General features: G+C 62.8%; 38 protein-coding genes and 1 pseudogene (2 of these 39 only partly in view). 18 read left to right on the forward strand and 21 right to left on the reverse strand.

Annotation, left to right across the window (positions count from 1 at the left end):
- From Q7F16_RS24155 to Q7F16_RS24210, 12 genes are all read left to right on the forward strand, one after another.
- A protein-coding gene (locus Q7F16_RS24155) for a VPS10 domain-containing protein (RefSeq protein WP_046063944.1) crosses the window boundary here: on the forward strand, nt 1-100 show its 3' end. The gene continues 941 nt to the left of window position 1, outside the view; only the last 100 of its 1,041 coding nucleotides appear in the window; its start codon lies off the left edge, out of view; the stop codon is at nt 98-100.
- A gap of 11 nt (nt 101-111) precedes the next feature.
- Entirely contained in the window at nt 112-561 is a 450-nt protein-coding gene (locus tag Q7F16_RS24160) for a VOC family protein (RefSeq protein ID WP_046063943.1), read from the forward strand.
- A gap of 14 nt (nt 562-575) precedes the next feature.
- The gene (locus Q7F16_RS24165; protein ID WP_204127376.1) at nt 576-1,178 is read left to right on the forward strand and encodes an amino acid synthesis family protein; all 603 of its coding nucleotides are present in this window, start codon (nt 576-578) and stop codon (nt 1,176-1,178) included.
- Between the two features lie 27 nt (nt 1,179-1,205).
- Entirely contained in the window at nt 1,206-2,069 is an 864-nt protein-coding gene (locus Q7F16_RS24170; RefSeq protein WP_046063942.1) for an alpha/beta fold hydrolase, read from the forward strand.
- Nucleotides 2,070-2,071: 2 nt separating this feature from the next.
- Complete coding sequence (locus tag Q7F16_RS24175) at nt 2,072-3,679, forward strand: bifunctional 3-(3-hydroxy-phenyl)propionate/3-hydroxycinnamic acid hydroxylase (RefSeq protein ID WP_409556615.1); 1,608 nt, start codon at nt 2,072-2,074, stop codon at nt 3,677-3,679.
- A complete protein-coding gene (locus Q7F16_RS24180) occupies nt 3,676-4,437 on the forward strand; it encodes a 2-keto-4-pentenoate hydratase (protein WP_409556616.1) in 762 nt (253 codons plus the stop codon). The genes Q7F16_RS24175 and Q7F16_RS24180 overlap by 4 nt, the downstream gene beginning before the upstream one ends.
- Before the next feature lie 190 nt (nt 4,438-4,627).
- Complete coding sequence (locus Q7F16_RS24185; RefSeq protein WP_046065737.1) at nt 4,628-5,569, forward strand: helix-turn-helix domain-containing protein; 942 nt, start codon at nt 4,628-4,630, stop codon at nt 5,567-5,569.
- A gap of 227 nt (nt 5,570-5,796) precedes the next feature.
- On the forward strand, nt 5,797-6,465 hold the full coding sequence (locus Q7F16_RS24190) for a GntR family transcriptional regulator (RefSeq protein WP_003200810.1): 669 nt from the start codon (nt 5,797-5,799) through the stop codon (nt 6,463-6,465).
- 76 nt (nt 6,466-6,541) lie between these two features.
- Nucleotides 6,542-7,348, forward strand: coding sequence for an ABC transporter substrate-binding protein (locus tag Q7F16_RS24195; protein ID WP_409556617.1), 807 nt, complete (start codon nt 6,542-6,544; stop codon nt 7,346-7,348).
- 12 nt (nt 7,349-7,360) lie between these two features.
- Nucleotides 7,361-8,137, forward strand: a complete 777-nt coding sequence (locus tag Q7F16_RS24200) for an amino acid ABC transporter permease (protein ID WP_014337982.1) — start codon at nt 7,361-7,363, stop codon at nt 8,135-8,137.
- Between the two features lie 2 nt (nt 8,138-8,139).
- Nucleotides 8,140-8,919, forward strand: coding sequence for an amino acid ABC transporter ATP-binding protein (locus Q7F16_RS24205; RefSeq protein ID WP_003200817.1), 780 nt, complete (start codon nt 8,140-8,142; stop codon nt 8,917-8,919).
- Between the two features lie 42 nt (nt 8,920-8,961).
- Nucleotides 8,962-10,572: a gamma-glutamyltransferase family protein gene (locus Q7F16_RS24210; protein WP_409556618.1), complete on the forward strand. Its 1,611-nt coding sequence runs from the start codon at nt 8,962-8,964 to the stop codon at nt 10,570-10,572.
- Between the two features lie 54 nt (nt 10,573-10,626).
- On the opposite strand, the pseudogene Q7F16_RS24215 reads toward Q7F16_RS24210, so the two are convergent.
- From Q7F16_RS24215 to Q7F16_RS24235, 5 genes and pseudogenes are all read right to left on the reverse strand, one after another.
- Nucleotides 10,627-10,902: pseudogene (locus Q7F16_RS24215) on the reverse strand (DUF2599 domain-containing protein); the annotation flags it as partial.
- 268 nt (nt 10,903-11,170) lie between these two features.
- Nucleotides 11,171-11,332 (reverse strand): hypothetical protein, encoded by a 162-nt coding sequence (locus Q7F16_RS24220; protein WP_161798372.1) that lies wholly within the window; start codon nt 11,330-11,332, stop codon nt 11,171-11,173.
- Complete coding sequence (locus tag Q7F16_RS24225; protein WP_409556619.1) at nt 11,325-12,341, reverse strand: NADP-dependent oxidoreductase; 1,017 nt, start codon at nt 12,339-12,341, stop codon at nt 11,325-11,327. The genes Q7F16_RS24220 and Q7F16_RS24225 overlap by 8 nt, the downstream gene beginning before the upstream one ends.
- Before the next feature lie 99 nt (nt 12,342-12,440).
- A complete protein-coding gene (locus tag Q7F16_RS24230) occupies nt 12,441-13,229 on the reverse strand; it encodes an SDR family NAD(P)-dependent oxidoreductase (RefSeq protein ID WP_046065717.1) in 789 nt (262 codons plus the stop codon).
- A gap of 77 nt (nt 13,230-13,306) precedes the next feature.
- Entirely contained in the window at nt 13,307-14,401 is a 1,095-nt protein-coding gene (locus Q7F16_RS24235; RefSeq protein WP_046065718.1) for an alkene reductase, read from the reverse strand.
- 169 nt (nt 14,402-14,570) lie between these two features.
- Here Q7F16_RS24235 and Q7F16_RS24240 point away from each other — a divergent pair, with 169 nt between their 5' ends.
- On the forward strand, nt 14,571-15,170 hold the full coding sequence (locus tag Q7F16_RS24240) for a TetR/AcrR family transcriptional regulator (RefSeq protein ID WP_046065719.1): 600 nt from the start codon (nt 14,571-14,573) through the stop codon (nt 15,168-15,170).
- 27 nt (nt 15,171-15,197) lie between these two features.
- Here Q7F16_RS24240 and Q7F16_RS24245 read toward each other — a convergent pair whose 3' ends face one another.
- The 6 genes from Q7F16_RS24245 to Q7F16_RS24270 all read right to left on the reverse strand — a co-directional run bounded on the left by Q7F16_RS24245 (nt 15,198) and on the right by Q7F16_RS24270 (nt 22,042).
- Nucleotides 15,198-16,190, reverse strand: coding sequence for a LacI family DNA-binding transcriptional regulator (locus Q7F16_RS24245; RefSeq protein WP_046065720.1), 993 nt, complete (start codon nt 16,188-16,190; stop codon nt 15,198-15,200).
- Between the two features lie 75 nt (nt 16,191-16,265).
- The gene (locus tag Q7F16_RS24250) at nt 16,266-17,768 is read right to left on the reverse strand and encodes a glycoside hydrolase family 32 protein (protein ID WP_095962356.1); all 1,503 of its coding nucleotides are present in this window, start codon (nt 17,766-17,768) and stop codon (nt 16,266-16,268) included.
- Nucleotides 17,765-18,910: an ABC transporter ATP-binding protein gene (locus tag Q7F16_RS24255; protein ID WP_046065722.1), complete on the reverse strand. Its 1,146-nt coding sequence runs from the start codon at nt 18,908-18,910 to the stop codon at nt 17,765-17,767. Before Q7F16_RS24255 ends, Q7F16_RS24250 begins: the two co-directional genes overlap by 4 nt.
- A 31-nt stretch (nt 18,911-18,941) precedes the next feature.
- Nucleotides 18,942-19,784, reverse strand: coding sequence for a carbohydrate ABC transporter permease (locus Q7F16_RS24260; protein WP_018600596.1), 843 nt, complete (start codon nt 19,782-19,784; stop codon nt 18,942-18,944).
- Nucleotides 19,781-20,746, reverse strand: a complete 966-nt coding sequence (locus tag Q7F16_RS24265; RefSeq protein ID WP_046065723.1) for a carbohydrate ABC transporter permease — start codon at nt 20,744-20,746, stop codon at nt 19,781-19,783. Before Q7F16_RS24265 ends, Q7F16_RS24260 begins: the two co-directional genes overlap by 4 nt.
- Before the next feature lie 21 nt (nt 20,747-20,767).
- Nucleotides 20,768-22,042, reverse strand: a complete 1,275-nt coding sequence (locus Q7F16_RS24270) for an ABC transporter substrate-binding protein (protein ID WP_046065724.1) — start codon at nt 22,040-22,042, stop codon at nt 20,768-20,770.
- Nucleotides 22,043-22,211: 169 nt separating this feature from the next.
- Here Q7F16_RS24270 and Q7F16_RS24275 point away from each other — a divergent pair, with 169 nt between their 5' ends.
- Complete coding sequence (locus tag Q7F16_RS24275; RefSeq protein ID WP_409556620.1) at nt 22,212-23,768, forward strand: carbohydrate porin; 1,557 nt, start codon at nt 22,212-22,214, stop codon at nt 23,766-23,768.
- Nucleotides 23,769-23,969: 201 nt separating this feature from the next.
- Nucleotides 23,970-25,598, forward strand: coding sequence for an alpha,alpha-trehalase TreA (gene treA, locus Q7F16_RS24280; RefSeq protein ID WP_409556621.1), 1,629 nt, complete (start codon nt 23,970-23,972; stop codon nt 25,596-25,598).
- 161 nt (nt 25,599-25,759) lie between these two features.
- Here the strand turns inward: treA and Q7F16_RS24285 are convergent, their stop codons facing one another.
- Both Q7F16_RS24285 and Q7F16_RS24290 read right to left on the reverse strand, forming a co-directional pair.
- Nucleotides 25,760-26,713, reverse strand: a complete 954-nt coding sequence (locus Q7F16_RS24285; RefSeq protein ID WP_409556622.1) for a sensor domain-containing diguanylate cyclase — start codon at nt 26,711-26,713, stop codon at nt 25,760-25,762.
- A gap of 3 nt (nt 26,714-26,716) precedes the next feature.
- Entirely contained in the window at nt 26,717-27,727 is a 1,011-nt protein-coding gene (locus Q7F16_RS24290; RefSeq protein ID WP_046065728.1) for a response regulator, read from the reverse strand.
- Nucleotides 27,728-28,081: 354 nt separating this feature from the next.
- Here Q7F16_RS24290 and Q7F16_RS24295 point away from each other — a divergent pair, with 354 nt between their 5' ends.
- The gene (locus tag Q7F16_RS24295; RefSeq protein WP_409556623.1) at nt 28,082-30,454 is read left to right on the forward strand and encodes a putative bifunctional diguanylate cyclase/phosphodiesterase; all 2,373 of its coding nucleotides are present in this window, start codon (nt 28,082-28,084) and stop codon (nt 30,452-30,454) included.
- A gap of 10 nt (nt 30,455-30,464) precedes the next feature.
- Here Q7F16_RS24295 and Q7F16_RS24300 read toward each other — a convergent pair whose 3' ends face one another.
- The 4 genes from Q7F16_RS24300 to Q7F16_RS24315 all read right to left on the reverse strand — a co-directional run bounded on the left by Q7F16_RS24300 (nt 30,465) and on the right by Q7F16_RS24315 (nt 36,133).
- The gene (locus Q7F16_RS24300) at nt 30,465-30,902 is read right to left on the reverse strand and encodes a phosphate ABC transporter substrate-binding protein (RefSeq protein WP_409556624.1); all 438 of its coding nucleotides are present in this window, start codon (nt 30,900-30,902) and stop codon (nt 30,465-30,467) included.
- Nucleotides 30,903-30,913: 11 nt separating this feature from the next.
- The gene (locus tag Q7F16_RS24305; protein ID WP_409556625.1) at nt 30,914-32,152 is read right to left on the reverse strand and encodes a porin; all 1,239 of its coding nucleotides are present in this window, start codon (nt 32,150-32,152) and stop codon (nt 30,914-30,916) included.
- Nucleotides 32,153-32,244: 92 nt separating this feature from the next.
- Nucleotides 32,245-34,107, reverse strand: coding sequence for an ATP-binding protein (locus Q7F16_RS24310; RefSeq protein WP_409556626.1), 1,863 nt, complete (start codon nt 34,105-34,107; stop codon nt 32,245-32,247).
- Nucleotides 34,108-34,429: 322 nt separating this feature from the next.
- Nucleotides 34,430-36,133, reverse strand: a complete 1,704-nt coding sequence (locus Q7F16_RS24315; RefSeq protein WP_409556627.1) for an ABC transporter ATP-binding protein/permease — start codon at nt 36,131-36,133, stop codon at nt 34,430-34,432.
- 199 nt (nt 36,134-36,332) lie between these two features.
- On the opposite strand from Q7F16_RS24315, the gene fhuF reads away from it, so the two are divergent.
- Both fhuF and Q7F16_RS24325 read left to right on the forward strand, forming a co-directional pair.
- The gene (fhuF, locus tag Q7F16_RS24320; RefSeq protein ID WP_079304245.1) at nt 36,333-37,016 is read left to right on the forward strand and encodes a siderophore-iron reductase FhuF; all 684 of its coding nucleotides are present in this window, start codon (nt 36,333-36,335) and stop codon (nt 37,014-37,016) included.
- Nucleotides 37,017-37,186: 170 nt separating this feature from the next.
- On the forward strand, nt 37,187-37,354 hold the full coding sequence (locus Q7F16_RS24325) for a hypothetical protein (protein ID WP_162486713.1): 168 nt from the start codon (nt 37,187-37,189) through the stop codon (nt 37,352-37,354).
- A 326-nt stretch (nt 37,355-37,680) separates the two neighbouring features.
- Here the strand turns inward: Q7F16_RS24325 and Q7F16_RS24330 are convergent, their stop codons facing one another.
- The 4 genes from Q7F16_RS24330 to Q7F16_RS24345 all read right to left on the reverse strand — a co-directional run.
- Nucleotides 37,681-39,327 (reverse strand): cyclic peptide export ABC transporter, encoded by a 1,647-nt coding sequence (locus Q7F16_RS24330; protein ID WP_046065734.1) that lies wholly within the window; start codon nt 39,325-39,327, stop codon nt 37,681-37,683.
- A gap of 1 nt (nt 39,328) precedes the next feature.
- Complete coding sequence (locus Q7F16_RS24335; RefSeq protein ID WP_409556628.1) at nt 39,329-43,165, reverse strand: non-ribosomal peptide synthetase; 3,837 nt, start codon at nt 43,163-43,165, stop codon at nt 39,329-39,331.
- A complete protein-coding gene (locus Q7F16_RS24340) occupies nt 43,162-53,361 on the reverse strand; it encodes a non-ribosomal peptide synthetase (RefSeq protein ID WP_409556629.1) in 10,200 nt (3,399 codons plus the stop codon). The genes Q7F16_RS24335 and Q7F16_RS24340 overlap by 4 nt, the downstream gene beginning before the upstream one ends.
- Nucleotides 53,362-53,454: 93 nt before the next feature.
- Nucleotides 53,455-57,671: the 3' portion of a non-ribosomal peptide synthase/polyketide synthase gene (locus Q7F16_RS24345; protein ID WP_409556630.1), read on the reverse strand. The gene runs 9,676 nt beyond the window's last position; 4,217 of the gene's 13,893 nt are visible here — the last part of the coding sequence; the start codon falls outside the window, past its right edge; the stop codon is at nt 53,455-53,457.

Below are 57,671 nucleotides of genomic sequence, written 5' to 3' on the forward strand. Positions count from 1 at the left end.
GAAGCAGTGGCGTGAATTCAGTGAAATCGCTGATGTGCTCTGGACGCCCGCCGTGGCGCAAATCAAGTCCGGGCATCAATCCATCATCAAGAAAAACTGAGGTATCGCGCGATGAAAGTCGAAGTCGTTCGTACTCACCTGTCGCTGTCCGTGAGCGACCCTGAAGTGTCGGCGCGTTGGTACGCCGACGTGCTGGGCATGCATGAAAGCGCCCGGGGTGAAAGCTGGATCATGATGGCCTTCGGTGCCAAGCACCACGACATCGCGTTGCTCCGCGCAGCACCCGGGGCCCACCAGGGCGGCCTGGGGCTGCAGCACTACGGGCTGGAGATTGCGGGCGACATGACCACCCTGCGCAAGCTCTACGGCATGTTGCTGAAGAAGGGCGTCGAGGTGGTGAAGATCACCGACCACGAGATCGGTAACGGCGTGTATTTCAACGACCCCGATGGCAATCGCATGGAGTTCTTCCTCGAGTCCGAACACGACGATGCACGCGGCAAGGCCCGCTTCAAGGCCGCTGGAGCCCCCAGCCGGCATTTCGATCTCGACCCACTTTGAAAGAGACTGCTCTTATGAAAACCGCAAATTTCGCCAGTTACCACATCCGCAAATGGTACACCTTCGTCGAGGAAACCCTGGCCAACGAAACGGGCCAGTTGGCCGATGGTGAGCCGCTGTTCAAGTACGCCATTGGCGCTGTGATCGCCAACCCTTATGCCGGCCGTTTCAGTGAAAACCTGGCCGAGTTGATTGAGCCATCACCCTTGCTGGGCCAGGAGTTTGGTCGGCGCATCCGGGTACTGGCGGGCCAGCATCAGATCGTCAGCTATGGCAAGGCGTGCCTGGTGGGCAGCCAGGGCGAGTACGAGCATGGCAATGCATTGTTGACCAATCCGGCGGCGGATCCTATCCGCGTCGCATTGGGCGGCGGCAAATCCTGGGTGCCTTCCACCGGCAAGCGTGGCGGGCCTGGCGTGACCATCGATGTGCCGCTGGCTCACAAGGATGCGCTGTATGTCCGTTCGCACTACGACAGCATTTCGCTGTCGTTCGGCGATGGTCCGGCGGCCGACGAATTGATCATCATCTGGGCCTTCGCCACGCGTGGGCGCTTGCATGCGCGCCTGGGTGGCCTTGAGGCTGCCGACGTCAAGGGCAATGACGGCCTGTATTGAGGTGTGCTGATCGTGGGAAGCGAACGAATGTCTGCAAACAGCCAGTTCTTCACCAATCGATCGGGGCTGCGCCTGCATTATCTGTCCTGGGGCAATCCGTCGGGCATTGCGGTGGTACTGCTCCACGGGCTGCGCTCCTATGCCCAGACCTGGGATGGCCTGGTCAATGCATTGGGCGAGCGGTACTGCTGCTATGCCCTTGACCAGCGTGGACGTGGCTACAGTGACTGGGCGGATGCCGCCAGTTACCGGACCGAAGCCTATGTCAACGATCTTGAAGATCTGGTGGCGCATCTGGAGCTGCAGCGTTTCGTCCTGGTGGGGCATTCCCTTGGCGGTACCAATGCACTGGAGTATGCGCGGCTCAATCCGGGACGACTGCAAGCGTTGGTGATCGAGGACATTGGCCCTGGTTCTTCGGTCAGCGGTGACGGCGCCGAGCGGATTCGGCGCGAGATGAGCCAGACACCGCTGTTGTTTCCTGACTGGGAGAGCGCCGCCCAGTTCTGGCTGCAAGCGCGACCTGGCCTCTCTCAGGAGGGGCTGGCTTCCAGGTTGATGTATTCCATGAAGGAAACCCTGGCTGGAATCGAATGGCGTCACGACCAGCAAGGTATCGCCCAGGCGCGCCTGAGTATTACCCCGACCGACCTGTGGCCGGCGGTACGGGCGCTGGATTGCCCGACGCTGTTCATTCGTGGCGCCCGTTCCGATTTCCTGCCCCTGGCGACCCTCGAGTCGATCAAGCAGGCCAATGGGTTGGTACGCACAGAGGAAATCGCCGACGCCAGCCATTACGTCCATGATGACCAGAGCGAGATGTTCAACCTTGTCGTCATGGACTATTTGTATGACCAGTGCCTCCAACCACAACAACAAAGCGGTGAATAGCGATGAAGCAGGAGAAAACCCAGGTTGTCATCGTGGGCGGCGGCCCCAATGGGATCACGGCCGCTCATTACATGGGGCTGTACGGTATCGACTGCATCGTCCTTGAATTGGCTGACGGCGTCCTGCCGTATCCGCGCGCGGTGGGCATGGATGACGAGGCCCTGCGTGTGTTGCAGGGCATCGGCATCGCTGAATTGGCCGCGCGCGACATGATCTGCAACGTGCCCCTGCGTTACTACAATGCGCGAGGCGTGTGTTTTGCCGAGGTCAAACCGAGCACGGCAAACTATGGCTGGCCGATGCGTAACATATTCATGCAACAGTTGCTTGAAACGACGTTGCGCGAGCAGTTGGGCAAGCACGCCAGTGTCGAGTTGCGCCAGGGCCATGAAATGCTCGATCTGGAGCAGGATGCCGAGGGCGTGACCTTGCAGGTGCGCGATGCCCAGGGCGAGCTCTATCAATTGCAGGCGCAGTACGTGATCGGCGCCGATGGCGGACGTTCCAGCGTGCGCAAGAAACTCGGCATCGAACTGCTGGGGCTGACCCATCCGCGCAAATGGGTGGTGATCGACACGGCCAACGACTCCCTGGATGCACCGTATACCGCCCTGCATGCCGACCCTCAGCGACCTTTCGTCTGCATTTACCTGCCGTATCAGCAACGGCGCTGGGAGTTCATGCTCCTGGAGGGCGAAGATGAGACCCGGATGTGCGAAGAGGCGACGATCCGGGACTTGATCCGTGGGCATATCGGCGATGCGGTCGATCAACTGGAAATCATCCGGATCCGCGCCTACACCCATAACTCTCGGGTCGCGGCCCGTTTTGTCCAGGGCCGTGTGGCATTGGTGGGGGATGCGGCGCATATTTCCCCGCCCTGGGCCGGACAGGGGCTCAATTCGGGCCTGCGTGATGTCGCCAACGTCACCTGGAAGCTCGCCGCGATCCTTCAAGGGCGGGCGTCGCCGGCGATTCTGGCCAGTTACGATCAGGAGCGCCGCGGGCACGCGACCGATCTCATCGCGTTGGCCGACAACATGGGCGCGGTCCTGGGGCTGACCAACCCGTTGATGGCCGGTGTACGGGACTGGTTGTTCCAGGCCGTCAACAGCGTCGACAACCTGCGCTCGCACTTGCTGGAATTCAAGTTCAAACCCAAGGCAACCATCACCAAAGGCCTGGTTCATCACGAGCGCGCCGAACTGCATGAGGATGATCTGGTCGGGCAGTTGTTCATCCAGCCGTCCATCGAAGATGCCCAGGGCCAGCGTCGGCGCCTGGACGATGTGCTGGGGCATTCCTATGCGGTGCTGGGGTATCGGGTCAATCCGAGCGAACAGCTCAGCGAACAAACCGCCGCCTGGTGGGCGCGCTGGGAGACGCGTTTCATCCAGATCAATCGCTCGCGCAGTGGCGTGGGGCGTAACGAACCCTTGTCCGCCAATGGCGCCATTTGCGTCGAGGACGTCGATAACCGCTTGGGCGAATGGTTTGCCAAGGTGCGTGACTGTGTTGTGGTGGTGCGGCCGGATCGGTTCGTTGCCGCGATCACCACACCTGAGCGGCTCGAAGGCGTGTTGCGCAAGCTGGCGGAGCAGCTCTCATGAGGCGCGAAGACGATCTTCTGGTCCGGCTTCAGGGTGCCGCGCAGGCTGTACACGCCTTGCCTTCGTTGGAGCCTCAGGCTGTGGCCCTGCAGGAGGGCTACACCTTGCAACGCGAGGCATTGCGCCGGCGCCAGGTCGCTGGTGAGCGGTTGACCGGGTGGAAGGTGGCCTTCGCCGGCCGCGCCGCCCAGGACCGTTTCGGTATTGGTGAACCGGTATTGGGCGCGCTGACCGATGCCATGGCAGTGGAACCCGGCAGCACGGTGCCCCTGGCACGGCTGATCCAGCCCAAGCTGGAGATCGAGCTGGCGTTTGTCCTGGGGCGCACGCTGGTGCCGGGTTTCTACAGCGACGAGGACATCTTCGCTGCCATCTCCGAGGTCGCGCCGGCATTCGAAATTGCCGATTGTCGCTGGCAGGACTGGCGTTTCGGCGTCGGGGCGTTTCTTGCCGACAATGCCGCTGCGGGGCTGTATTGCCTCGGGGCGAGGGTGGGGTTCGATCCGGATCGACTGCCCGAAGTGAACTATCGTCTGGCGCATGACGGCGTGTCCTGCGGTGAAGGTAACGTCCTGGCGCGCGAGGACACCCCTCTGGCGAATCTGTGTTGGCTGGTCCGGCGGTTGCTGGCCGACGGGCGGCGCGTTGAAGCGGGGCAGGTGGTGCTGTCCGGGGCGTTGTTGGCGCCGATGGACGTCAGGGCCGGCGAATATCGTTTGCACATGCTTGGCACGGAACTGGCTTTGGTTTTCCGGTAGTCAGCACTGTTCACCCAAGTGAAATGATGAACCTGTGGCGAGGGAGCTTGCTCCCGTTTGAGTGCGAAGCGCTCACAAAAATGGGTCTGCTGCGCAGCCCAGCGGGAGCAAGCTCCCTCGCCACAGGTTTATCGACCTCTTTGGATATCAGCACCAGGGTTAAGCACAGCACCACCGAGGAACAATGATCATGTTCGCCGAAGTCCGTACCTTCAATGATCCTCAGCAACACGCCGGTTCGATCCTGGGCTGGCAACAGGTCTATGACCAACTCGGGCGTGGCTGCCTTTCCAGCGAGCTGCGGCAGGTGTGCGCCGAGCGTTTCCAGATCTTCCAGGAGGTGCTGGATAAACGGGTGGTGCAGCGCGGTAGCGCGCCAAAAGGGCGCTTGTGCATTGCCATGTCGCTGGGCGGTGCGCCGGTGGTCCAGGGGCACCAAGTGGGCGCCCACAGTGTCGTGCTGTTGCGCGATGGCGAGGACTTCGTCTTGCACGCCCCGGAAGGCATGCACTTCTTTGCGGCCAATGTCGACACGGTGCGGTTCGCCAAGCTGGCGGCCTACGAACTGTCGAGCGAACAGCTCAAGCGCCTGCAAAGCGTGTCCCAGGTCAGCGTGGATGAGGCGGTGCTGCGCCGGGTGCAGCAAAGGATCCACCCACTGTTTCGTCACCTTCTGGAGCAGGCGGACGCGGTCAATCCTGCCGCGGAAAAAATCCTCGAAGACGTCCTGCTCAACGCCTTTCTCGACCTGTTCAGTCACGCTTCGGACGAGGTGCGCGGCCGGCGCGGCAATTTTGCCGTCAGTGCCTATCTGGTCAAGCGTTGCCAGGAGCTGGTCGTCGCCAGCGCCGATGTGCCCTTGAGCATCCTCGATTTGTGCGAACAATTGCGGGTCAGCCGCAGGACCCTGCAGAACAGTTTCCAGGCGGTCACCGGGATGCGTCCGGTGGAGTACCTGCGCAACCTGCGGCTCAATGCCGTGCGCCGGCGTTTGATCACGACCCGTGCGGCGGCACTGAACGTCAGTGAAATCGCCGTGGCGATGGGGTTTTTCCACCTGAGTCATTTCGCGGCCCATTACCGGGCGTTGTTTGGCGAATCCCCCTCCGATACGCCCAGGGCACCTGCATGATGGGCTGCCGCCTGCGGTGTTACCGAAGTGCCATCCTGCACCCATAAAAGGCAGCCACTGAGCTGTTAGGTAGCACACCTGCGCGGTTAAGGGCTTAAGGCTGGCAGTCGTTTACCTCGGCAAATTCCTTCAAATCAATCGCTTGCACGCTAACGCGTAAGGTTGGCACGCATTCTGCTTTTTTGAATCCGTGGATAATTGGATACAAAAATGCAGAAGGTGCTGCCATGCAATTTGCCCCGACTTACGCTGAACGCCCACCGATGACTGCCGAGGAAGAGGCCTACAACTTCCTGCTCGATGCCATTTGTGGCGGTCGGTTACGCAAGGGCGACCGGCTGATTGCCGAGGACATCGCCAACGAGATCGGCATGAGCCGGATGCCGGTGCGCGAAGCCTTTCGCCGTCTGGATGCCCAGGGCCTGGTGACCCTGCGGCCCAATCGCGGGGCGATTGTCAGCGGCCTGGACATCGATGAGTTGCACGAAGTCTTCGAGATGCGCAGCGCCCTGGAAGGCCTGGCGGTCCGTGTCGCGACAGCACGAATTGGCGAACGCCAGTTGGCCGCCTTGGAGCGCTTGCTGGACGAGATGGACGATTACCGCGAGGAAAGCGCCGAGTGGGTCAGCCGCCATCGCGCGTTCCATGAATACCTGTGCAGCCTCAGCGGTCGCCCGCGATTGCTCAAGCAGATCAGCGCGCTCTATTCCCTGATCGAAGCGCCCATGCGCCTGTGGTTGCAGCACGTGGAAAAGCCCCTGAGTGCGCGCCAGGAGCACATGCTGATTCTCGACGCCCTGCGTGCGGGCGATGCCGACAAGGCCGAGGCGGTGGTGCGTGCGCACATCGAAGGCACCGTCCCTGAATTGATCGAGTTCCTGCAATCGAAAAAATAACGAGAGCGGGCTCCGAGCCTGCCCGTGTTCTGACTTTGAGTACTGCCCGTTACTTACTGAACTGGAGTGTCTGGTCATGCATAAGCCTCGCCTGTTGGTTGCCGCTTTATCCTTGGGTTTCTGTGCACAGTGGGCGGTTGCCGCGCCCGTTGTCCCGGAGCGTTTGCTCAAGGTCGATAAACTCGTCTACTGCTCGGGCATGGATTCGCCGCCGTTGGTGTCCTTCGATGAGGCGCAGAAACCCAAGGGACTGACCGTGGACCTGGGGCTGGAAATCGCCAAGCGCCTGGGCGACAAGAAGGTGGAATGGCGGGTCATTCCCTTTTCCGGGCTGCTCCCCGCGTTGCTGGCCCGACAGTGCGACATGATCGTCGACCAGCTGTTTGACAAGCCCGAGCGCCGTGAGGTGATCGACATCGTCAACTACATGTATTCCAGCCAGGCGGTGGTGGTGCCCAAGGGCAATCCAAAGGGCCTCAAGACGCTGCCGGATCTCTCCGGACACAAGGTCGCCGTACTTAACGGTTCCACCATCAAGACCCTGCTCGACGCCGAGAACGAGACCCTGGGCAAGGCCGGCAAACCGCCTATGAAACTGGTGGTCTACAACTCCGACACCGATGCCTTCCAGGCCCTGCGCATCAGCCAGGTCGACGCCTACGGCACCACCGTGGAAACCGCCGGTTATTACGCCACCATGGCCCCCGATCTGTTCGAGGAGGGCGTGCCAGCCTTCAGCCGGATTCTCACTGGCCTGGGCATTCGCAAGGACGATCCGCAACTGACTGCGGCTGTGCAGCAGGTCATCGGCGATATGCGCAGCGATGGCAGCTACAGCCAACTGCTGGGCAAATGGCATGTCGCCAGTGACACGCTTGATTGAGGTGAACTACCGATGAATTTCAATTGGGATGTGTTCTGGCAGTACCTGTTGCAGCCCAGTGGGGTGTACCTCACCGGGCTCTGGCTGACCTGCCTGATCAGTGTGCTGGCGATGCTGCTGGGCTGTGCCCTCGGGCTGGCCGCCGCGCTGTTGCGGTTGTCGAAGAACCCGTTGCTGCATTTGCCAGTGCGCTTTTACGTGTGGCTGATGCGCGGCACGCCGTTGCTGGTGCAGATCGTCTTTCTCTACACCGCACTGGCCGCCGGCGGGATTTTCCGCTTCGAAGACATCGACCTCTTTGGGCTGGTAATCCCTGGCAATATCCAGGCGGCGATCATTGCCCTGGGCCTCAACGAGGGTGCCTACATGGCCGAGATCATCCGCGCCGGCATCGGTGCGGTGGACAAGGGCCAATACGAGGCCGGGCGCTCGTTGGGCATGACCTTCGCCAAACTGATGCGCCGCATTGTGCTGCCCCAGGCGTTCCGGGTCATCGTGCCGCCGCTGGGCAACGAGTTCAACGTGATGCTCAAGAACACCACGCTGGTCAGCGTGATCGGCGTCCAGGAATTGTTGCTCAGTACCCAGATGGTCACGTCGGCGACGTTCCGGGTGTTCGAACTGTACCTGGTGGTGGCGATCTACTTCCTGTTGCTGACCACGTTGTGGGGTTTTTTCCAGCGCTGGCTGGAGGCCCGTTTCGGTCAGTCGGACCGGCCCTCGTCACCGCCGCCGGCTTCGACGCGGATGTTCGGTCGCAGCACCCTGAACCTGCTGAGGGCACGTTAACCATGGCGCATAAAAGCGAAGAGCTGATTATCGAGGCGCTGGATGTCCACAAGTCCTTCGGCGAGCTGCAGATTCTCAAGGGCATCTCCCTGCAAGTGCGGCGCGGCGAAGTGGTGGTGCTGATCGGCGCTTCGGGCTCGGGCAAGACCACCTTCATCCGTTGCATCAATCTGTTGGAAGACATCCAGGGCGGACGGATCCGCGTCAACGGCCGGGCCATGGGCTATCGCGAGCGGGCCGATGGCAGCCTGGTGCGTGAGTCTGAGCGCAACATCGCCCGTCAACGGCGGGACATCGGCATGGTCTTCCAGCGCTTCAACCTGTTTCCTCACATGACGGCCCTGGAAAACATCATCGAGGCGCCGATCCAGGTGCTTGGCGTGACTCGCACCGCCGCGCTGGAGCAGGCCCGCGGCCTGCTGGAGCGGGTCGGCCTGGCGGACAAGGCCGATCACTACCCGTCGATGCTCTCTGGCGGCCAGCAACAGCGGGTGGCGATTGCCCGGGCCCTGGCGATGAAACCCCAGGCCATGCTGTTCGACGAACCCACCAGCGCCCTCGACCCGGAGACTGTCGGCGAGGTGTTGCAAGTGATGAAGGAGTTGGCCGAGGAGGGGATGACCATGGTCGTGGTGACCCATGAAATGGGCTTTGCCCGGGAAGTGGCCGACCGTGTGGTGGTCCTGGACCAGGGCGAGCTCATCGAGCAGGGGCCGCCGGAGCAGATTTTCTGTCACCCCATTCATCCTCGTACCCGGGCTTTTCTCAGTCGCGTGTTATGACCTTTCCCGGCCACTGAATTCCTGTATCGAAGAGCCTTCGCCATGCTGAAATTTTCTGCCCACCAATACCCTTATCCGTCGCAACGCCAGAGCGTTTTCGCCCGTCGGGGCATGGTCGCCGCGTCCCAACCCCTGGCTGCCCAGGCGGGCATCGAGATCATGCAAAAGGGCGGCAATGCCATCGACGCCGCCATCGCCACCGCGGCGGCGCTGACGGTGGTGGAACCCACTGGCTGTGGCATCGGCGGTGACGCCTTCGCGCTGGTCTGGTGCAAGGGCCAGTTGCACGGCCTCAACGGCAACGGCCATGCACCGGCCGCCTTGAGCATCGAGGCGGTCAAGGCCGCCGGCCACGAGCAGATGCCGCTCTATGGCTGGACACCGGTAACCGTCCCGGGCTGCCCGTCGGCCTGGGCCGAGTTGTCCCGACGCTTTGGCAAGCTGCCCTTTGCCGAGCTGCTGCAACCGGCGATCAGCCTGGCCCGGGATGGCTTTGCGCTGTCGCCGGTGGTTGCCCATCAATGGCAGGTCGCGGTGAACGAGTTCACGCCCCATCGGGATGCCGTCCTCGAGACTTGGTTCGACACCTTCCTGATCGAAGGCCGGGCGCCACGAGCCGGGGAGGTTTTTCGCAACCCGGCCCAGGCGCGCACCCTCCAGGAGTTGGCCGACACCCGCTGCGAGAGCCTCTATCGCGGTGCGTTGGCCGAGCGCCTGGACGCCCATTCCCGGGCCAGCGGCGGCTATCTGCGGGCCTCGGACCTCAAGGATTATCGCGCCCAGTGGGTGGACCCCATCCACGTCAATTACCGAGGGGTGGATGTCTGGGAAATCCCGCCGAGCGGGCAGGGCCTGGTGGCCTTGATGGCGTTGAAGATTCTGGAAGGCTTCGACTTCGATCACCGTGACAGCCAACAGACCTGGCATCGCCAACTGGAAGCGATGAAGTTGGCCTACAGCGACGGCCTGCACTACATCACCGATCCTTTGCACATGCGCGTGGCGGTGGCTGACCTGCTCAGCGATGACTACAGTGCTCACCGTCGTCGAAAAATCGGCGAACAGGCCCAACCGCCTGCGCCCGGCGACCCCCACGCCAGCGGCACGGTGTACCTGGCGACCGCGGATGGGGAGGGCAATATGGTCTCGTTCATCCAGAGCAACTACCACGGGTTTGGCTCTGGCGTGGTGCTGCCCGACAGCGGTATTGCCTTGCAGAATCGTGGGCAGGAATTCAGCCTCGATTCGAGCCACGCCAACTGCCTGGCCCCAGGCAAGAAGACCTTCCACACCATCATTCCCGGTTTCCTCACCCGCAATGGCGAGGCCCTCGGCCCCTTCGGCGTGATGGGCGGCTACATGCAGCCCCAGGGGCATGTGCAGATGGTCATGAACCTGGTGGATTTCGGCCTGAACCCGCAAGCGGCGCTGGATGCACCGCGCTGGCAATGGCTGGGGGCGATGAAGGTCGGGATCGAGCACGGGGCCTCACGGGACCTGGCCAATGCCCTGGCGCGACGGGGGCATGAGGTTCAGATCGCCAGCGACCTGACCGACTATGGCCGCGGCCAGATCATCCTGCGCGACCCGGCCAGCGGGGTGTTGTGTGGCGGGACTGAACCCCGGGCGGATTCGCATATTGCGGTTTGGTAAATGCACGATCCGCCGATACCTGAAGTATCGGCAGATCGCGTTGCCACTCAAGCCTCAGTAAGGATTGCAGTACTGTGCAACAGCCTTGGCCTGGTCGACGTAAGGACGTGCCGGCTCAAGGTTCCACTCGGGTTTGTTCCTGACGGGTTTGCCATCGAAGGTGGCCGCCAGATGACACACCAATTGCCGGCGGAGGGACCCGCCGTAGATGCTGTATTGCCGCCATTGCCCGTCGTCTTTGTGCTTGTTGTACAGCTCGGCAAACATCCTGTCGGTGTCTTCATGACATGACTTCCTTGTGGTGGAACCGGTAGCCGACACGGCATTCCATGCCGGGGAAAGAGAAAACAGAAGGGGTTGGTGCCGGCCGGCGGGTTTCATTGAACCTGTCGCGGGCATTGGCGGTGTTATGGACGAGGGCAACTCAACGCTGGGCAGCTACCGCATGGAACGCCAGGGGCAGGGTAAAAGACGCACGAGCAGCTGCGCACATGTCGACACTCCTTGTCGAACGAGATGGGTGAGTTTCAAGGTAGTCAACCGATTACCGCAGGTCAAATCAGCGCTTTTTCTTCAGGCGGTACTGGCCTGACGCGCCTCATTGCTCAAGCATCAATGTGCGCCAGACAATCACTGGCGCCGCAGCTGGCGCGGCGGAGTCTTGCACCGCCTTGTTTTCCTCCAAGGTTGCCGGGGCCGAAGGGGTCACCTCTGTTGTCTGATCCTGGTCAGTCTCCAGGGTAGATACGGTTTCACTCATCGGCCATTCCCGAGTGAATCTTGATGACGACCTTGCCCTTCGATCGTCCTTGCTCGACGTAGCTCAAGGCATCGGCCGTCGCATCGAAGGAGAAGGACCGATCAATCACCGGCTTGATGCTGCCGGCCTCGACGAGCGTGGTGATTTCACGCAGTTGAGGACCGCTGGCGCGCATGAACACGAAGGTATAGCCCACACCTTTTCGGCGGGCCTTGCGGCGTATACCGCTGCTCAACAGGCCCATGATCAGTCTCAGCACCCAGGAAAATCCCTGGGCCTGGGCGAACTGTGGGGTGGGTGGCCCGGAGATGGAAATGAGCTGGCCGCCAGGCTTGAGGATCTTCAGCGATTTCTCCAGCTCATCGGCGCCCAGGCTGTGCAACACGACGTCATAGTCCTGCAGAACGCTGGCGAAATCCTGTTGCTTGTAATCGATGACAACGTCCGCGCCCAGGGCTTTGACCCACGGCACATTGCCGGTGCTGGTGCTGGTCGCAACGAAGGCGCCGAGGTGCTTGGCAAGCTGGATGGCGAGGGTGCCGACGCCGCCTGAACCGGCCTGGATGAAGACCTTTTGGCCTCGCTTCAGTCGGGCGGTTTCAACCAGTACCTGCCAGGCGGTCAGGGCGACCAAGGGCAGGGCGGCGGCTTCTTCCATGCTGATGTTTGCCGGTTTCATGGCCAAGGCGTTTTCGTTCACTGAAATCTGCTCGGCGAAGGTGCCGATGTGCCCATCCGGGGCGCGGGCATAGACTTCATCGCCTGGTTTGAATTGCTCGACACGGGATCCCACGCGGACCACGACCCCCGCCACGTCATGACCCAATGCCAAGGGAAATGAGTAGGGTAGGATCAGTTTGAATTCGCCTTTGCTGATCTTTGAATCCAACAGATTGACGCTGGCAGCCTGCACGCGGACCAGAACGTCATGGTCACCCACTTCAGGGGCCGCTAGCTCGCCGATACGGCCACTGTGCTTGCCATAACGGTCGATTAAAAATGCCTTCATGGTGCTTTGCTCTCATAAGGGATGCAGCGCAGTGATCACCTGGCCAGGCATCCGGAAATACCGGCGCTGTCCTTCGCGCCGGCGCCCGCTAAACGATGATCACGCCGGGTCTTGATAGCGTTCGGCAACATGGGACTGCCGGATTTGTCCGAGCAGGCCTTGACGCGCGGCCTGCAAGGCATCCCAGCGTGCTTCTTCATGCAAGGGCGGGATGGTCACCGGCTCGCGACGATCAAAACCGACCAGCGCGGCATCGACCAGGTCACCGACTTCCATGATTTCATTCAGGGTGTTGATATCGATGCCGGCGCGTTCCCAGATCTCGGTACGGGTGGCCGCTGGCAGGACGGCTTGTACGTAGACGCCTTTCGGGGAGAGTTCCAGGCTGAGTCCCTGGGAGAGAAACAGCACGAACGCCTTGGTCGCGCCATAGACCGACATACCGAACTCCGGTGCCAGGCCAACGACGGAGCCAATATTGATAATCGCGCCGTCACCCGCTTTGACCAGGCGTGGGGCGATGGCGCTGGCCAACCGGACCAGCGCAGTGGTATTGAGCGACACCAGGTGTGCGACGCTGTCGGTCGATTGCTCGATGAAGGTCCCGGATTGGGCGGCGCCGGCGTTATTGACCAGGATGCCGATGTTGGCGTCATCGCGCAGCCGCGCTTCGACGGTTGTCAGGTCGCTGATCTGGGTCAGGTCGGCCTGGTGAATATCGACGGCAACGTTGTGTTCGCTGCGCAGCTTGGCGGCCAGAGCTTCCAGGCGCGCGCTGTCGCGGGCCACCAGGACGAGATCATGTCCACGTTGGGCAAAGCGCTGGGCATAGACAGCGCCAATGCCGGTGGAGGCGCCAGTGATGAGAACGGTTGTGCGAGTGTCCATGGGAAATTCTCTTCTTCAAGGTATTGATGAGCGAGTCGCGCGCTGTTGTTCAGGCGCGCAATCGGGTCTGGTTAGTGTTACTGCGCGCTGGATTCAGCGAGCGTTGGATAATCGATGTAGCCCGTCGCACCACCACCGTAGAGGGTAGCGGGATTGAATGCCGACAAAGGCGAACCGGTTCTGAGCCGCTCCACCAGGTCCGGATTGCCGATGAACGGCCGGCCGAAGGCGATCAGGTCAGCCTTGTCTTCGACGAGTCGTGAGGTAGCCAGGTCCAGGTCGTAGCCGTTGTTGGCGATGTAGGTGTTTTTGAAGCGCTGGCGCAAGACAGCAAAGTCGAAGGGCGCAACCTCGCGCGGCCCACCGGTCGCGCCTTCGACCACGTGCAGGTAAACGATGTCGAGGGCGTTGAGCTGTTCGACCAGGTAGTCGAACTGCGCCTGTGGTGCGCTGCTGGACACACCATTGGCCGGCGAGACCGGCGAGATGCGCAGGCCGGTGCGGTTGGCGCCGACTTCGTCCACCACTGCCGCGGTCACTTCCAGCAGCAGGCGCGCACGATTTTCAATCGACCCGCCGTAGGCATCGGTGCGCACGTTGGCGCCGTCCTTGATGAACTGGTCCAACAGGTAGCCGTTCGCGCCGTGGATCTCTACGCCATCAAATCCCGCGGCGATGGCGTTCGCCGCCGCCTGGCGAAAATCGTTGACGATCCCCGGCAACTCGCTGATGTCCAGCGCTCGCGGTTCGGAAACGTCCTCGAAACTGTTGTTGACGAATACCTTGGTCGCCGGACGCAGGGCGGAGGGGGCTACTGGCGCCGCGCCATTCGCTTGCAGGTCGACGTGGGAAACGCGGCCGACATGCCACAGTTGCAGGAAAATCCTCCCGCCTTTGGCATGCACGGCCTCGGTGACCGTGCGCCAGCCGTCGATCTGTGCCTGGGTGTAGATCCCGGGTGTGTCCTGATAGCCCTGTCCTTGCTGGGAAATCTGTGAAGCCTCGGAGATCAGCAGGCCTGCCGACGCTCTCTGGCTGTAGTAAGTGGCCGCGAACTCGCTCGGTACAAAACCTTGCCCCGCACGGTTACGTGTCAGCGGCGCCAGGACCACTCGGTTGGAAAGCGTGAGATCACCCAACGTGTAGGGCGTGAACAGGATCTGGTCGGTCATGGCGTCTTGTTTCCGTCGGTTTGGATAAAGGGAGCGCGTGCAGCCTGGCGAGGTGAGCACGGCTTTTCATTAGGATGATGATCGAAATCTAAACTGTCAACGAATTTGATTATGTTCGACATCTATGTATGATGTACGCATGATTTCGAGCAGCACGAGGGAGTGAAAAATGAGGGTGACCAAGGCCCAGGCCCAGGCAAATAGGGAGCACATCGTCGAGACGGCCTCTGTCTTGTTTCGCGAGCGAGGCTTTGACGGCGTGGGTGTGGCGGACTTGATGGCGGCCGCTGGCTTCACCCATGGCGGGTTCTACAAGCATTTCGGCTCCAAGGCCGACCTGATGGCCGAAGCGGCAGCTAGCAGCCTTGCGCAGTCGCTGACCGACAATGCGGGCATCGACGTGGCTGGTTTCGTCGATCTTTACGTGTCCAGGGATCACCGCGACGGCCGGGGTGGCGGTTGCACCATGGCGGCACTGTGTGGCGACGCTGCCCGTCAATCGCCCGAACTGAAGGCCACCTTTGCCAACGGCATCGAAAACACCCTGGCCGCGCTCGAAAGCCGGTACGACGCCGGGCAAGACGCGTCCCAGGAAGCACCGCAGGAAGCGATCAGGGCAAAAATGCTCGACATGTTGGCGCATGCCGTCGGGGCGATCATGTTGTCACGGGCCTGCCCGGACGATTCCGCACTGGCCGATGAAATCCTCGAGGTTTGCCGCGCCCGGATCATCGCGGCGCTGCCGCCGTCGTCCGCGAAACAGCCTTGAGGGCAGGGCGCCGGATGCCGCTTGGCGTTATAGCGACGCCCTGACCACCAACGGGCAATCCACCGGCTGGGCGCCCGATACCTCGAGGTTCTCGATCAGGTGCCGGGCCGCCTGGCGACCGATCTCGTAGTACGGCAGTTGTACGGTGGTCAGTGGCGGGATGAACAGTTCGGCGATGCCGATCATGTTGTCATAGCCGAGCACCGCGACATCGCTGGGAATTTTCAGGCCGCGCCCCAGCAACAGCTGATAGGCGCAAAAGGCAATGCGGTCGTTGCCGCAGACCAGGATGTCGAATTGCGGACGGCCGTCAACGATATGCCGGTCGAGAATGGCGGCGGTTTCACCATAGGCGTCGTGATCGGAAAGGTCGTATTGCAGGAGTGCTTCAGGTGCCAGCCCGACGGCCTGACAGGCGCGTTGCAAGCCTTGCTGGCGCAGGCCCCAGGCAAGACTCTTCCTCGGTAAATTGATACACAGCGGGCGTCGGTAGCCTTGGCTCAACGCATGCTGCATGGCTCGATGCTGCCCGGCTTCATCGTCCGGCACATAACTGACCAGGTGGCTGTCATCGGCCAGGCAATTGGCGAGCACCAGCGGTTTGCTCTTGAGTCGCTCGGGAATGCTCACCTGGCGCAATCCCATGGCACTGAAAATCAACCCGTCGGGGCGGTGCGACAGCATCAGGTCGATGTTCTGGTCGGTGGGCGGGTTGCTCAACAGGTTGAGGATGAAGACGTTCCAGCCTGCCTGCTGCGCGGTCTGTTCGATGGACAGCAGCAACTCGACGGCGAACGGTGTGGTCGCGGTATCCAGTGCGAACACACCGATGGTGCGCGCCTGCAGGTTGTCGCCGCGCATCCTGCGCGCCGACAGGCTCGGTACGAATTGCAGTTCCTCAATGGCGCGACGTACCCGCTGAAGGGTTTCGGGGCTCAGTTTTTCCGGCGTGTTGAGCGCGCGCGAAACCGTCATCAGGGATACGCCGGCCAGCTGTGCAACGTCTTTCACTGAAGTCATGCGAAGTGCGGCCAGTCAGGTTGACGCAGAATCATGACACAGGCCTTGGGCTTCTCGCGACTCGAATGACGGTACTCACAGCCAGCCCGAGTCCAGCGGCCACGCCTTGGGAATGGCGACGCGCCCGCCAGTGCCGTTTGCCAACAGTTTCACCCCGAGGCTGTCGGGCCGCGGATAGAGGCGGCTGCTGAAGCTGAAGCGGCCGTTTTCCTCGAACACCTCGATGGACGAGCGATCGAGAAACACCCGCAGGTGCAGTTGTGTTTGCGTCGGCTCGATCGACACGCTGCGCTGACCGCTCACTTGCGCACCCGAGCGGCTGCGATCGAGTACCAGGCGTTGCAGTGACGCGTCGTAATAGAGCAGGGTTTGCTCCTGCTCATCGGCACTGCAGCGCAAGGCAATGCCCAGGTGGCCTTCGGTGCAGCCGAGCAGATCCAGATGCACATGGATTTCCAGCCTGTCGCCCCGCACCTGCGGCACCCAGCGGCTGCCCGACTCGCCCCACGGCGCGATGCTCGGCAGCGGCGCCTGGCGCAGCGCCGTCAGTTCCCGTGCCGGAAACACGCCAAGGCGATCGCCCTGCAGTTCAAGCTCGCGGGGCAAGCCGAGCATGCCGCACCAGTGATGGGCCTGGCTCGGCATCGGGCTTTCCCACATGTCCAGCCAGGCCCATACCAGGCGCCGACCATCGGCGGCCTCCAACGTTTGCGCGGCATAAAAATCGTGACCGTTATCCAGTTCGATGAACGGCCCGCCGGTGAAGTGCCATTCGTTGTCGAGCCGGCCAATGCGATAACCGGTCTGGTACTTGTTGAGCCGTTCGTAACCTTCGGGTTGCATGCCCTGAGGGGAGTACAGCAGCACGTCACGCCCGTTGAGGCGAAACAGGTCCGGGCATTCCCACATATAGCCATCGCCCTCATTACCGCTGGACACGTAGTCGAGGAACTCCCAGGTGTGCAGGTCGGTGGAGCGGTACAGCGGCAGCAACGGTTTGTCGCCCAGGCGCGCGCCGGCAATCAGGTACCAATAGCCGTCCTCCTGCCAGACCTTGGGGTCGCGAAAGTGCATGATCGTTTCTTGCGGCGCGTCCTCGATGACGGCGCCATGCTTGACGAACCGGATGCCGTCGTCACTGGTGGCCAGGCACTGGACCTGGCGGATAGAGCGTTCGTCACCCACTTCTCCCAGCCAGGTGTGCCCGGTGTAGATCAGCGCCAGGGTGTCGCCACACACCACTGCGCTACCGGAAAAACAGCCGTGGCGGTCGAAGTCATCGCCTGGCGCCAGGGCAAGGGGCAGATGCTGCCAATGGACCAGGTCGGCGCTCTTGGCGTGGCCCCAATACATGGGCCCCCATTTGGCATCGAAAGGGTGGTGTTGGTAGAACACGTGATATTCACCACGGAAAAACACCACCCCGTTAGGGTCGTTCATCCAGCCCGCGACAGGCGCCAGATGATAGTCCGGTCGATAATCGTCGATGAGTCGAGACTGACCTTCACTCAGCGCCTGCTGCGCATGTTCAAGGGGGGAGGGCATGGGTGCGTTCATGGCATTCACAGACACAGTCATAGGGCGCCTGCTTTTGGCGAGCGCTGCGGGACGTTCTCCGGGAGGACCTCAATAACAGCAGGATGGCGTCTCAAGGCCGTGCCATCTGCGTCGAACAGATGCACGCTGCCGAACGCCAGTTGCAGTTCAACCCGATCGCCCACTCGCCATCCGGCGTTGACCTCACAGCGACAGATCAAGGGTTCATCCTCGCCTGATTCCAGGTGCACGTAGGTTTCGCTGCCCAGGTATTCGACCCCGACCACGACGACCCCAGCGCTGCCTTGCGCCGCTTTGAGCGACACGTGTTCCGGGCGAATCCCCAAGGTCAGCGGACTGTTCGCGGCCAGGTGGGCGCTGTCGAAGGGAAGGGGCGTCATGCCCAATAAAGGGCTGTCGATCAGGCTGGTTTCGCCTGGGGTATGCAGGCGCGCCGGCAGAAAGTTCATCTTGGGCGAGCCGAGGAAGCCTGCGACAAAGCGGCTGGCCGGGTGCTCGTAGAGTTCGCGCGGCGAGCCGACCTGCTCGATGCGACCGCCATTGAGCACGACAATCTTGTCGGCCAGGGTCATCGCTTCAACCTGGTCGTGGGTCACGTAGATCATGGTCGAGCCCAGGCGTCCATGCAGCCGGGCGATTTCGTTGCGCATCTGCACGCGAAGGGAGGCGTCGAGGTTGGACAGCGGCTCGTCGAACAACAGGATGTCCGGTTCCCGCGCCATGGCCCGGCCCATGGCCACCCGCTGGCGCTGTCCCCCCGACAGTTCCCGTGGCTTGCGTTGCAGTAGCTTGTCCAACTGCAGGATCTGCGCGGTTTTCAGCACTCGCTCGCGCAGGCTGGTCTTTTCGGTCTTGGCCAGTTTGAGGCCAAAGCTGATGTTGTCGTAGACACTCATGTGCGGGTACAGCGCATAGGACTGGAACACCATGCCGACGCCACGCTCGCGCGGCTCCAGGTCATTGACCCGGCGTCCGTCGATCAGCAGGTCGCCGTCACAGATCGAATCCAGTCCGGCGATCAGCCGCAGCAAGGTCGACTTTCCGCAGCCCGAAGGGCCGACGAAAACCACGAATTCACCCGCCGAGATTTCCAGGCTGACGTCGCGAAGAATGCGTGCGCCGCCCAATTGTTTGTTCACGTTATCCAGCTTCAACTTGATCACGATGCTGTTCCTTTCTTATCTGTGTTGGGCCTCAACCCTTTAACGCGCCGGCAGTGAGGCCGGAAACGATGCGGCGCTGGAAGACCAGCACCAGAATCACCAATGGAACCGTGACCAGCACCGACGCCGCCATCAACAAGCCCCAGGGCAATTCATGGGGGCTGCCGCCGGAAATCAGCGCGATGGCGACCGGCACCGTGCGTTGCGAGTCGGTCAGGGTGAAGGTCAGGGCAAACAGGAACTCGTTCCAGGCGGCGATGAAGGCCAAAAGCCCCGTGGTGACCAGTGCCGGCCAGAGCAGCGGCAACAGCACGCGGGTCAGCGTGACCCAGGGTGACGCACCATCCATGATGGCGGCCTCTTCCAGCTCATGAGGCAGTTGCCCCATGAAGGTGGTCAGTACCCAGACGGTGAAGGGCAGGGTGAAAATCGTGTAGCTCAGGATCAACGCCCAGGACGTGTTGTACAGGCCCAAGGCACGGATCACTTCGAACAATCCCGACAGCACTGCGACTTGTGGAAACATCGATACGCCCAGGACCATCATCAACACCACGCCGCGTCCGCGAAACTTCACCCGGCCCAGGGCATAGGCTGCGGTCAGGCTGAGGAACAACGCCAGCGCGACCACGCTCAGCGCAACCACCAGCGAGTTGCCGATGGCCCGCAGGAACGAGGCCTGGCTCAGCACGGCGGCATAGTTGGAGAAGTCGGGGTTGTCGATCCAGTAGCTCACCTGGAACAAGGCACTGGACGGCTTCAGCGACGTCACGATGGCGTAGTAGAACGGGAAGACCGCGTACAGCAGCAAGATCCCGATCAGGCACCAGAATCCGGCGCGCAGCAGGGTTTTTTTCAGCAGGCGCGGGCTCATGAGCGGACCTCCAGTTGACGGCGGCCGAGGTACAGGTACGCCATGGCGATTACTGCCACGACCAGGAACAGCAAGGTCGAAGCGGCGCTGCCGTAACCGACGTCCTGGAATTCCACCAGGTGCTGGCGGGCATAGACCGACATGCTCATGGTGCTCGATGAGTTCGAGGTCAACACATAGATGACGTCGAACACCCGCAAGGAATCGAGGATGCGAAAGATCGCCGCCACCAGCAAGGCCGGCATCAGCAGCGGCAGGGTGACCCACCAGAACACTTTCACCGGGTGAATGCCATCGACCCTGGCGGCTTCGTAGCAGTCGCTGGGCAACATCTGCAAGGCCGCCAGCATCAGCAGCGTGACGAAGGGCACGGTCTTCCAGACGTCGACGATGATCACTGCCCACATCGACAGGTCCGCGTCGGCTGTCCAGGCCAGGGGCGCATCGATCAGGCCGAGGCCGAGCATCAGGTGATTGATGATGCCGAACTGGTCGTTGAGCATCCATGACCAGATTTTCGCCGAGACGATGGTCGGGATCGCCCAGGGGATCAGGATCAACGCCCGCACCAACGCGCGTCCGGTGAACTTGACGTTCAGCAGCAACGCCACCAGCAGCCCCAGTACGATTTCCAATCCCACTGACACCACGGTGAAATGCAAGGTGTTGCGCACCGCGTTCCACCACTGTGGATCGACCAGGATGCCCGACCAGCCAGCACTGCTGTGAAACAGATAATTGCTCAAGCCGACAAAGCTTGCATCGCCCGTGTCGGCCAGGCTGGCGTCGGTCAGGCTGAACCAGAATGTGCGCAGCAGCGGCCAGGCCGCCACCAGGGCCAGGCACAGCAACATCGGGCTCAGGAACAGCCAGGCGGCGCGAACGCGACGGCGTTGTACCGGCGTTTCCCGAGTGAGCAGGTGCTCGTCGTCGCCGGGGGCGAGTGTAGTGGAGACAGACATGGTGATTTCCTTCCTTGTGGCTTACCAGTTCCGGCGTTTGATGCGCGTGAGTTCGCTTTCCAGTTCGGCCAGCGCCTGATCGACCGGCCGTTCGCCCGCCAGCACACCGTGCACTTGATCGAAGAACGCGTTGGAGACCCGTGGATAGCGGTCGGCGGTGATTGAAGCGGGGCGCATGACCCCGTCGTTGAGGATGCTGCGCAGTTGACTGTAGTAAGGCATGGCCGCGAGCAACTCGGGATCCTGGTACAGCGACTCGATCACCGGGTTGTAGGCGCCAACCAAGGCGCGGTGTTTCTGCTGTTGGGCGCTGCTCAGGTAGCTCACCAGCTCTGCGGCGAGCTTGGGGTTGGCGCTGTAGCGCGACACCGCCAGGCCCCAGCCGCCGAGGGTGGACGCATGGGTGCCCGTCTCGCCGCCACGGGGCAGGGGCGCGACGCCGACCTTGTCCTTCACGACGCTGTCCTGGCTTTGCACCAGGGCCCAGACATAAGGCCAGTTACGCATGAACAGCGCATTGCCCGACTGGAAGACGCCGCGTCCTTCTTCCTCGGTGTAATTGAGCACGCCACGCGGGGCGATGTCTCCCACCCAGCTTTTGGCCAGGGTCAACGCCGCCCTTGAGGCCTGGCTGTTGACCACGATGTCGCCTTGCGCGTTGACCAGCCCGCCTTGCGGCTGGCTGCTGATCCACTCCAGTGCGTTACACGTCAGGCCTTCGTAGGCGCGCCCTTGGAATACATAGCCCCAGGCATTGGCGTTCCCAGCATCACGCTCGGCTTGCTGGACAGTCTTGGCGGTAGCCGTCATTTCTTCCCAGGTCTGGGGCACGGGCTTGTTGTACTTCTCGAGCAAGTCCTTGCGGTAATACAGCAGCCCCGAGTCGGTGAACCACGGCATGGTCACCAGGCGCCCGTTCACCGTGGCGTTGTCCACCTGGGCCTGGAAGTAACCTTGGGTAGCGTTGGCAGGAAGCACCTCGCGCAGGTCCATCAAGTGTTTGGCAAGCATTCCCGGCCACACCATGTCGATCTGGATGATGTCGATGTCGCTGGATTGCGCACTGAGGATCTGTTGGTAGAACGACAACCGCTCGGTCGCCGAGTTAGGCGTGGAAACCACTTCGACGCTGTTGCCGGTCTGCTTCGACCACGCCTCGACGGCCTCCTTGCACAGTTGCAATTCAGCACCCACGGCACCGCAGGAAATCGTCAGGCTGGCGGCTGTGGAGAGGGATGGAAACCCGACGCACAGGCCGAGCAGTGCCGCTGGAAGGATCGATTTGAGCTGTTTCATAAAGCCCTCTTTATTTTTGTTTTTAGAAAAGTTAACGTTAACATCGCCAAATGTAGCAGTGTATTTGCGATGAGGCATCCTTTTTTTCCTTGGGTTTGACAATTCAGAACCTGGGCAAAAAGGCCGGTCGCGGCAACAGAACAATAAAAACAAAACAGGGAAAAACCACATGCAGAAAGCATCAAGCTGGCTACTCGTAGGTGTGCTCGGCGCCTCGGCGACCACTTCTCAGGCCGCGACTCTGGAAGAGCGCATGGCCGCGTTCGAGGCCCGTGCCAGTGCAGCGGAAAAGCGTGCCGCCGCCGCCGAACAGCAAACCCAGGCACTCGCCAGGGAATTGCAGCAACTCAAACTCGCCACGCCCGCCGTGCAACCGGTGGCGTCCGCCGCTACGGTCCCCACGCTCGACGCTCGCCTGGCCAAACTCGAAGCCAGCCAGCAAAGCACAGAGAAGCAGGGCAGTGGTGCGCACCTTACCGACGGTTTCAGCTTCAAGGGCTACGCCCGCTCCGGGTTGCTGATCAATGATGGGTTGGGCGGTGGTCGTGGCGGTCCGTACACCACTCCGGCCGGTTCTGTCGGTGGCGCTGTCGGGCGACTCGGTAACGAGGACGATACCTACATGCGTATCGACCTGTCGAAAGAGCAATACGCGCAGAACGGCACCCGCTCCAAGTTCACGGTGTCCATCGCCGATGGTGTGGAGAGCTCCAACGACTGGACCGCCGATGAAAGCAACCTGAACGTGCGCCAGGTGTTTACCGAACTCGATCACCTCGCGGCATTCAAGGGCAACTCGATGTTCGAAAATTCCACCCTGTGGGCTGGCAAGCGCTTCGACAGGGACAATTTCGACATCCACTGGCTCGACTCCGACGTTGTCTATCTGGCCGGTACCGGTGGCGGTATCTACGATATACAGATGAACAAGAACTGGCGCTCGAACTACTCATTGATCGGTCGCAACTACGGGGATTTCAGTGAGGGCGGCGTCAATGCCGATGTGGAAAGCTACATCCTGACGTCCAACCAGTTTTTCGACGGTGGGCAGTGGCAGTGGATGTTCAACGCCATCGGCTCGAAGAAAAACGACTTTGCTACCCGCACCAATGAAGCGGGGCTGACGCCGGCCGATTCCGGCTTACACAGCATGGTCGCCAATCATCAGAAAAACTTTTTCGGCCGCGAAGGCTTCTTCAAGACGGCGCTGCTCTATGGCCAGGGATTGGGGGCGGAGGTCAAGAACGTCGGTGCCGATGGCGAATTGATCGACGATGCCCGTGCCCTGCGTCTGGCGCTCTACGGCGAGACGCCTATAGCGTCCGACTGGCGCATCGGCCCGAGCCTGCTGGCCGAGCAAAGCAAGGACCGCTACGTCAAGGGTGACGACTACCGTTGGATGACCCTCAACGTGCGGTTGGCCAACGAAATCAACAGCAATTTCGAGATGGCCTACGAGATGAGCTGGCAAACCATGCAGCTCGACCCCAAGGGCTACCTGCAACGCAATGCGGTCGACGGCAACTTCTGGAAGTTCACGGTCGCCCCGACCTTCAAGCCCGACCTGGGCGATCTGCTCACGCGTCCTGAGCTGCGCCTGTTCGCCAGTGTCATGAACTGGTCGTCGGACCTGGACCGGTACAGCACCACCGACTCCTTCGGCAAGACTGACTTCAACGCCGGTGGTACCTGGCAGTACGGCATCCAGATGGAAACCTGGTTCTGATGCCAGCCAGCTGAAGACCTGTGGGAGCGAGCTTGCTCGCGATAGCGGTGGATCAGCCTGGGCAGGTGTTGGATGTACCGCCGTCATCGCGAGCGAGCTCGCTCCCACTGGAACTGGGGCTATCGGAGCGCATTTAATGAACCCGGGCCCGCCCCGTCATGTCACTCGTTTGTCAGGAACGAAAACAGGACGGACCCTCTGATGCGACCCATTGACCTCGCCAGCCTTTCCTTTGCCGCGCTGCTGTGCGTGGCGTGTTCAAGCCAGCCTCCCGCGACATGGAGCTACGCAGACGCCCAAGGACGGGCCAATCTTCCCCCCGACCAAGCCTACCCCGAGCTTTTTGAAGCGGTGCAGCGCGGGCAGGTGTTCACTGACCAGAAGCATTTCGTGGACGCACTGCCCAACCGCGATCCAGTGCAGATCCGCGCCGATTACCTGGCCCGACGTAACAGCGATGGCTTCGATATCAAGGTCTTCGTGAAAGACAATTTCATCGAATCCGGCGAAGCCGAAAGCCCGGCTCCCAAGCCCGGCGCTGCGATCGAGGCACACATCGACAGCCTCTGGCCGGTATTGAGTCGATCCTACAGCCAGGTGCCGGCCTACAGCAGTTTGTTGCCCCTGCCGCAGCCCTATGTGGTGCCCGGCGGACGCTTTCGCGAGATGTATTACTGGGATTCGTATTTCACCATGCTGGGGCTTGAGCAGAGCGGTAATAAGGCCCAGGTCCGGCAGATGACCGACAACTTTGCCTACATGATCGACACCTACGGCCACATTCCCAACGGCAATCGCACCTACTACCTGAGCCGGTCGCAGCCGCCATTCTTTGCTTACATGGTGGAGTTGCAGGCGCGTATCGAGGGCGACCAGGCTTATGGACGGTACCTGCCACAATTGCAGAAGGAATATGCCTATTGGATGGAGGGCGCCCAGGCACTCAAGCCCGGCGCGGCTGAGCGGCACGTGGTCAAGCTCGCCGATGGCAGTGTGCTCAACCGCTATTGGGATGCCAGCCCGACGCCTCGACAGGAATCCTGGCTGCAAGATGTCAGCACCGCCGAGCAGGCGCCGGACCGGCCCAGGGAGGAGGTCTGGCGTGACCTGCGCGCTGGCGCCGAAAGTGGCTGGGACTTCAGCTCGCGCTGGTTGGACGATGGCCAGAACCTGGCGAGCATTCGCACCACGGCCATCGTGCCCGTGGATCTGAATAGCCTGATCTATCATCTGGAAAACACCATCGCCAAAGCCTGCGAGACGGTGCAGAACAGCCCCTGCGTGCAGGCTTACGGCCGACGCGCCGAACTGCGCCAGCGTGCCATCGAGAAGCACTTGTGGAATGCCGACAAAGGCTTCTACGTGGACTACGACTGGCAACGCAACCAGCCCCGCCAGCAGCTCACGGCCGCGACGCTTTTCCCGCTGTATACGGGGCTGGCGTCTGTCGAGCATGCCAATCGCACCGCCGATGCGGTACGTGACGGCCTGTTGCGCCCCGGCGGCATCGCCACCACCCAGGTCAGCAATGGCCAGCAGTGGGACGAGCCCAATGGCTGGGCACCGTTGCAATGGGTCGCGGTGGAGGGGCTGGACCGATACCAGCAAACCGCCCTGGCGCGGCAAATTGGCAGCCGCTTCTTGCAGCAAGTCGAGAACCTCTACCGCAAGGAAAACAAGCTGGTGGAGAAATACGATCTATCTGGCCGCGGCGACGGCGGGGGAGGCGGCGAATATGAATTGCAGGACGGCTTCGGCTGGACAAACGGGGTGACGCTAAAGCTGCTGGGTAAATATGGCGCGACTCCCCCAACCCTAGTGGGTAAGTGAATGCCGTACACATCCCTGTGGGAGCGAGCTTGCTCGCGATGACGGCGTGCCAGCCACCCTCAATGTTGCTGAACCACCGCTATCGAGAGCAAGCTCGCTCCCACAGGGGGATGTGTGGTGTGGTCAAGTCGCATCATCACCTTAGTAGGAAGGTGGGCTCGCTATTCATGCACCGTCACCCGATTGCGCCCGGTCTTCTTGGACGTATACAGCGCCTGGTCCGCCCTGGCGATCAGGTCGGCATGGTCGTTCGAGGGCTGGCTCAGGTCGGCCACGCCCAGGCTGATGGTGAAACAGATGGTTTGGTCGTTGAACTCCACTTCCAGCGCTTCGACGGCGTTGCGCAGGCGCTCGGCGAAAATCAGTGCGCCGGCCTTGTCGGTGTCCGAAAGCACCACGCCGAACTCTTCACCGCCATAACGTCCGGCCACGTCGGACTCGCGCACATGCTCGCGCAGCAGCCTGGCAACCTGCTCGATGACCCTGTCGCCGGCCTGGTGACCGTAGGTGTCGTTGACCCGCTTGAAGTGATCGATATCGAGCATCACCAGGCTCAACGCATTGCCGTAGCGCTGGTGTCGGGCGTAGGCGGCTTTCAGGTCGCTTTCCCAATGCCCGCGGTTGTACAACCCCGTCAGTCGATCGGTGCTGGAGAGTTGTTGCAGTTGGGCGTTGGCGGCCTGAAGCTGATGCCGGTTGGTGGCGACGTCGGTGACGTCATAGATCACCAGGCAGATGTGCTTGATGGTGTTGTCGGGCGAGCGCAGCGGCAGCAGCGTGGTGTTCTGGTACATGAACTCTTCCTGGCCGGTGATCGGCTGGTAGCTCTTGAACCGGATCAGGTACGGGCGCTGCTCCCAGACTGTGAAGGCAGGCGTGCCCAGGGTCGCGACGCTTTCCACCTTGCGACTGAACCATTGGCGATCGATTTCAGGGAACAGAGTGAAAAAATGCTGATTGTGGGCGTCCTTGGGCTGCACCCCGGAGCGATTCTCCATGAAGGTGTTCCAGACCTGCACGCGGTACTCGCGGTCGAGCACCACGACACCGACGTCGATGCTCTGAACGATGGCCAGCAACCAGTGAAACTCGTTCAGATCGATGGAATCGTTCATGGCTCAGTTCATCAGGTAGGCGAGTTTGTGGGTCAACCGTTCGATGGAGTCTTCCGTGAACAGCAGCAACAGGTCGAAGCGAATATCATGCCCTTCCAGGCTGTAGCTGATTTCCACCGCGAGGGTCTTTTTCCAGTGCTTGCGGTTGACCCGGATCAGTTCCTCAATGGCCGCGTGCTGGCCGAGAATCTGCGGGTGGCCCTGGGAAAACACCACATCGATCTGTTCGGCAATACTGCTGAGGCACGCGCCGATCAAGACACTGGAAAGGTCCAGCAACATTTCCAGGTCCGAATAATCGGCACTCTCGCGCTGCATCAGTTGCGCGATGTCGGCGATCTCCGAGTCGTGGAATATCAGCAGGGCTTCGCCGGCGATGCCGCTGCCGATAAAACCCTGGCAGATGGCCGTGAGTTGCTCGGAGCTGCCAACGTCGTTCAACGCCATATGCAGCTCGCCGACCTCGAGGATGTTCACGTTTGGCACCGGCAACTGTACAAAGACCCCCAATACCTTGGCGATCAGGGCCGCTGCCCGGCCGATGGCAACGTTGACGGTCTCGCGGAACACATCGTGAAAACTGATGGCCGCGTTCGCGACCGAGCGATTCTGCAGCGGCACCTGGCCGGGTTGCGTCAGTAACCCCACCCGGGTGAGGGTCTGGCGCAGTTCGTTTTCGTCGAACGGTTTTTTCAGGAACGCCAGCGCGCCCAGCTCAAGCACGCGACGCACCGCCTCGTCCTGGACGTCACCGGAAATCACGATGACCTGCGCCTTCAACCCCTCGGCGCGCAAGGCGCTCAACACCTGGTAGCCATCCATCTCCGGCATGGTCAGGTCGAGCAGCACCACGTGTCCCAGGCCCTGGCGTATGGCGTCCATCGCCTGGCGCCCGTTGACAGCCTCGGTGACCGAAACCGGCCAGTCTGTCGGCAGCGCGCGCAACACCTGTTTGCGCGCCATGTTGGAGTCGTCACACACAACCAGGGGAATCAACGACACAGGGACGTCCATCGACGTTCAATGGCAGGGAAGGTCCTACGTACATCATTCATAGGCTGGCAGGGGCCCTTTGATTAACGAACAGGATTGATCGGGCATTACGTCCTGCATGAAAGGCCTGCAGGACACTGTTGTATTAAAAACTGGACCAATAAGTCAGGGGCGTCAACTGCACTTCGTCATGACAACCCCCGCAAAGCCACGGTCGGCGTGCCGATTGGCAGTGGCAGGCGTGGTTTGTGGTCTATAGTTTTCAGCAGATCCGGAATCCTTCCGTGCCCGCGATCAGGAACTACGGGCGCCTCGGGGCGTTGCCACATTGGATACCCGCAGGCCGTCAGCAGTGAACAATGCAGGGAGCACACCATGGCGATCCAACGGGCGAGTGTACTGACGTCGGCCCAGGATGTCGTCCATCGTGAAAATGCCCTTTGCGATGCGACGAACAATCTGCTTCGGCGCCGCTTCGACCAGGTCAAGGAAGCCTACATTCTGTTCCCGCTGCTGGCCGTTCTGCTGTTGTCGGTCATCTGGGCGGGCACGCTGTACCTGATCAAGGTCGAACGAACCCGCGCGCAGCAGGGCATCGCCGAGGCGAGCCTGGAAATCGGCGCCACCTACGAAGCGCAGATTCTACGGGCGGTGCGTGAAATCGATCAGACCCTCAAGCTCGTCAAGTACACCTACGAGTCCGAGCGCGAGCCAAACCCGCTGCCCAAGCTCAAGGCACGCGCCTTGCTGCCTTCCCCTTATTTGTTTGACGTGAGCGTGGTCGATTCCAGTGGCCTGATCATCGCCAGCACCCAGCCGAGCGAGGCCGCAAGCCGGATTGCCCAGGATGAGCTGCAAACGGTGGGGCGTGATAATGCACTGTCGATCAGCCGCCCATGGAAAAGTCCAGCGACGGGGGAGTGGAAGTTGCGCTTCAGCCGACGGCTCGACGCAGGGAGTGGCGCGTTCGCCGGGATCGCCATGATCGAGATCGATGCGGCCTATTTTGTCAGCAGTTATGACCCCTCCAAGCTCGGCAATCACGGCTTGCTCGGCCTGTTGGGCATCGACGGCATCTTTCGGGCACGGCGCAGCGGGGAAGTGATATCGGCCGGCGACGAGGTCGATTACGCCGCCGTGGTGCCGGATACCGAAAACACTGAAGCCGTGCGCTCGATCAATGGATGGGACGGTGTGCGGCGCTATACCAGCGCTCGCAAGCTCTATGATTTTCCGCTGGCGGTGATCGTCGGCTTATCCGAAGAAGAACAACTGGCCACGGTGACCCGGCAAGCGCACACCTACCTCTGGCGTGCGGCGGGTGGCAGCCTGTTGCTGGTGTTGTTGGCGGGGCTGCTTGCCCGGATGAGCTGGCAGCTGGTGCAAAGCCGCCTGCGCGCGGCCGAAGCGAAGATTGCCTACGCAGAAAATGTCGAGTATCTGGCCTATCACGACGGCCTTACGGCGTTGCCCAATCGCAGTCTGTTCAGCAAGCTGTTGAGCCAGAGCATCAGCGAGGCAAGCCGTTATCGTCGGCAACTGGCGGTGCTGTTCCTGGATCTCGACCGCTTCAAGCAAGTCAACGATACGCTTGGGCACGATGCCGGCGATCAACTGCTCAAGGAGGTCGCGCTGCGGCTCAAGGCGTGTCTGCGCACCAGCGATACGGTGGCCCGACTGGGCGGCGACGAATTCGTGATCCTGCTGCCGGAGCTGTCTGATGACAAGGACGTGGCAACCACCGCCCAGAAAATCCTCGGCGCCATTGCCCGGCCCTTCAACCTCCAGGGCCAGGAGTTCCGGGTGACCGCCAGTGTCGGCATCAGTGTATTTCCACAAGATGGCCTGGACGAGCAGACGCTCAAGAAAAACGCCGATATCGCGATGTACCAGGCCAAGCAATGCGGCAAGAACAACTTCCAGTTCTACTCCGCGAAGCTGAACGCGGACTCACTGGAGCGGATGACGCTGGAGCTGAGCTTGCGCCACGCGCTGGAGCGCCACGAGTTCCAGCTTCACTACCAGGCCAAGCGAGATATTGGCACTGGTCGCATTACCGGCATGGAAGCGCTCCTGCGCTGGAACCATCCGGACCTGGGTATCGTGGCACCGATGCAATTCATCCCCGTCGCGGAAGAGACCGGTTTGATCGTGCCGATCGGCAAGTGGGTGCTCAAGACCGCCTGCCAGCAAAACGTGGCCTGGCAGCAACAGGGATTGCCGCACTTGGGAATCGCCGTGAACCTCACGGCACGGCAGTTTGCCGACGAGAACCTGCTCACGGACCTGGCTGGGATATTGGCCGAAACCGGGATGGATGCGCGTCTGCTGGAGCTGGAAATCGCCGAGAGCCTGCTCATGCAGGACGTCAAGAGAGCGTTGAGCGTGTTGACCGGGCTCAAACACCTGAAGGTCCGCATCGCCATCGATGATTTCGGCATCGGCTATTCTTCGCTTTCTGCCCTCGAGCAGTTTCCGCTGGATGTCATCAAGATCGACCGCTCGTGTATCTGCGATACCAGCAGTGTGTCGGAAGACAAAGCCCTGACCGAGGCCATTATCGCCATGGGCAGGACCCTCAGCCTGACCGTGGTGGCCCAAGGTGTGGAAACCAAGGCGCAGGCCGATTTCCTGCGCGACAATGCCTGCGACGAGTTCCAGGGTTTCTACTTCAACAAACCGATCCCCGCCGATCAGTTCAAGGTATTGCTGCAAGCCCAGGCGGCCGACACGGATCTCGATACGTAAAGGCCCGTGCTTATTTCGGGTCAAGCGGCAGCGCCCTGACGCTGCCGTCCAGCTCCCGCGCGTCGATGTAGCCAATGGTGTCGGGATTCTCTGCAACCCGCTTCTTGACCTCCGCGCTGCTCGAAACAGCCTGCGGCGGCTGGCCCCTGCCGGTAAAGATGATTTTCGACCAATGCGCCTTGAGCTGGGACGCGGACTTGCCGGTGAACGTTGTGTAGAACTCATCGCGGGTCGCCGAATCTTCCGTCAGGTCAATGGGAGTGGCCTGTCCGCCGCCGGGAAAACGACTGGTCTTGCCCAGGAAAATATCCGCTACCTGATTACGCGCAAGCGCTTTCACCGGGCTGGACGTGGCGACGATCACGACCACGTCGGCCTTGACGGCAGCGCTGGCTGCGCACATGGCGAGCCCCGCTACGGCGAATCCGATGAGCCTCACAAACCCCATGGCCCGCTCCATCAGAATACAAAATCGACAGCTAGGCTGATGACATTGAATGAGCCCCCCGGCTCGAAGTCCGATTGGGGGTTGATCAACGGACCGACCGAGTTGCCCTTGAAACGTGTGTGATCGTATTGCAGCTTGGCGTCCATGTTCTTGGTGAAGTCCCAGCGCACGCCCAGGGAAAGGGTCTGCTGGCCTTCGTTCGCACCCAGGATGGCGTTGAGGGCACCGTTGAGTTCGCCGGCAGCTCCGGCGGAGGCCGGAGGTAAAGTCGACACCGTCAACCCCGCAGTGGACGTTTCACTCTCGGTCCTGGATCGCGCGTAGGTGACATAAGGCGTGAATGCATCAATGCGGTATCCACCACTGAGATACCAGGCGCTTAGCGTGCCGACTACCGTATCGCTCCTGAAGCGCCCCCATTCGCCCATGACGAACCAACTGCCCGGGTCATAGATGGCTCCCACACCCAGGAACTCCACGAGCTCATCCTCGGAGTTGTACCGGTCCGCGATGGCGTTGCCTTCCTCGCCGAAGCCTCTGAAACCTTCGAGGAGGGGGTCGAGCGCTTCCAAGGTCAGATGAGTCCTCTGGTAGGTGATGCGTGTCGTCAAGGCCCCGTATTCGGTCAAATTGGAAATGCCCGACGATTCCCTTGCCAGGACCTTGTCCATGTCATCGGGCCTGCGCGGACTGCTCTGACCGTAATTGCCCTGCACGGTATTGATAAGGTCGCCAAAGTGCAGCCTGTAGCTGAGGTCTACACCATCGGCGCTAGTCACGGGGATCAGACTGTAGACCTCCCCTGGAGGCCGCACCCAAGGGAGGGTGTAACCCACCTTTCGGCTGTCGGAGAACAGGAACGCCGGCTGCACCGTACGCCCCACGCGCATGTTGAAATCAGGTGTGAACGCATACTTGATGTTGGCCCACTCGACAAAGGGTCGGTAGCTGTTGTCGTAGCGCTGCTCTGAAATGACCTGCACCACGGCCGACAGCTGCGGGGTGAAGGTGGCGGTCAGTTGGGCACCGATCAGGCTGTCGACATCGGCGCTCCAGTTGCGTGAATGACCGGCGCCATTGGGTTTGAAGATACTGGAGGTGAAGTCGGCTTTTTTTTCGCTGGAGTGGACGATCCCCACCGTGCCGAAGCTGCTCAACGAAAACATCGACGTATCGGCTGTGTCGGCGCTGGCCCCGCCGACATACAGCGTCATGACGGCCAGGGCCAGGGTATTGGGGCTTGTCGCCATAGGGTCAACGAGACCTCGTTGCATGGATCGCCATTCGTCTGTTCCTTGTAACGTTGGCTGAAGCTGCGCGCTACCACGCACCGAAGCGTAGTCTAGATCGCCAATTTGAGCGTAAAGGTCGCCCCCGTTCCCGGGCCATCGCTGTGGGCCTCCAGCGAACCCCCCATCTCCATGGCCGCCAGGACGCAGCTGTGCAGGCCAAAACCATGGCCATCCTTGCGGGTGGTAAAGCCATGGGCAAAGATTCGCGTCAGGTTCTCGGGCTCGATGCCTTCGCCATTGTCGATGACCTTGATCACCAGGGAGTTTCCTTGGTGCATCTCACTCTGAAGGATGATTTGATGGGCAAGCTCCGGCTTGTCATCCATCGCCCTGCTGGCGTTTTTTATCAAATTGACCAGGATCAGCAGCACCCGGTGCTTGTCCAACAGCAGCAAGGGCGTTTCGGCAAAGTTTCGCACCACGGTTATCTGGCGCGCCGCGATGATGCCGGCGTTCATGCGTAGGGCATCCTCGATCAGTTCCTTTATCTGCACGGTTTCGGCGATGCTGGAGGTGCCTGCATACGATTGCTGGGCGGCGACGATTTCCTTGATGTGATCAACGCTTTTACTCAGCTGGCCGAGCTCCTCGGTCATGCTCTGTTGCTCGATCGCAAGCGCGTCCACCAGTTGGTTCAGGTAGCTGGGCAGCAGCTTGCCTTTCTCGTCGTGGGAGATGAAGTCGCCGAGGTCCTCGGCATGCTCGTTCATCATTTGCACGGCCTTGCCAAGCCCCAAGGCCTTGCTGGTGCGCAGCTTGCGGGTGACCAGGTCGGCGGAAATATTCACGCTGTTGAGTACATTGCCCACGTTGTGCAGGACGTTGGTGGCGATTTCGGCCATGCCGGCCTGGCGGGCGGCCGCGGCCAGTTGCGTCTGGGCTTCGGCGGCGCGCAAACGGCTTTGCGTCAGTTGCCAGCTCATCCGGGCGAGCAGGCCCACCAACAACACCAGCACCAGGCTGCCGCCTGCGGCGCGCCAGAGATAGGTACGTGCTTGCTGGTTCACCACGGCCAGTTGTTCTTCCTCCGACAACCCGACAATCACTGCCAGCGGAAAGTCGTAGAGCTGGCGGGCACTGGTGTAGCGCCGCACCCCGTCCCATCCATTGACCGAGAGCACGGCCTCGGTGTTTTCAGCGTCCGGCACCACGGCGCTGTAATCGACCGTATCCCCGGCCTGTACCGTATCCCCGGTGCGCCGTACGCGGAAGGTGCCGTCGGTGCCAAGGAGTCCGAGCGCACCCTGGTCGCCGAGTTTCGAGGCGTCGTAGCTGCTGACGAAATAGGCGGCATCGACCTCGACCCTGGCGATCCCGGCAAGCCCGCCATCTGCTGCGTCGAGTCGACGGCTGAAGCGCAAGCGCCATTCTCCGGTGACCGGGCTTTTCCACGGATGGCTGATGGACAGTGAGTCGCTGTGCCGCAGCGTTTGCTGCTCATCCGGGTCAGCGATATTTTCCAGGTCGTTGACCCGCGTGCTCGCCACGAGCCTGCCGTCCGGGTTGACCACACTGACGTCAAACACCAAGGCCGGTGGCAACAAGGCCCGCTCCTGGAGCCGACGCAGGGCATTGGGTTCGCCCTCAGCCTCGTAGGTGTATTTGACCAGCTTGAGGGTCTGATCGATTTCGTGAATGGCGCGCAACATTTGCGCTTCGTAGGTGGCGCCCATCTCCAGGCTCGCCGTCGCGGCGCTCTGCTGCGCGCGAAGATGTTCAACCTTGATCAGGTACAGGGTAGCGGTCCAGATGGCCAGCAACAGCAGCGCGGCCAGCAGCGGGAACAGAATGTAGGCTTCCTTGGCCTGGTCGAAACCGCGTCGAAACACGCTGGCCTCGGTATTGTCATCGGTCTCTGCATGATGGGCAGGGCCAGGGGCCAACCTCAGTGTCTCAGGCCGCTGGATCGGCATGGTGTGCTCCCTGCATAGTTCACTACCGAAGGCTGTTGGGCATCCGACATGGTTGCGGCTCGAGAGGGTGTTGCTCCTATGGCCCGAGCGAAACTCTGGATCTGTCAGGAACTATAGACCACAAACTCTGCATGCCAATGTACAAAGGGGGGCGATTGACGGGGATACTGAGGACTTTGTGGCGTGGGGGTTTTGTGGGAGCAAGGCTTGCCCGCGATGAAGGTGACGCGGCCCTCCTGAAGTCGAGTCGACTCCATCGCGGGCAAGCCTTGCTCCCACAACTCCGCCCGCCACAGGTTATTCAGCGTTTGCTCTATTGGGCTCAGACCGCTTGTTTGACCTTGCGATGCACCCACTGTGCCTCGTCCTGCAGTTCAAGGACTTGCCAATGGAAGTGCTCCAGGGAGGCGCTGTGCCCGACACTGATCAGGATCGTGTCCGGCAGCGTTTGCTTGAGCAGTTGATAGCAGCGCGCTTCGTTTGCCGCATCCAGCGCCGAGCTGCTCTCGTCGAGAAACAGCACCGCAGGGCGGGTCAGCAGGGCCCTGACGAATGCACAGCGTTGCTGTTCGCCGACGCTGAGGGTCTGCGCCCAGTCCCGTTCCTGCTCCAGTTGATCGGCCAGGTGTTGCAGGCCGACTTGCTCCATGATCTGGCGCAGGGCCGTATCTTCTTCGCGGCGGGGCGGTTTGGGGTACCACAGCGCCTCGCGCAGGCTGCCCAACGGCAGGTAGGGTTTTTGCGAAAGTGTCAGGGCACGCTCACGGTCATAGCTACTTGAACCGCGAGCGTGATGCCAAAGCCCGGTAATCGTGCGGATCAGCGTCGATTTGCCGTAGCCGGACGGCGCGCTGATCATCAGGCTGTCGCCGGGATTGAGGGAAAGGTTGAAGCCTTTGAACAATGGCCGGCCATTCGGCAGCCAGATGTCCAGGTCCTTGATGTCGAGGCCGCTGGCCTGTTGCTCCTGCCTGACCTGGGACTTGACCTCGACGTTATCCAGGCGCTCCTGGAAACCGACCAGCCGGTCGATCACCGACTTCCATTCCGACAGTTCCGGGAACACGCTCACCAGGTAGGCGATGGCCGCGTGCACTTCACCGAAGGCCGCGCTTATCTGGGTCAGGCGGCCGAGGGGAAAGGCGCCGGCAAAGAACTGCGGCGCCATGATGAACATCGGGATGACCGTCGCGCTGCGCAAGTAAAAGGTTGAGTAGCCCATGATCAGCTTCTGTTTCTTCACCAGTGCCCAGAAGTTCTCCAGCGCCGCCTCCAAGCGGTGGTTGAAGCGTTCGTTCTCCACGACTTCACCCCGGTATTGCGCCACCGAGTCAGCGTTCTCCCGCAGACGGATGAGCGAGAAACGAAAATCCGCTTCACGCCGCTGTTGCATGAAATTGAGGCTGGGCAGCGCGCGGCCCAGCCAGAAGGCCAGGCCGGTGCCCAGGAGCGCATACACCAGGGCGACCCACACCAGCAGTCCCGGAATGACCACCGATTGGTCGTTGAACGGCACGCTGACGAGGCTGGAGGCCTGCCAGAGGATATGCAGGAAGGAAAACAGCGACACCACCGACGTCAACAGGCCCAGGCTCAACTTGAGCGACTTGACGATAAACAGGTCGATGTCCTCGGCGATCCGCTGATCGGGGTTGTCGACGTCGGTATCGGTCAGCTTCAGTTTCTGGTAGCGCTGGCTGCCCAGCCATTGATCGAGCATGTTGCGGGTGGCCCAGCGCCGCCAGCGGATGGTCAGCTTCTGCTGGAAGTGGAATGCGCCTACGGTAAAGGCGGCCATGCCGATCTGCAGCAGGATGAATTGCAGGCTGCCCACCAGGAAGCCGTGGTAGTCCAGGGCCTGCAAGGCGTTATAGAAGTGCAGGTTCCAGAAATTGGTGAGGATATTGACGCCAACCAGGCACAGGGTCATCAGCACGGTGGCCAACAGCAGCAACAGGGCCGGGTACTTTTCCTCGGAGGCCCAGAAAGGCCGCGCGAGACGCCAGAAATTGCGAAGTGTGTGCATGTGGTCTTGGTAAGCCTGGTCGCTAACGACGTTGAGTTTGCAGGGGCGGGAGGATAGGATCAGCCAATGCTAATCGTTTGCATTAATTAGGGAAAGCCACGGGAGCCCCGTTATCGAATTTCCAGAATGGCTTAACCAGGCCTGGCCGCCGATACAGCGGGTTATCCGGCAGGCACCTGGCGACCAGCCTGCCATCGCGTTGAGCCAGCTGGCCGACCCTGCGGTACTGCAACCCTTGCTAAGCCGGTTTGCGCTGCGTTACCCGGGGGTGAACCGCGCCGCCGTGGTATCGCAGTGGTCGATGAACTACATGAGCATTGTCCTGCCGGCCACCCTGGCCTGCGTGCTGACGCGTCACTGCGCCATCGAGTTCTGGGGCGAGGACGCGCTGCTGCTGCATGACGACGGTCAACCTGCGGCGCTGGGCCTGGGCACCGGGCTGTCGGCCTTGGGCGCGGATGATCGTGCCGCGTACTGGTCGCGATTGATCCACGAGCACCTGGCGCCGCTGTTCAGCACCTTGGCCGCTGCCGGTGGCCTGGCTCCGAAGATATTGTGGGGCAACTTCGTCGCCATCTGGGACGGCGCGTTCGCCAGGATGGACCCCGACCTGTCCAGGGACGGCTTCGCCGAGGCGCACCAATGGCTGGAACAGGTCACGGTGAACAACGGACGCTTGAAGCTGCGGGGCCTGCAGCGCATGGTCGAATCACCGGCGCCGCAGATTTGCCCGTGCTTGCCCCTGCGCCGGCATTGCTGCCTGCATTACCAACTGCACGAGCCGGTCGAAGGCCAACCGCCAGTGCTCTGCGAATCCTGCCCCAAGCTGCACCGCCTGCCGGTGGCAGAGCAGGTGAGCTACCTGCGTTACATCTATGAGTAGGGGGAGCGCGTCGTTTTCCTTTGGGGTTGGACTGGATTGGATTGGGTGCATATCCGTTGCTGCGGTACCGGCTGCTTAGGGTTCCGCCCTGACGGCGGCTCACTTTTGAAGAGCGCAAAAGTAAGCAAAACGCTCCTGCCCCACCACTCGGTGCCTCGCCTAGGCTCGGCATGCCCGCACTCCGGCATTGCTCCGTGGGCCGCCGCGAAGGGCCATCCATGGCCCAGCGCGGCTATCCCGGCATCCATGCCGGGATGCCCACTGCGCAATGCCTGCGTTCGGCCAGCGTGGTTAACGGGGCGCCCGAGATCAACGTCCACGCCGAGGCGGCCTTATAGCCGACCTGGCTCTCCCGGTCATACACCCATCAGAACTGTGGGAGCAAAGCTTGCTCGCGATGGCGGTAGCTCAGTCACATGGATGTTGGGTTTGCTGGCCTCATCGCGAGCAAGCTTTGCTCCCACAGGTGATCTTGGGTGTTCATGAGTTCTGTGTTCACTGCGGCCCATTGTGGGAGCGAGCCAGCTCGCGATAGCCGTGGCGCAGTCACATAGATGCTGGACATGCCCCGCTTTCGCTTTGCTTTAGATCTTGATCTGGACGCCCCGTTAAACCACGATGGCCGAACAAGTGAACAGCATTACCCACAATGTTCAGGGCTTCCTCAAGACAGCATTTCGGCCATGGGCATCGCATCAGCCTGCGGGGCGACTTCGCTGAGCTTGCCATGTTCGATGCGAATCAGCCGGTCGGCCAAGCCGAAGTAGGCGTCGTCATGGGAGATGACGATCAGTAATTTGCCGCGCTCGCGCAGGTCCGGCAGGATCCGGGTGTAGAAAAAGTGCTTGAACACCGGGTCCTGGTCGGCGGCCCATTCGTCGAACAGATAGCAGGGGCGATCATCCAGGTACGCACTGAGCAGCGCCAGGCGCTTGCGTTGCCCGGTGGACAGCGCCAGCGTCGTCAGTTTGCCGTCCTCGATTTGCACCTTATGGTCCAGTTGCAAATGCATCAGATAGTCCTGCGCCTGTTTCACCAGGTGCGGATCGTCGCCATCGAACAGGTTCTCGAACAGACAGAAGTCGGTGAAGATCGCCGAGAAGTGCTGCCGGTAATGGTGGTTGTCATTGCTCGAAGACACTTGCTCGTCGAGCATGATGTCGCCGCTTTCCGGCCGGTACAGCCCGGTCAGCAACAAGGCCAGGGTGGTCTTGCCGCTGCCGTTGCCGCCGGTGATGAACACCACTTCGCCGGCATTGAGGGTGAGGTCGATGGGGCCCAGGGTGAAATGACCGTCCTCGCGCTCGCGGTAATAGGTGTGGGTGACCTGGCGGCACACCAGGCTGCGAACCTGGGTCGGCGAGATCGTGTCGAGGGCCTCGTCGGCGGTTTGCATCTCGCCTTCCAGGGCGCGGATCTTGTTCAGCGCCACGCTGGCCCGGCCGAGGGTCGGCAAGGCGTGCATCAGTTCCGACAGCGGCGTGATCATGTAGAGGATCGCCAGGATATAGCCGGTGACCAGGCTCACGCCCAGGTCGATGAAATGCGGCGCGGCGAACAGCACCACGCCGATCAGCATGTAGAACACCGCATTGCCCCAGTTCAGGACCAGGGCGTAGATGCTCATGCCCCGGACAAAATCGCGGCGGTATTGCTGGCTCACCGGTATCAGCAGGCGGGTGAAGAAGTGCTGCCGGCGCGGATGGTTGAGTTGCAGTTCCTTGCTGCCATCGGTGAGCAGGCGGTATTGATTGAACAACTGGTCCTTGAGCTCGCGAGCGCGGGAAATCGAGGTCAGTGCCCGGCGTTGCGGCCAGTGAAAGCTCAGGCTACCGAGGGCGATCAGCAGCAGCGTCAGGCCCAGCAGCGGCATGCTGAGCCAGCCCAGGTAGCCCAGGCATGCGACGATGATCCCGACGTTGACCAGCAGGATTGGCACCAACTCCACAGCCTGGCTGATGGTTTGCGTATCGTCGGTGAGCATTGCCAGCAGGCGATGTTTGCCCAGGCGCTGCAATTGCGCGTAGGGCGTGTCGATCAGCTTGGCGCTCAGGTGCAGGCGCATGTCGTTGACCGCGGCCTGGCCCAGGCGCAGCAGGCTGATGTCGGAGATGATCCGCGACACCGCGACCAACACCACCAGGCCGGCGAAGAGCAGGCCATCCACTGGGCGCAGCTTATCGAACACCTCCAGGCTGTGGTTGATGTTGGCGATCAGGCCGGCCGCTGCGAGGCCGCAGGTCAGCCCCGTCAGGGTCGCCACCAGCAGTGCGCGCCATGAGCGTTTAGCCATGAGTAACAACAGATCCATTTCAAACCGCTCCGTGTGTAGCAATGGCCGTGAGGCGCGCCGCCAATTGTTCATGCAAGGCGCGTTGCTCAAGGATGGTGAGGTGTTGTGCTGCGATGACCTCGCGGGTCAATGGCTCGCTGCTCAGCTCTTCCCAATGTGGGTCGACGAAGGCAGCCTCGGCCAGGGTATCGCTGGCCCACCAGACATGCACCGGGCAGCTCAACCGTACGGGCTTGAACGTGGCCAGCAGGTGCTGCGTATGCTGCTGGTAGCGCAGCCGCGTTTGCAAATGCTCCCAACTGTCGCCATCGAGTTGCAGGCCTTGTTGCCGTGCCCACTGGACCAGTTCCGGCAGGCGTGCCGCTGGGGGCAGGGCGTCCAGTTGCGCCAGCAACGCAGCCATGATCGGTGATGGCAACTGGCGCAACACGGCCTGGCTGTCCGGCGTCAACGCTTGGGAAGCCGATTCCAGCAGCGCTTCGACACTGTCTTCCGGCGCCTGATGCTGGTATTGCGAGTCAATGATACCGAGAAACGCCACTTCTTCACCCTGGCTTTCCAGGCGCGCGGCCGCGGCAATCGCGAGCAGGCCGCCGAGGGAGAAGCCCAGCAGGTGATAAGGCCCCTGCGGTTGTTGCTGGCGCAGGTGTTCGACATAAAGCGCGCCGAGGCTCTCGATATCGCCGCCCAGCGCTGTGCTGTCGTCGGTCAGGTAGGCCGCCTGCAAGCCCCACAGATGCCAGCCCGAAAGCGGTGTCAGTAGCGTGCGGTAATCCTGCACGTGGCCGGTGGAGGGGTGGAAGCAGAACAGGTTGGCGGCTTCAACGGCGTTGGGCGTCGACAGCCGGACCAGCGGCGAGAGCTTGAGCTCGGCCTGCACCAATGCCGCAAACGCCGAGACGCTTGGGGCATTGAACACCGCATTGACCGTCACCGGTGCCGACAGCGCAGTCTGCAAGCGACTGGCAAGGGTCACTGCTGCCAGGGAGTGGCCGCCCAGCTCGAAGAAGTCATCGTCGATGCCCACTCGCTCCAGGCCCAGCACCTGTGCCCAGACGTCGGCGAGCAGGGCTTCCAGCGGCGTGCGTGGCAAGGCGCTGCCGACCGTGTCGAGAACTTTATCGGCCCATTGCTGCAGGGTCTTGCGGTCGAGCTTGCCGTTGCCCATCAGTGGCAACGCTTCGACGATCCGCAGGGTGGGCAGCATGTAGTCCGGCAAGCAATCCTGGGCCTGGCCATGCAGCCGGGCGACCGTGGTCGAATGCCCGGGTGCCAGGGTCATGAAGGCGAACAGTTGCTGGCCGAGCTCGCCCCGGGTGACGGATTCCACTGCAGCCTGGGCCACACCGGGAAGGTCGGTCAGCTGCGCCTGGATCTCGTCGAGTTCCACACGGAAACCGCGGATTTTCACCTGGCGGTCTGCGCGTCCGGTGATTTCCAGGCTGCCGTCATGGCGATAGCGGGCCAGGTCGCCGGTGCGATAGAGGCGTTCGCCAGGCAGTTGCGCCAGTTCGATGAAACGCCCGGCGCTTTGTTGCGCGTCCAGGTAACCGCGGGCCAGTTGCGGGCCGGCGATATACAGCTCGGCGCTTTGGCCGGGGGCGGCCAGCGCTTGCTGCTCGTCGAGCAGGTACAGGCGCATGCCGTCGAGACGGTCGCTCAGCGGCAGGCGGCGATAATCCATGGCCGGTTCGGCTTTGTGCATCACCACGCCAACGGTGGTTTCGGTCGGGCCGTAATGGTTGAAGAGCGCCAGCGTCGGCGCGAGGCCGCGAATGCTTTGCAACAGGCGCCGCGAACAGCTTTCGCCACCGAGGATCAATTGCTTGCGTGGCAACACGGCAGCGCTTTGGGCGTGAATCAACCAGGCGTCGAGCAACGACGGCACGATCTTCAGGTGGTCGATCGGGTATTGCGCCTGCCAGGCAGCCCAGGCCTGGGCGTCCATCGCCGTTTCCTTGTCCAGCAGGTGCAATTCGCCGCCGCTGAGCAGTGCCGGGAACAGCAACGTGTAGCCCAGGTCGGCCGCCAGGGAAGTGACCACCGCACTGCGTTCGCCGGGCGCCAGCGCCAGGCGGCGGGACACGCTGGCGACATAACTGGCCAGCTGCCGATGCTCGACGATAACGCCTTTAGGCGTGCCGGTGCTGCCGGAGGTGAACAGCACGTAAGCTGCGTCCTGGGCTTGGATCTCGACGTCGACTGGCGTGGCGGGTGCTTGCTGCCAGGTCGCTTCATCCCGCAGGTCGAGACTGCCGATGGCGGGCAACGCGGGGGCGCTGCCGGCCGAACCACTCAGGACGAAGACCGGCTGCGCCTGTTGCAGGATGGCCAGGGAGCGCTGTGCCGGCTGATGCACGTCCAGGGGGACGAACGCCGCGCCGCTCTTGAGCACGGCGAGCATGGCCAGGACCATCTGCGACGAGCGATCCAGGTACAACGCCACGCGGTCTTCGCGACCTACGCCTTGAGCGCGCAGGTAACGCGCCAGTTGGTTGCTGCGGGCCTGCAATTGGGCATAGCTCAGTTGCCCGTTGTGGTCGCGCAGGGCCAAAAGCTCGGGGAACTGCGCAGCACACGCATCGAAACTCGCCGGCACGCTGGTAAACGGCAGCGCCGCGACGTCGGCTGGCGCCCGCAGGGCGGCCAGCGTCGCGGTGAAACTTGGCGACTGCAATGAGAGCTCGGCCAGGGGCTTGCCCGGGTTGGCGAGGGCATCGAGCAGCAGCGATTGGAACTGCTCCAGCAAGACCAGGGCGGCTTGCTCGCTGTAGCGGCTCGGCAGGTGGCAGAGGTTCAAGCGATAGCCGCCAGCGGTGGTTTCGGCCACCAGCAGCAGCTCCATGCCCGCGGGGATGGCCTGTGCGTCCAGCACGGTGAGCGTCGATGCCAGGCTACCCAAGGTGTCGAGCCGATCGGGCAACTGCCCACCCCACTGGAAACCGTACTGCGAGGCGTCGGCCGGCAATGCAGCGCTGACGCCGCAGTATTCCTGCCATTCCGTGGCTTGTTCGCAGAGCACCTGCAGGTTCGCCAGCGCCTGGGCAAAATGGCTGTCCGCCGCCGGTTGCCAGCGCAGGGGCAGGGGCTTGGCGAACAAGCCCCAGCAGTCGGCGAGTTCTTCATAGTCGTCGCGGCAATCGTGGACCCAGTTCAAGGTCAGCGCCGGACTGTCGCCGGTACTCAGGCGCTGCAACAGCGCGCCCCAGGCCGTCATCAACACCTGCTCGGGCGATGAGTTGTGACGTTGGCAAAAGCTGTCCAGGGCCATGCTCAACGGCGGGTTGGCGCCCAGGCGAGTGGTGACCGGGGCGTCGGGGCGGTCGCTGCGTGCCTGGCGGTAGAGCAATTCGCTGGCGGCCGGCTCGTCCAGGGCCTGGCTGGCCCAGAAGCGCCGACCAGGCTCGGCGTCTTCATCGGCCTGTAATTCGTAGAGCCAGGCACTGTACTGGGTATAGGTCATGGCCTCGTCATCCACCGATGGTGCATCGGTCGAGGCCAAAGCCTGCGCCAGGCGCAGCAAGGTTCCGCGATCGGCGCTCAGTGCCGGCAGTTGCAGCGTCACTCGGTGGCGATCGTCGCCGATTGCTTGCACCTCGACGCTGATGGCGTCCGCGGCCATGGCGGTGGATTCAACCACTTGCAACGGCATCAGCAGGCCCGGCTCAGGCCGCACCCGCAGGCGCAGGGCCTCGTGGCAAGCGCTCAGGGCAACGAGTCGTTTCTGCAGACGTTCCAGGGCCAACGGACCTTTTACTTCCAGTTCCAGGCGCGCCGCTGGCAACCCGGCCAACCATTGGCTGCGCTGTTGCGGCGAGAGGGCGAAGGCTTCTTCACGTTTTTCGAAGGCGCTCATGCCTGCACCTCCACAGCCGGCACCGGCTGTGCTTCGGGCAGGCACCCGGTCAGTTGTTCGCGGCGCATCATCTGGCCCATGGCGACACAGATCTTGCGCTCGCCCTCGAAGGGGTCCCGGGCGTGGGCCACCAACATATTGTCCAGCATCACCATGTCACCCTTTTGCCAACTAAAACGTACCGCGCAGTCTTCATAAGCTTCGCCGATCACCTGCATCACCGCGTCTTCGATCACGCTGCCGTCGCCGTAGTACACGTTGCGGGGCAGGTGCCCGGGGCCGAACAGGTTGATCAGGTTGTTGCGCACTTCCGGCTCCAGGCAGGCGGTGTGGTGCAGTTGCACCTGGTTGAAGAACGACAGTTCCCCGGTCTCGGGATGCGCGACGATGGCCGGGCAATGCTGGGCGATCCGCAGGTTGTCGGCCCCCTGCCATTCCCAGCGCATGCCCGACGCCAGGCATTGACGCTCGACTTCCTCGCGCTGTTCGGTCTTGAAAAAGTCCTGCCAGCGCACATCCAGCTTGTCGGTGAAGTGCCGCACATACAGCAGCCCCAGGGCTTTGAAGCGAGCGACGATATCCTCGGGCAAGCGCGCCAACACTTGCCGGCAATCGACGATGGGCGTGCAGCCGCCGCGCGGTGCCGGCGTTTCGCAATAGAACCACTGCTTACGTGGCCACTGCGGCAGATGAGAGCTCTCGTTGTGGAAGAGAATCATGTGCTGTTCCGGGTACGGCGTGGAGTGGTAGATGTTCTTGCCCGAGGTGTTTTTCGGCAGGTCGCCGTAGGTCCCGTAGAGGTCGGGTTCGATGGCCTGGGCGAATTGTTCGAAAGCGCCAGCGTCCGGCAGGTTGAAACCCCGGAACAGCAGGCCACCGTGGGTCAGCAACTGGGCATTGATCCATTCCCGGGCTTGCAGCGCCCAGTGCACCGGGTCCAGGTCGCCGAGCAACGGCTCGATCACCAACGGCAAGGCTTGCCCGGCGTTGAGGGTGCGGGTACGGACCTGCTCGTGGGCCACCTGGCTCACGGCGGTTGCGCGGGTCTGCTTGAGCTTGCTCAGTTTCGACTGTTTGCGCGCGCTGCGGGCCGAGGCGTCGTCGAGCGGCGAATCAGGCGTGGCGCCAGCGTTGCTGCCTTCAAGGCGCCACGACCACAGGTCCAGCGCCTGCGCCGGGGCCGCGACGAGCTGCTCCAGCAGGTGCTCGAAACCTTGTTCGAGGCGCTGGAGGGTCTGCGCCTGCAACACGCTGGTGCGATACACCCAGCGCACGTTCAGGCCTTGTTCCTCGTCCTCTTCGACGAACACAGCGAGGTCGAACTTGCTGCTTTCCTGGGGCGATACCAAGTGCTCCACCTCAAGGTCCGGCAGGCTGGCATTGCCGCTGGGCGTGTTCTGCATGACGAACAGCACCTGGACCAGTGGGTTGACCCCCGGCGTACGCGGCGGCTGCAACTCCTCGACCAGTTTGTCGAACGGCACCTGCTGGTGCTGGAACGCCGACAGGCAATCCTCGCGCAAGCGTTGCAGGCGGGCGTCAAAGGTTTCGCCCTCGTTCAGGCGGGCACGGATCGGCAGCACGTTGACGAAGAAGCCGATGAGGTGTTCCAGGGCCGGATGTTCGCGGTTGGCCAGGTCGGTACCGACGATAAAGTCGTTGGCCCCGGTGGCCCGCTGCAACAGGCTGTTGAAGGCATTGAGCAAGACCATGAACAGCGTCGCCCGTTGTTCCTGCGCATAGGCCTTGAGCACCTGCGTCTGGGCCGCGGTGAAGCGTTGCTCCAGCGCCGCACCCTGGTAGTCGGGGCGCGCCGGGCGTGGCTGGTCAAGCGGCAGCGGGATCAGCGTGGACGCGCCTTCGAGCTGGCGGCGCCAGTAGTCGATGGCCCGTGCCAGCAGGCGCTGTTGCGCTTCGCTGCGTTGCCAGTAGGCATAGTCGGCGAACTGGATCGGCAGCACCGGCAGCACCGGTGTCGAGCCGCTGCTGCGGGCCTGGTACCCGACGATCAGCTCCTGCATCAGGATGCCCATGGACCAGGCGTCGGTGGCGATGTGATGCAGCACCAGTTGCAGCACATGATCATCGGCGCCCAGGCGCAGCAGGTTGGCGCGCAGCATCGGTGCCTGTTGCAGGTCGAACGGGCGTGCGGCCTGTTCATCGATCAGGCGTTGCAGGGTTGGCGCCTGCTGTTCGCTGTCGAGGTGACTCAGCTCGGTCGGCGTCAAGTCCACCACAGGTGCGGGACTGATGACCTGGCAAGGCTGGTCGCCGTGGAGGTGGAACGCCGTGCGCAAGGATTCATGGCGTTCGAACACTGCCTGCAAGGCCCCTTGCAGCGCCGCGATGTCCAGCGCGCCACGCAGCCTGACGGTGGTGGTCATGTTGTAGGCGGCGCTGGGGCCTTCGAAGCGATCCAGGAACCACAACCGTTGCTGGCTGTAGGACAGCGGCAACGGCTGGTTGCGCGGCGCCAGGGTTATCTCGGTGTGATCGTCGGTTTCGGTCTGGGTATCGCGTTGCTGGTCGACCGCTTCGGCCAATTGTTCGAGGGTGCCACGCTCGAACAGCGTGCGCAGTGGCAGGTTCACGTTCAATCGTCGACGAATCCGCGACAACACCTGAGTGGCCAGCAGCGAGTGACCGCCGATGGCGAAGAAGTCGTCGTGCACACCGACGTCGTCCAGGCCGAGGATTTCCTGCCAGAGTTCGGCGAGCACTGTCTCGGTTGGCGTACGCGGTGCGATGCCTTGCGCCTGCGCGGTCTCGTCCTGGGGCACACCCAAGGCGGCGAGGGCGCGGCGGTCGATCTTGCCATTGGCGTTCAGCGGCAATTGCGCAAGGGCCAGCCAACGGGCCGGGACCATGTAGCTTGCCAGTTGCTGGCCCAGGTAAGCGCTCAAGACTTGTTGTGCGGACTCACCGCCCAGGTCGGCCGCTTCGTCGAGCACATACCAGGCCACCAGTTGCAACGCACCGCGGGCGTCGGGCAGCGCCAGCACCGCCGCGCTGCCCACCGCCGGGTGTTGCATCAGGCGATTTTCGATCTCGCCCAGTTCGATGCGGTGGCCACGGATCTTCACTTGCTGATCGCGACGGCCGAGGTACTCGATCACGCCGTCGGCGCGCATCCGGCCGATATCACCGCTGCGATACAGGCGCGCATCGGCCTGGAACGGGTGCGGCACAAAGGCTTCGCGGGTGCGTTGCGGGTCGCGCAGGTAGCCGCGACCTACGCCGACACCGCCGATGCACAACTCGCCGGGTACGCCGATGGGGACCATGCGCAGCGCCGTGTCGAGGACGAATACCTGGTTATTGGCGGTCGGCTTGCCGATGGGCATGTGCAGGCAGTCGTCGGCCGGGGCTTGGGTGATGGGGTAGAAGGCGACGTCGTCGGAGCATTCGGCGGGGCCGTAGGCGTTCATCAACGGGATGGCCGGGAAGCGTGCGAACCAGTCTCGCGCCAGGGCCGGTGGCAATGCCTCACCGGTAGGCAGGAGCCAGCGCAGGCTCGCCAGGCTGTGGTGCTCCTGACTTTCCTGGAGCATGCCGCGAATCAGCGCCGGCACGGTTTCCAGCAGCGTCAGCTGCTGTTCTTGAACCGCATCAAGCAAGGCCACAGGGTCGTGGGCCTGGGCATCGGGAAGAACGTGCACGGTGGCGCCGAACAGCGGTGCGGCGAGGAATTGCCACACGCTGATATCGAACGCTGCCGAAGCCGTCTGGGCAATCCGGTCGTGCTCACCCAGGCCCAGGCTCGGGACCTTGCCGAACATGTTGTTGAGCATGCCGCGTTGTTCGACCATCACACCTTTGGGCGTGCCGGTGGAACCGGAAGTGAAGATCACGTAGGCCAGTTGATCCGGGTTGTGCGCATAGCTCACCGACGGCTGTTCACGGCCTTGCCAGAGTGCCTGGGCGATCAGGCAGGTGGGTTGCTGGCGCATCTGCGGCAGGACGTTGTCCAGTGCTGAGGTCGCGTGCTCGCACACCAGCAACAGCGGCGCTTCGCCCAGGTCCAGCAGCTCCGCCAGGCGTGCGTGAGGCTGTTGGATATCCAACGCCTGGAACGCGGCACCGGCCTTGAGCGTGGCGATCATCATCGTCAGCAAGGCCAGGCCACGCTCAGCGAACAGCGCCACCAGGGTTTCCGGGCCGGCACCGGCGGCTTGCAGCGCATGGGCGATGGCGTTGGCGCGGCGATCCAGTTCGGCGTAGGTCAGCGATTGTCCCTGGCATACCGCGGCCAGGTGCTGCGGGCGGCTGCGCACTTGTTCGGCGAACAACGCCGCATAGCCACGTTCCAGCGGGAAGTCGACGTCGCTGCGGTTGCAGTCGATCTGCAACTGCCGGCGTTCCGCCTCGGGCAGCATGTGCAGGCTGCCCAGGGGGGCCTGCGGTGTCTCCAGCATGTTCGAAAGCAGTTGCACCAGGTGCCCGAGCATGCGCTGCACGGTGTCCGTGCTGAAACGCATGCTGTCGTAGGACAGGCGAATGCCCAGGCGGTCGCCGGGGTACAACACCACCGTCATCGGAAAGTTGGTGTGGACTCTGTCTTCATAGATGTCGATGCTGAAGGCATCCAGTTGCACGCTGCTGATATCCAGTGGCGCGTTCTCGAACACCACCAGGCTGTCGAACAACTGCTGGCCGCGCGGCACTTGGCTGCAACGCTGAATGTCCACCAGCGACGCGCTTTCGTGTTCGCGCAATTGCGCATTGTGGGACAGCAGCGCCTGCAACCAGTCGGCCACTGGCGCTTGTGGGTCGACATCGATGCGCAGTGGCAGGCTGTTGATGAACAGTCCGACCATTTCTTCTACACCGGCGAGGTCAGTCGGGCGGCCGGCGACGGTCACGCCGAACAGCACGTCGCGGTTACCGCTGTAGCGCGACAGCAACAGCGCCCAGGCACCCTGGATCCAGGTGTTGGGGGTCAGTTGGTATTGCTGGCACAGCTGCTGCAGACGCTGGGTCTGGGCGATGCTCAGGGTCTGGTCGAAGTCGCCGACCTGTTCCGGCGCCTGTTCCGGGCCGGCCACGGAGCTGTCCACATGCAGTGGCGTCGGCTCGCTGAAACCGGCCATTTCGGCCTGCCAGAACGCGTGTGCGGCGGCCATGTCATGGCGTTCCAGCCAGCTCATGTAGCCGCGGAACGAGCGCAAGCGCGGACGGGCCACCGGCTCCTGGCGCACGATGGCCTGGTAGATCGCCAGCAGGTCTTCCATCAGCAGGCCGAAGCACCAGGCGTCAGTCAGGATGTGGTGGAAGCTGCGCACCACGGCGAAGCGTCGCTCGTCGAGTTGGAACACCCGCAGGTGGGTCAGTGGCGCACCGGCCATGTCGAAACCTTGCAAGCGTTGTGCTTCGAGGGCCTGGTCCATGGCCAGGCGCTGCTGTTCTTCGTCGAGATGGCGCAGGTCCTGCCAGTCGAACGCCCGGTGCGTTTGGCGGTACACGCATTGCAGCGGCTCATGGTCGTCCTGCCACCAGAAGGCGGTCCGCATCATTGGATGGCGTTCGAGGAACAGCTGCCAGGCCGCTTCCATCGCCGGGCGTTGCAATACCCCGTCCCAGCTGTAGCGTTGTTGCATCAGGTAGATGCCGCTGTGGGGTTGCAACAGCGTGTGCAGGAGCATGCCTTGTTGCATCGACGACAGCGGGTAGACGTCTTCGATGTTCAACCAGTCCAGCGGCTCGGCCGCCAGGGTCGCCGCTTGTTTGTGGCACAGTGGAAACGCCTGGCTGGCAGGGCGCAGATCCGGTGTGGCGACGAGCCCGGCGAGTTCGCTCAAGCGTTGAGCAAGGCGCGGTGCCCAGTCGGCGGCGAGGGTGCCCTGGCTGCGCAGGTGTAGGCAGTCATCCTGCCACCAGGCGTCCAGGGTCAGTGGGCAAGGCGAAGCCGCCGACGGGTTTGCGGCTTCGACCTGGGCCAGGATGCCGCGCTCTTCGCGATGGCTGTCGAGGTTGCCCAGCCAGCGAATGGCGACCGAGGCCGCCGGCAGGTCACGCAGCGGTTCTTGCAGGTAGGTGTTGTCCGACAGGTAGCGCAGGGCGCCATAGTCGACGCCGTGTTGCGGGTAGGCACGCATCTGCGCGGCCAGTGCCTGCAAGCGTTGCAGCAGGCTGTCGCCTTCGAGTTGGAGGAAGTACGGCACCGCCAGTGCCAACGGCCCGATGATGCGTGCCGGGTCGAGGTCGGCCACGGCAATGGGCGCCGCGACCGGCAAGCGCTCGACACTCGGCCGGGCGCCGTGCACGCTCAGCGCGACCAGGCCATTGCCGCACGGTTCACGGTACTGTTCGGCCACGGCCGCGGCCAACAGGCTGCTCCAGTCCAGTTGCAGCACTTCGCCCAGGCGCTTGAGTTCGCCTGAGGTGGCAGTCGCCAGGGACTGTTCGATCACGCTGGCCGGCTGCTGGCTGTCAGGCAGTTGCAGCGGTTCCGCGCCGGCGTATTGCAGCCAGTGCTCCCAGGCGTCGTCCAGGCCATCGCCCTGTGCGTGAGCCTGTTGGTGCCGTGTCCACTGGGTGAAGTCACCACCGGCGTAGGACAGGCGTACTGGCCGCTGATAACGCAGTTGCGCCAAGGCCAGGTTGAGGTCCGTCAGCAGCAGCGCCCAGGACGCTTCGTCCAGGCACAGCGGATGAGCGGCCAGCAGCAGCGAATGTTTGCCGTTTACCTCCAGCAAGCTGGCGTGCAGGGTTTGGCCTGCGTCCAGTTCCAGCGCGTCGACACCGGCCTGGGCCAGGGCTTGCAGTTGCGCCGGGGCGCAGGTCTCCAGTTTTTCGGCGGTGACGACCGGGGCCTTGGCCGCGACCAGCACCCGTTGCTGCCACTCGCCCTCCGGCAGGGCCATGAGCGCCAGGCGCAAGGCCTGGTGGTGTTGCTGCAAGGCGACGATGGCCTGGCTCAGCAGCTTGCTATCGATCGCCTGGGTCAGCGCCACGCAACGCCAAGTCGCGTGCAACGGCCCTTGTTGCAAGCGCGCCAGTTGCCCGGCGGCCAGTGGCAGGTCATAGCCATCGGCAATCTCGTGTGCCACGCCCTGGCTGGCATCGGCGCCCAGCACCCGGGCGATGTCGGCGATGGTGCGGTTTTCGAAGAGCTGGCGGGGCGTGAGTTTCAGCCCTTGCTGGTTGGCGCGGGCGATGATCTGCAAGTTGATGATCGAGTCGCCGCCCAAGGCGAAGAAGTTGTCATGCACGCCGACACGCTCAAGCTTCAGCACCTCCTGCCAGATGGCGGCCAGTTGTGCTTCGACTTCATTGCGCGGGGCAACGTGGGTGGCGCTGTCGTCCGTGGGCTTTTGCGGGAGCGGCAGGCGCTGGACATCGACCTTGCCGTTACGGGTCAAGGGCAGTTCGTCGAGGGTGATGAAGTGCGCCGGCACCATGTAGTCCGGCACCCGCGCAGCGAGGTCGTTACGCAGCTTGGTGGCGGACAGCGACTGGCTGGCGATCAGGTAGGCCACCAGGCGCAGGCTGCCGTCCAGTTCCACGGCGCGGACCAGCGCCTGTTCGATCAGCGGCGACAGGCGCTTGAGCTGCGCCTCGACTTCGCCCAGCTCCAGGCGATTGCCACGGATCTTGACCTGGCTGTCGACCCGACCGAGGAACGCCAATTGGCCGTCCACTTGCCAGCGCACGCGGTCGCCGGTGCGGTACCAGCGTTGCTGATCCGCGTCGAGGTGGAAGCGTTCGGCGGTCAGGTCCGGGCGGTGCAGGTAACCCCGGGCCAGGGCGCCGTTGATCAGCAGCTCACCGGACACCCCGGTGGGCACCAGGCGACCGTTGGCATCCACCACTTGCAATTGACGGTTCGGCAGCGGTCGCCCGAGGGCGATGCTGCGCAGGCCTGGGGGCAGTTCGGTGGCAATCGCCCCGACCGTCGCTTCGCTCGGCCCATAGTGGTTGAACACCCTGAGCCCCGGCGCCAGGCGGTTGACCTGCTCCAGCAGCGTCGGGCTGAGGGCGTCGCCCCCGAAGACCAGCAGGGCGCGCGGCAACAGGCGGGCATCGGGAAGCGCCTGCAACAGACCGGCCAGATGGCTTGGGGTGATCTTCAGCACATCCACCGGGTGTTGCTCGAAGAGTTCGGCCAGTGCCAGGGGGCTGAAGCCGCTGTCTTCATCCACCAGCAACAGGCTGGCGCCGCTGCACAGGGCGCCGAACAGTTGGGTGTGGCCGAGGTCGGCGGCGATGCTCGACAGCAAGCCGTAGCGGGCTGTCGGCGGTGGGTTGAGTACTGCGTGCACCGCCGTCAGGTAATCGACGATGGACTGGTGCTCGACCACCACACCCTTGGGGGTGCCGGTGGAGCCCGAGGTATAGATCACGTAGGCGGCGTCAGTCGGGCTGTGGTCCACGGCCGGTGGCGTGTCTGGCTGGGAGGCGATGGCCTCGGCCTGTTCTGTCAGCCACAGCGTCGGCGTGTGCTCGGCCAGGCCTTTGAGCAAGGGTGAGGCGGCCGCGCCGATCAGCAGCGCGGTGCGGCTGTCCACCAGCACGTCGGCCAGGCGCCCTGCAGGCTGCTTGAGGTCCAGCGGCAGATAGGCGGCGCCGGCCTTGAGGGTGGCCAGCAGGGCAATCACGAACTCGGCGCTGCGTTCCAGGGCCAGTGCCACGACGCTGTCGTGGCCGATGCCCTGGGCGCGCAAGTACTGGCTGAGGCGGTTGGCCTGCTGGTCCAGTTCACGGTAGGTCAGGGCGACCTGACGGTCGCGGACTGCCAGGTGGTCCGGGTGAGCGGCCACCTGTTGTTCGAAGCGCTGGTGCAGGCACGCCTCAGGCACCGGCAGTTGCACGCCGCGACCCTGTACGAGCAGTTGCTGGCGTTCTTCAGGGCTCAGCCACTCAAGCTCGCTGACCCGGCACTGCGCTTGCGCCGTCATCGCTAACAGGATGGCGCGCAATTGTGCCGACAACACCGCGACCTCGGCGTCGCTGAAGCGACTGCGGTCGTAGCTGATCAGGTAGTGCAGTTGTTTGTCCGGCACCACGATCAGCGACAGCGGGAAGTGGTTGCGGCCTTGGGTGAGGGTAATGCCATCGACCTGCTGGTCGTTGCTCGGGGCACTGAAGCTCAAGCCACCGGTGTCCTGGTTGAGCGCGTCGGTGACCGGGAAGTTCTCGAACACCAGGATCGAGTCGAACAGCGCCTGTTCGGCAGCGATGCGCGTCATCGACTTGAGCTTGCCCAGCGGCAGGTAGGCGTGGTGACGAAGATCGCTGTTGGCTTGCTGCAAGTGTTGCAGCCAGGTCACCAGTGTCGGCTCATTGGCCCATTGCACGCGCAGCGGCAGGGTATTGATGAACAGCCCGACGGTGCTGTCCACCGCCGCCAGGTTCTCCGGACGCCCGGCGACGGTGACGCCATAAACCACGTCGTCACGCCCGGCGTGTTGGCCCAGCAGCAGCGCCCAGGCGCCCTGGATCAGGGTATTGATGGTCAGGTCGTTCTGGCGGGCGAAGTGCGCCAGTTGCTCGGTTTCGCTGGCCGCCAGCAGACTTTCCCGTTCGGCGAACGGCGCTCCTGCCGGTGCTGCCTGGCGTACGGCGAAGGTGGGCAGCGGGGTCGGCTCGCTGACGTCCTGCAGTTGCTCGCGCCAGAACCCTTCGGTGGCGGCCATGTCCTGTTCCGCCAGCCAGGCGATGTAGTCCCGATAAGGGCGGGTTGGCGCCAGGTGGGCGGGGCGGCCATGGGCTTGTTCGTAGTACAGCGCCAGCCACTCCTGGACGGCAATGCCGACGCTCCAGCCGTCCATGAGGATGTGATGGAAGGTCCAGATCAGGTGCCAGCGCTCGGGGGCCAGGCGCACCAGGCATACGCGCATCAGCGGCGAGTCATTCAGCTCCAGGGGTTGCGCCCGCTGCTCTAGCGCCAACTGTTCCAGCGCGGCCTGTGGCTCGGCGCGGTCTTGCCAGTCCAGTTCGGTCAGGGGTAACTCTACTTCCTGTTGCACCACCTGATAGGCATCGTCCAGTTCTTCCCAGAGAAATGCACTGCGCAGCACGGCGTGGCGCTGCATCAGCGCCTGCCAGGCACCGCGAAATGCGCTCAGTTGCAGCGGGCCGTTCATGTCCAGGCTCAGTTGCTGGTAATAAACCCGCGAATCCGGTTCATAGACGCTGTGGAACAACAGACCGTGCTGGGTCGGCGAAAGGGAGTAGATGTCTTCGATGTTGTTCATGCTTGCTTGGTCCATTTCAAAGTCTTGAAAACTCAAGTGAGTCGATCAAGGCGCCGCGCAGGTCTCAGACCTGCGGCGGCGCCGCACCGCTCGCTAGCTTTGGGAATTGGGTTTGGTCTTGAGCTTGCCCAGCAGCTTGTCCAGGGATTTCTGGTTCAGCGCCTTGGCCAGCGGGAAGTCCGCGGGCATCAGCGAGCCGGCCTGCGGGTCGAGGCAGTGTTCGACCAGCGCCTGCAAACGTTCCAGCAGGCGAGCGGGCAAGCGGCTGTCGGCGTTTGGCGTGACGCTGTGCCACTCGACACGCAACACGCCATCCTCCAGCCAGGCCACCACTTCACGGGCGTGGGTCACTCGGTTCGCCGGGGCCACGTTCGGCGGCGGGGTCAGGCTGCTGGCGCGCAACCAGCCCTCTGGCGTTTGCTCATGCCCCAGGTAGTTGAACAGCACATCACCGTGGCTGGCCGGCAACTCGCCGCGCTGGCGCAGCAAGCCGTAGCCGAGGCCCAGGCCGGGTACGTCACGCAAGGCTTGCTTGGCGTTGCGCACCTGATCGCCCGCGGCGCCGCTGGCATTCACGCGCAGTGGGTAGAGGGTGGTGAACCAGCCGACGGTGCGGCCGACGTCCAGCCCGGCAAACGGTGCGTCACGCCCGTGGCGCTCCAGGTCCACCACGATGTCGCTGCGCTGTTCGACCTCGGCCAGGGTCGCGGCGAGGGCGGCGATCAGCAGTTCTTCCGGTTGCGTGCGGTAAGCCGCATGGGATTCGGTCAGCCATTGGTGCGTGCGGCTGGCGTCCCAGCGGGCCGACAGTGTCTGGCGCTCGGCGACCGTGGCCATGGGCGGCTGGTTTGCGCCGATCTGGGCACTCCAGTAGCGATGCTCGGCAGTAACCTTGGCGGCATGGGCTTGCAGGTGTTCGCTCCATTGGCGATACGAGGTGGTTTTCGCCGGTAACGTCGGGTTCTCGCCACGCTCCAGTGCCGGGTACAGCTGTTGGAAATCTTCCAATAGCGGCGTCCAGGACACCGCATCGACCACCAGGTGATGGGCCACCAGGTATAGGCGCTGCGGGATGCCTTCCAGCAGCGCCGCGGCAAACAGTGGGCCGTGTTGCAGGTCCAGGCGCTGGGCGACTTGCAGCAGTTGTTCCGGGTGCTCGCAGCAGGTCAGTTGTGCCGTAGCCACCGGCGCAATGTGCGCCTGCCATTGGCCGTCGACGTCGGTGAAACGCAAGCGCAGGGCGTCGTGGTGGGCGACCAGTCGATCCAGCGTGGCTTGCACGATGGCCGGCTCCAGGCGGCGGTCGCTGTCGGCCAGCACCGATTGGTTCCAGTGCGCGACCTGGACCTGCTGCTGGTCGAAGAACCACTGGTGCAATGGCATCAGCGGCATCGGCCCGGTCACATCACCTTGTTCGGCCTGGGTCAGCAGCGCCGTGGTCACATGGGCCAGGGCCGCCGGGGTCGGCGAACGGAACAAGTCCCGTGGGGTGAGCGAATAGCCTTGTTCACGCAAGCGCGAGATCAGTTTCAGGCCGAGGATCGAGTCACCGCCCAGGGCGAAGAAACTGTCCGAGGTGCCGACTTCACGGCCGCCGGTCAAGGTTTCGCCGAGCAACTCACCGAACAACTGGCAGAGCAGGCGTTCCAGGTCGTTGCGCGGTGCCGCGTAGTCCTTCTGGGTATTCGGCAAGGGCAGCGCGGCCAGGGCCTTGCGGTCGATCTTGCCGTTGGTGCTCAGGGGCAGGGCCGGGATTTGTACCCACACCGCTGGCACCATGTAGGCTGGCAGCTCGGCCGCGAGCTGGGTGTCGAGGTCCGATTGCGCGGTGCTGCTGCTGTAGAACGCCACCAGGCGGTTGTCGATGACCAAGGTGCAGGCACCGGTGATGGCCGGCAGGTTCAGCAGGGCTGAGTCGATTTCCCCCAGCTCGATGCGCTGGCCGCGCAACTTCACCTGATGGTCGAGACGCCCCAGGTATTCGATGTTGCCATCGGCCAGGAAGCGGCAACGGTCGCCGGTGCGGTACAGGCGATCCCCGGCCACGAACGGGCTGGCAAGGAAGCGTTCTTCGGTCAGGTCTGGGCGTTTCAGGTAACCCCGGGCCACACCGACGCCGCCGATGTACAGCTCGCCGATGCTGCCAATCGGCAACGGTTGCATCGCCTCGTCGAGGATGTACAAGCGCAGGTTGGCGATGGGCTTGCCGATTGGCACGATCACATCGTCCGCCGAGCAACGCCAGACCGAGACGTCAATGGCCGCTTCGGTCGGGCCGTACAGGTTGACCAGCGCTGCCGGGTGTTGACCCATGAAGCGTCGCACCAGGTCCACCGGCAAGGCTTCGCCACTGGCGAACACCTGGCGCAGGCTCTGGCAGTCGACCAGGCTCGGCTCTTCGACAAAGGCTCGGAGCATCGACGGTACGAAGTGCAAGGTCGTGACCCGTTCCTGCTGGATCAACTGGCTGAGGTAGGCCGGGTCGCGATGACCGTCCGGGCGAGCAACCACCAGGGTCGCGCCAGTGATCAGCGGCCAGAAGAACTCCCACACCGACACGTCGAAGCTGTACGGGGTTTTCTGCAAGACGCGGTCGTTCGGGCCAATCGGGAAGGCGTCCTGCATCCAGTGCAGGCGGTTCATCAAGGCGCCGTGTTCGTTCATCACGCCCTTGGGTTGGCCGGTGGAACCGGAGGTGTAGAGCACGTAGGCCAGGTCGTTGGCGTCGACGCTGATCGGCTCTGCGACTTCAGCGTTTGGCAACGCATCCAGCGTCCAGGCGTTATGCCCGACCGGCAGGCGCGACAGCCACTGCGCCTGGGTCAAGGTGACCCGGGCGTCGGCGTCTTCGATCAGGAATGCCAGGCGCGCGGCAGGCAGTTCCGGATCCAGCGGCAGCCATGCGGCGCCGGCATGGACGATGCCGAGCAAGGCCACGACCATCTCCACCGAACGCTCCATGCACAGCGGCACGATGCTGTCGCTGCCTATACCGGCGGCGCGCAGGGCACGGGCGACGGCTTGCGCCCGCTGGTCCAGCTCGGCATAGCTCAGGCGCTGGCCTTCGAACACCAGCGCCGGGGCGTTGGGGCTCAGGGCGGCTTGCTGGCTCAGGGCGGTGTGCAGATTGGTCGGGCCACTGTAGTGGCGGTCGGTGGCGTTCCAGCGGTCCAGTTGCTGCTGATCCTGCTGTTGCGGGAACAGTTCGACCAGGCTGCGCCCAGGGCTTGCCATCAGTGCATCGAGCAGCGCGCACCACTGCGCGCTCCAGCGTTGCATCGTCGCTTCGTCGTACAAGGCCGATTGGTATTCCAGCGCCAGCGTCATGTCGCTGCCGTCGTCCTGGACTTCCCAGCTCTGTTCAAACTTGGCGTCGATCACCGGCAGCATCTGTTCTTCGACGTTCAGCCCCGGCCATTGGCTGCTGTCGATGCGGCCGTAGTTGAGGGAGAACAGCACTTGGAACAGCGGCGTACGGTTCAAGTCGCGGTTTTGTGCGATAGCGCCGACCAGGGTGGCGAAGGGCAGGTCAGCATGGGCTTGGGCTGCACGCAGATCGGCCTCGAGGCTGGCCAGCAGTTGCTCGGCCGGGGCCCGTTGGTCGACGTCGCTGCGGATCACCAGGGTGTTGACCAGGCAGGCCAGCAACGTCTGGGTTTGCCCATGGTCACGCTGGTCCGCCGGGGTGCCGAGACGAATCTCCCGCTGACCGCTGTAGCGGGCCAGCAGAGCGCTCAGGGCCGTGGCCAGCACCACGTAGGTGGTCGTGCCGCGCTGACGGGCGAACTGCCGGATGGCTTCGGCGCGCTGGGTGCCAAGGCGCACGGTGAGTTGCCGGGCGCGGCGATCGGCTTCGGCGCCGCGTGGATGGTCGATGGGCAGGTCGAGCTGGTAGTCGTCCTGGCCCAGGTGGTTTTTCCAGTAGTCCAGGCTGTCATTGCGCCGGGCCTGGGTGTCCGGGTGCTGTTGCCACAGGGCGAAATCGACGTAGTCGATTTCCAGCGGTGCCCAGGCGGGCGACTGCCCGTTCAGGCCAGCGGCGTAGGCCTGGGTCAGTTCGTCGATGAGCAACTGCATGGCCCAGCCGTCGGTGGCGCTGTGATGCAGGCACACCAGCAACAGGTTTTCGACACTGCCCTGGCGTTGCAACAGGTGCGCACGCCAAGGCGCCGCGGCGGCCAGGTCGAACGGCGTCATCAGTTCGTCCTGGGCGTTGGCGCAGGTCGCTGCCCAGTCCTGGCTCGCAACGGATGTCACCGCGAGCGCCGGGCCGTGGTCGTCGATCAGCAATTGCGGCTCGCCGTCGACTT

Origin of the sequence: Pseudomonas sp. Lb2C2, assembly GCF_052112205.1 — a bacterium.
In the GTDB taxonomy this organism is placed as follows: Bacteria; Pseudomonadota; Gammaproteobacteria; order Pseudomonadales; family Pseudomonadaceae; genus Aquipseudomonas; species Aquipseudomonas kilonensis.

What these genes read in the sequence shown, in the direction of transcription:
- Q7F16_RS24340 (WP_409556629.1), bottom strand. Translation starts at nt 53,361, where the DNA reads ATGAACAACATCGAAGACATCTACTCCCTTTCGCCGACCCAGCACGGT.
- Q7F16_RS24270 (WP_046065724.1), bottom strand. Translation starts at nt 22,042, where the DNA reads ATGAAACAGCTCAAATCGATCCTTCCAGCGGCACTGCTCGGCCTGTGC.
- Q7F16_RS24225 (WP_409556619.1), bottom strand. Translation starts at nt 12,341, where the DNA reads ATGAAGGCATTTTTAATCGACCGTTATGGCAAGCACAGTGGCCGTATC.
- Q7F16_RS24220 (WP_161798372.1), bottom strand. Translation starts at nt 11,332, where the DNA reads ATGAGTGAAACCGTATCTACCCTGGAGACTGACCAGGATCAGACAACA.
- Q7F16_RS24305 (WP_409556625.1), bottom strand. Translation starts at nt 32,152, where the DNA reads ATGGCGACAAGCCCCAATACCCTGGCCCTGGCCGTCATGACGCTGTAT.
- Q7F16_RS24300 (WP_409556624.1), bottom strand. Translation starts at nt 30,902, where the DNA reads ATGGGGTTTGTGAGGCTCATCGGATTCGCCGTAGCGGGGCTCGCCATG.
- Q7F16_RS24190 (WP_003200810.1), top strand. Translation starts at nt 5,797, where the DNA reads ATGCAATTTGCCCCGACTTACGCTGAACGCCCACCGATGACTGCCGAG.
- Q7F16_RS24335 (WP_409556628.1), bottom strand. Translation starts at nt 43,165, where the DNA reads ATGAGCGCCTTCGAAAAACGTGAAGAAGCCTTCGCCCTCTCGCCGCAA.
- Q7F16_RS24210 (WP_409556618.1), top strand. Translation starts at nt 8,962, where the DNA reads ATGCTGAAATTTTCTGCCCACCAATACCCTTATCCGTCGCAACGCCAG.
- Q7F16_RS24185 (WP_046065737.1), top strand. Translation starts at nt 4,628, where the DNA reads ATGTTCGCCGAAGTCCGTACCTTCAATGATCCTCAGCAACACGCCGGT.
- Q7F16_RS24290 (WP_046065728.1), bottom strand. Translation starts at nt 27,727, where the DNA reads ATGGACGTCCCTGTGTCGTTGATTCCCCTGGTTGTGTGTGACGACTCC.
- Q7F16_RS24230 (WP_046065717.1), bottom strand. Translation starts at nt 13,229, where the DNA reads ATGGACACTCGCACAACCGTTCTCATCACTGGCGCCTCCACCGGCATT.
- Q7F16_RS24165 (WP_204127376.1), top strand. Translation starts at nt 576, where the DNA reads ATGAAAACCGCAAATTTCGCCAGTTACCACATCCGCAAATGGTACACC.
- Q7F16_RS24275 (WP_409556620.1), top strand. Translation starts at nt 22,212, where the DNA reads ATGCAGAAAGCATCAAGCTGGCTACTCGTAGGTGTGCTCGGCGCCTCG.
- Q7F16_RS24205 (WP_003200817.1), top strand. Translation starts at nt 8,140, where the DNA reads ATGGCGCATAAAAGCGAAGAGCTGATTATCGAGGCGCTGGATGTCCAC.
- Q7F16_RS24325 (WP_162486713.1), top strand. Translation starts at nt 37,187, where the DNA reads ATGCCCGCACTCCGGCATTGCTCCGTGGGCCGCCGCGAAGGGCCATCC.
- Q7F16_RS24285 (WP_409556622.1), bottom strand. Translation starts at nt 26,713, where the DNA reads ATGAACGATTCCATCGATCTGAACGAGTTTCACTGGTTGCTGGCCATC.
- Q7F16_RS24330 (WP_046065734.1), bottom strand. Translation starts at nt 39,327, where the DNA reads ATGGATCTGTTGTTACTCATGGCTAAACGCTCATGGCGCGCACTGCTG.
- Q7F16_RS24195 (WP_409556617.1), top strand. Translation starts at nt 6,542, where the DNA reads ATGCATAAGCCTCGCCTGTTGGTTGCCGCTTTATCCTTGGGTTTCTGT.
- treA (WP_409556621.1), top strand. Translation starts at nt 23,970, where the DNA reads ATGCGACCCATTGACCTCGCCAGCCTTTCCTTTGCCGCGCTGCTGTGC.
- Q7F16_RS24265 (WP_046065723.1), bottom strand. Translation starts at nt 20,746, where the DNA reads ATGTCTGTCTCCACTACACTCGCCCCCGGCGACGACGAGCACCTGCTC.
- Q7F16_RS24180 (WP_409556616.1), top strand. Translation starts at nt 3,676, where the DNA reads ATGAGGCGCGAAGACGATCTTCTGGTCCGGCTTCAGGGTGCCGCGCAG.
- Q7F16_RS24170 (WP_046063942.1), top strand. Translation starts at nt 1,206, where the DNA reads ATGTCTGCAAACAGCCAGTTCTTCACCAATCGATCGGGGCTGCGCCTG.
- Q7F16_RS24315 (WP_409556627.1), bottom strand. Translation starts at nt 36,133, where the DNA reads ATGCACACACTTCGCAATTTCTGGCGTCTCGCGCGGCCTTTCTGGGCC.
- Q7F16_RS24200 (WP_014337982.1), top strand. Translation starts at nt 7,361, where the DNA reads ATGAATTTCAATTGGGATGTGTTCTGGCAGTACCTGTTGCAGCCCAGT.
- Q7F16_RS24175 (WP_409556615.1), top strand. Translation starts at nt 2,072, where the DNA reads ATGAAGCAGGAGAAAACCCAGGTTGTCATCGTGGGCGGCGGCCCCAAT.
- Q7F16_RS24160 (WP_046063943.1), top strand. Translation starts at nt 112, where the DNA reads ATGAAAGTCGAAGTCGTTCGTACTCACCTGTCGCTGTCCGTGAGCGAC.
- Q7F16_RS24240 (WP_046065719.1), top strand. Translation starts at nt 14,571, where the DNA reads ATGAGGGTGACCAAGGCCCAGGCCCAGGCAAATAGGGAGCACATCGTC.
- Q7F16_RS24245 (WP_046065720.1), bottom strand. Translation starts at nt 16,190, where the DNA reads ATGACTTCAGTGAAAGACGTTGCACAGCTGGCCGGCGTATCCCTGATG.
- Q7F16_RS24235 (WP_046065718.1), bottom strand. Translation starts at nt 14,401, where the DNA reads ATGACCGACCAGATCCTGTTCACGCCCTACACGTTGGGTGATCTCACG.
- Q7F16_RS24295 (WP_409556623.1), top strand. Translation starts at nt 28,082, where the DNA reads ATGGCGATCCAACGGGCGAGTGTACTGACGTCGGCCCAGGATGTCGTC.
- Q7F16_RS24260 (WP_018600596.1), bottom strand. Translation starts at nt 19,784, where the DNA reads ATGAGCCCGCGCCTGCTGAAAAAAACCCTGCTGCGCGCCGGATTCTGG.
- Q7F16_RS24250 (WP_095962356.1), bottom strand. Translation starts at nt 17,768, where the DNA reads ATGACTGTGTCTGTGAATGCCATGAACGCACCCATGCCCTCCCCCCTT.
- Q7F16_RS24310 (WP_409556626.1), bottom strand. Translation starts at nt 34,107, where the DNA reads ATGCCGATCCAGCGGCCTGAGACACTGAGGTTGGCCCCTGGCCCTGCC.